The organism is [Flexibacter] sp. ATCC 35208 (assembly GCF_001975825.1).
Lineage (GTDB): Bacteria > Bacteroidota > Bacteroidia > Chitinophagales > Chitinophagaceae > Chitinophaga.
Map to the genome: position 1 here is coordinate 1 of NZ_MTKN01000043.1, position 57,671 is coordinate 57,671.

Sequence of the window (57,671 nt, forward strand, 5' to 3'; positions counted from 1 at the left end):
CAACTTCTTCAGTGCCCTCCCAGCAGGCAGCCCCTTTTTTTAGTTGGTTTTTGATTCCGGATAACATGAATCCCGATGTGTTCCCCCTATATAATGATACAATAAGTTAATTCACATGACAATCTTAACCCCTAACCCCCAAGTCCTGCTACCCTGCGCATGGTAGCAGGAACATGGAAGTAAAGGACAACGTGCTTTTGCTTTTATCGACACAAACATACCGCTTAAAAACATTGAACCTGGTTAATCCGAAGTTAAGTGCTTAGTTAATTCCGTGTTAAGCGGTTTGATTTGATTCTGTACGGTTTAATATGATCATTTCAGGTAGTCTGCTTCCAGCAAATAGCGGTACGGATCGTAGGCATGATGTACAAAAATGTTCTTGCCATCGAAGGGGAATTGCGTGTCGTAATCCGCTGTGGGAGCGAGTATGATCGGTACGCCGGCAGGGGCGTAATTATGGCTGCCTACAAAAGGTGGCATCTTATATTGAGGCAATGTTTTTTTCACCATACCATATAGCCGTTTGCCCAAAACTTTTTGCATGCGCCGGCTAGCCTTTTTACTGCTGTTATCCAGTCTGCCATACATATAACTCAGCACAATTCTTACAGGCAGCGATTGTTTTCGCAGCGACTTTTTTACATACTGGAAAGGATTCGGGCTATTGAAATCGCGGGTGGTCTGTAGCGAAAATGGGGCTTCCGGCACCCAGTCACGGGCATTGATAATTCTGAATCCCCAGCCATTACGTGTCACGAAGTCATAGTCGTACGCGTAGTATAAATTCCCTGGTTTTGGAGCAGCACTGCTATAGGTTTTGATGGTAATATCTTTTGGGAAAGCCGGATCGTCTATGTATTCAAGATAGGAACGGAGCAGGAAGGTGATCGCACCACCCTGGCTATGTCCTGTGAGGATGAAATCATGTATTCCTTGCCGGTAGCAGTCTTTGATCTTTGCCACGATATCGTCTGCCATTGAGGCCAGGGCCAGTGTCCAACCCGCATGTACATATGCATTACTGTCTTTGGCAAAGCGGTATTTGAAGTGAGTGCTATCGTTCAGCTGAAAGGAACCAATGGCGGGGATCATGCCGGCATGGAAGTTTTCCATCCAGGATTCTTTGTTGCCCACCGTGCCCCGGATGCTGATCACGGCCACATTGCCATGGTAGGTCCAGAGGTCCCAGCGATTGTGTAAACCTGTTTCTTTGGAGCGGTAAATGAGTTTGGAGTCCTCCGGGGGTGGTATCTTTTTGGTCCACGGGGTATCTGCGTTAAGGAAGCAGATAGCGAGCATGTCTGCATATTCTTTGGGGGCAAATCCCGCTTTGAGGTGCTGTCCATAGCTTGTATTCCAATAGAGGCCCAGGATGGGCAGTAACAATAATAGTCCCTTTCTGATCATCAGATAATAATTAGCTGTTTATGTGATATCCTGTTACAGGAATGATGCCGGTCAGAGTAATTTCGCGGCCGCGTCTTCCCAGTTTAATATACGGTTATACCCTTCGATATGGATATTATGAGGTCCTGTAAAGAGCAGGGGGGTGCCTTTGAAGAACTGGAAGTTCCTGATCAGGTCATCGATCATGTAATCCGTTTGTACCAGGCTTTTGTCGCCACACAGGCAGTACTGCCGCCAGGTGAGGAAGGGGAAGTGGTCCTGCAGCCAGCTGATCTTGTCCATCAGGGAATTCGGAAATTCCATGGCGGCAGAGACGATGTATACTTTGTATTTTTTGTTCAGTTCTTCGATCACCCTTTGAGCATCCGGGTATACGGGGAGATCGCGGAAGAAACCAGGGGTATTGAGATATTGGTGGATGATGCCTTTGTGTTCAGGTGGTACGGCTTCAGAGATAGATTTACCCCTGAGCTGGTCTTCTGTAAAGATGGTGCCGTAGTCCCGGTAATACCAGGAGCGGGCTTTTGTAATGGGATCCGCGATGGTTTCGTCCATATCTATGGCGATAGATGGCATGTGTTGCATTCCGGGAAGATTGTATTTACGAAACGATACGCAATAAATATAACAAAATTCCCTGCAGGCAGCTACAAAAAAGGAGTTGTATCCTGGTTAAAACCTCTTGGAATCAACCAAATAGAAACGCGGACCCATTAGGTATCTGAATAAAAACCTTCATGAAAGAGAGAAAAGTGCTTAGGTATAGTTCAGTCATCAAATTATAATTTGTTTTTAGTCTTCCTTATCTGGATGAGAGGTGATTTTCCAGTGAATTCCAAATCTATCGGTAAGTACCCCATAACAAGGACTCCAGAAGGTTTGGGCGATAGGCACTTTTATTTCTCCACCGACTGATAGCTCATTGAATATCCGAATAGCCTCTTCGGAATTATCTGTATTGAGGTAAAGATAGAAATCTCTTGAAAACGAAGCCGCCGATTGCTCAGATATATCTGCACTATCATTCCCCATCAGAACTGTCCTTTCACCGATTTGCAGTGTGGCATGCATAACATTTTCATCATGTGCGTTTGGGAAAAATTTCCTGGCCTCCTCCGGCACATCCTTGTAACGGCCTATGTAGAGGCTTTCACTACCAAACACTGTTTTGTAGAAACTGAACGCTTCTTCACAATTCCCTCTATAAACTAAATATGGATTGACTGAAATCATGGCCTTTTATCTTAGTAGATCAAATTACATGAAATATTTGTACGCACAACCACAATAAATATTGCAAGTTAGCGAAAAGAAATTCAGCGATGAGGAAGCCCCACGATATGCATAACAGAATAATACGCAAAGTAAGAGCGTCTAAACTCTCTTAATCAGCCAAATTTTCCTATAATTTACTTCACATATTATTATGGCTTTTAGTTTTGTCTGGGCAATATTGCCCAGACAAAACTAAAAGCCATAATAATGCCGTATACTATTTATTAATACAATTGTTCCACACGACCCAGTGTTCCATCTTCAGCCATACCTTCTACCACAACTCTGAACCTTCTTGTAAAGTCATTATTGTAGAAAGAAATACGTGCTGTATGTGTCAGGGTATCTGCTACCAGGTTTGGATTCCAGTACAGTGTCAGTCGCTTATCCTGCAAAATATGGATCTCTTTACGTACAGTATAATCAGGTGCATAGAATTCTTTTACGATATCATAACCTGCCTTGCGGTATTTTTCAAATCCATGTGTATCCACATCAGACTTGCTATCACCACCACGTCTCAGGTACACCGCAATCGCACCACTGCTACCACCAAAACCACCTACGAAAGTCGGACGCAATACCTTGATGAACGCCACATCCTGGATGTTGATGTTATTCAGCATGGCCACATTGGTCGGCATTTCATTCAGGAACAGTACCGGTGCACCACCACGCCATTGCATAGCCGGGGTAGTAGGATCTGTTGTATTGATCGTCAGACCTGGTACTTTGGACTGCAGGTACTGGAAGATGTTGATGGAACCGTTTTCAGACTTGGTCAGGTCAAATGAATAACCATCACCCGCGTTAAACATACCGGTAGCATAACGTTGTTCTACTACATCGGTTCTGCTCAGACGTTTATCCTTTACGTTATACTCCTGCAGGAAGATTGGTTTCTGCTGTATAGAACGTGTTACTGCATTGTTTTCATTTACTGTATTCAGGAAGCTGTTCAGCACAGTATTTTCAATAGGCTGTGGCTCTCTGAAAGGATAAGGCATGTTAGCAGAAGACTGCGTCTCGAAGAAATGATTCTCAAACTTCACGTTCACGTCTTTCCAGGCTTTATTCGGATCGTTTGCACGATAGAATACGTTGATGGTATCTACGAACTGCAGACGGTCTATGGCAAATTCACCTTTATCATTCGTAGTAACAGAAGAGAATGCGGTAGAAGTATCAACAGGCTGTTTCAGGATGAAATCCACTTTACCATTTGACAGCGGAGCAGTACCCTTGTTGATGGTTGCGATACCTTTCAGCAGCAGCCCCTGTTCATAAGGATACTTGATTTCTGGCAGGTAGTTGTGCAGAATTTTTTCCCATGTAAACCTTCTCCATCCATTCGTCATCATCACCAGGTCCAGGCCCTGCATGGTAGCTGGATCCATATCCCTGAAGTACTGAGCCGGATTAGCGATATACCCTTTCAGGTCAGAAGTCATCAGCAGGTTAGAGAGGATGTTGTTCTGATCATCGCTGATCACCACATTGTCAGCATCAGTGATAGATACAGACAGGCTGGTCAGCATGGTATCAGGCACTTTTACTTCCAGTACATTCTTCTGTCTTGGCTGATTGTTGATCTTTAAATTCTGTAAAGTCAGTTGCAGCTGATCAGGTTTACGTACAAATGCCAGTCGCTCTGCGATTGGCATACCATCCGCAGTGAAGATGGTGAACTGTACGATACCTGAAGGCAGGTTGGCAGTAGGAATGAAACCGCTCAACTGTCCCTCAGCTGCATTCAGCTTGGCTTTATATATCACGTGTTGTTGCATCTGTGCTACAACCAACATATTGTTATATATAGGATTATCTTTCGTAGCCGGCAAAGTCTGATAGAAGATACGTGTACCTTTATTGAATATTTTAAGTCCCACACCCGCTGTCTTTAATTGTGGCAGCAGTACCGTTTTTTGTTGTCCTTTGCTGGTTTGAACGATTGCCTTGTAAGTTTCACCGGCTGCAGGGGTCAGGTCAAACATGCCCATACCGTCGCGCGTTGTTTTCAGTAATGTAACTGTTTCCCCTTTCAGGTTCTGCACGATACCATTTACTTCGATAGGGTAACCCTGATCATTAATCGCCTTGAATGCAATACGACCGCCCACACCTACGATCGCATTACCGCCTTCAGGGAAAAATTGAACAGAAAAGTCATTGCCAACTGGTTTAGCCGGCAATTGGCCAGGGTGAGCCGGATCAAAGATTTCGATGTCCTTGTAAAACAAGAACTCCGCATCAAAGTTCAGCATCCAGGCAGTATAAGCACGGATCTGGTATTGACCCGGCGGCATTGTTTCCGGAACTACAAACGCACCTGAACCAGTAGCCCCCCCCACAGAAATAAGTTTCTTTTGAACAATCTTCCCACTCTTATCGATTAATTCTACGTACAGGTTCGTTGCAGAGAGAGAAGGTTGGCCTTGTAGCAGTACATATGCCTTAAACCAGATGGTTTCACCCGCACCGTAGTAATCTTTGTCTACCTGCAGATAAACTTTTTCCTGGGGAAAGCGTTTGCTGTACTGTTCAAGGGCTTGCGTAATTTTATCCTGCCATTCATCGGCGGGATAAAATGCAAGGGCTGCTGTAATACCCATCAGACATAATGGGAGCAACCACTTTAAGCGATTAGTTTTAGATTTCACAGATTGCATGTGGAAACTTATTTGCGACAATATAGTATACAAAAATATAATATGCAAAATAATATGAAAAAATAACATATACAAAAAATACGGCTAGTGTTTTATAAACTAAATTGTTATAAACTTTCTTAGGATATTGCAGGCCGAAAATGGTTAAGAAAATATCAGTTTAACGATCAGGTATAAATAAATGAAAGACAATAGATTAGTAGTTATTGGGGGTGGGGCAGCTGGTTTCTTCTGTGCGGTAAATGCCGCCAGAATGGCAAAATCACTGGAAGTCATCCTGTTAGAGAAGACTGGCAAGCTGCTTTCCAAAGTAAAAGTATCCGGCGGCGGCAGGTGCAATGTCACGCATAATGCCCCTGATATATTATATATGTCAAAGCGTTATCCAAGGGGACAGCATTTTGTGAAGAAGTCTTTTGGGCATTTTTTCGTGCCTGACACCATCCAGTGGTTCCAGGAAAGAGGGGTTTCGCTCAAGGCTGAACCCGATGGACGTATGTTTCCGGTTACGGATAGTTCCCAGACCATCATCGATTGTCTCCTGAAGGAAGCAGATAAACACAGGGTGCAGATCAGAACCAACACGGCCGTAAGCGGGCTGGAACAAACCTCCGATGGCTGGAAAGTGTTGTTGCAGGACGAAGCGCCTATCGAAACTAAGTTTGTATTTGTAGCGGCCGGAGGGTATCCGCAGGCTGATAAGTTCGGATGGTTGCAGAACACCGGTCATGAAATCGTACCTCCTTTGCCGTCGCTCTTTACTTTCAATATGCCGGGCAATCCCATTATCTCTCTCATGGGTGTCAGCGCTATCGCCGCTGTGAAGATTGCAGGCACCAAGCTACAGGAACAGGGCCCGGTGCTCATCACCCACTGGGGGTTGAGTGGCCCCGCTATTTTGCGGACCTCTGCCTGGGGGGCAAGAGAACTGGCAGATCTGAACTACCAGTTTACCGCTGTTATCAACTGGCTGCCGGATCACAATGAAAACAGCCTGCGGGAAGATCTCCAAAGCCTGCGATTCGAACTGGGTGGACAAAAGATCTACAACAAAAATCCTTTTGGCCTGCCACAGCGCTTATGGCTATTTATGCTGGAACAGTCAGGCATTGCCGAAGACGCCCGCTGGGCCGATGTGCCTTCAAAGGAACAGAATAAACTCATCAAACAACTGGTGGCTATGGAATGCCCCGTGAAAGGGAAGACCACCTTCAAAGAAGAATTTGTCACCTGTGGGGGCATCAAATTATCAGAGATCGATCCGAATACGATGGAAAGTAAATTATTGCCGCAATTGTTCTTTGGCGGTGAAGTCATGGATGTAGATGGTATCACAGGTGGGTTCAACTTCCAGCATGCATGGAGTAGTGGCTATATTGCTGCAAAGACTATTGCACAAAAAATGGGCTGACTAGACAGTCAGCCCGTAGTAAACAAAACTAAATTAATCATCAAATTAGCGTAAATATAACCGCCTTAGATATATAGAGCAAAGCAATATTATTTATTACGTAATAGAGAAGCTCTATATCTTTGGTTGCGGAGTAATTGATTATTATTATGGAGTAATTAATTCTATATCTATTTTTTCAGGACCGCTGCAAACGATCCTGAAAAAATCCCCCCCCAAATAAAAACGCTTTTGCCGTAGGCAAAAGCGTTTTTATTTGGCTTATAGCAACTTCTTTTAAAAGTAATTTATTCCCGGCGGATAATCTTGCTCCAATGCTTTTAACAATCTCTCAAACTCTTCAGGATTCCTGAGAAAATCAACCTTTGTCGTATCCACCATCAATGTCTTCACCGGGTGCTGCTTGATATACTGCATATACACATCCTGCAAATTCCCCAGATAACTATCAGGTATCGATTGCTCATAAGACCTGTTCCTGTTCTTTATATTCTGCTGCAACTTTGTAATCGGTGCATTCAGAAATATCAGCAAATCCGGTTGTAACAACTGCGGATTAATAATATCAAACAGCTTCTGGTACAGGTTATATTCCTCATCTTTCAATGTCACCTTTGCAAACAGCAAACTCTTTATAAACAGGTAATCCGATATAAAAAAGTTGTTAAACATATCCTGCGTCTGCAACATATCTTTCAGCTGCTTATACCGTTCAGCCATGAAAAACAGCTCCAACGGAAAAGCATACTGCTGTGGCTTCTCGTAAAACTTAGGCAAAAATGGATTATCCGCAAACTCTTCCAATATCAGTTGCGCACCAAAGTGCTTCGCCAGTCTTGTAGCCAGCGTCGTTTTACCAGCCCCTATATTTCCTTCAATTGTAATGTATTTATAATTCATCTGGCTTGCTCCTGTAACTGAAATTTTTGGGCAGGTAATGTATCCGTACACTCCGCCAGCAGAGCGCTGACATCTTTATGTAGTACCGGATGTATCCAATCGGGACGAATCTCCGCCAGCGGCACCAGTACAAACTGTCTGTTCGCCATCTGCGGATGTGGCACTTTCAGCGCCGGCAAATCGATCACCGCATCATTATAAAAGATGATATCTATATCTATGACCCGTGCCCCCCATTTTTGTTGGCGTACCCTTCCCAACTGCCGTTCTATATCCAGTACGGTATCCAACAGCTCTTCAGCACCCAGGGTCGTATCTATCTGCAAAGCCTGATTCAGGTAGTCTGGCTGCTGCACATGGCCCCACGCAGCGGTTTCGTACAATCCCGACTTTTTTTCAACGGTTCCCGCCCGCTTATCTATTTGCATCACAGCCTGTTGCAGGTTCTCTGTACGGTTGCCCAGATTACCACCTATAAGTAATATTGCTTTATTCATGTATCTTCAACGGCCCAAAAGTAGACATAATCTTTATTTTTGGGAAAAGCAGTTTTCCTTAATCTCAAAATATGCGTAGTTTCTTTAAAATCTTTTTTGCCACCCTACTAGCACTCATTGTCGTAGGTGTTTTGGGAATCGTTATCCTCCTGGGATTGATCGGAAGTGCTTTATCGCCCGATAAAGTTGTCATTTCCCCTAATGGCGTACTGGTACTGGAAACAAACCAGGAACTCAGTGAACAGAAAGTCGCCAACCCACTTAGCATGCTCACTAAAAAAGGAGATGGTGGCACTCCTGGATTGTTCGACGTCATCAGGCTGGTTGACAATGCCACCGGCGATGATAATATCAAAGGTATTTACCTGAAAGTAGAAGGCAATGCCAACGGCTTTGCCACCAATCAGGAACTCAGAAACGCACTTGAGCGCTTCAAAGCCAGTGGCAAGTGGATCTATGCCTATGGCGAGAATATGAGCCAGCAGAGCTACTTTGTCGCCTCTGTGGCCAACAAGGTATACCTCCATCCAAAAGGCGGTCTTGACTTCAATGGCTTCTATTCACAGGTCACCTTCCTGAAAGGGCTGCTGGAAAAGTTGGAGATCCAGCCGCAGATCTTCTACGATGGCCGTTTCAAAAGCGCCACCGAACCACTGCGCGAAACGGAAATGACCCCTGCAAACCGCATACAGACCAATGCTTACCTGGGTGAACTGTATAGCAATTTCTTATATAATATAGGCCAGAGCCGTAAAATCGATACGGCTACCCTGCACAAATACGCCAATGACGGCGCTATCCAGCATGCAGAAGATGCCGCCCGCCTGAAACTGGTGGATGGCCTGCGCTACGACGATCAGGTGATGGACGAAATCAAATCCCGCCTGAGCCTGAGCGGAACTGACAAAGTGAACTTCGTGACCCTGAGCAACTACGAAAATGCCAACGAGCACCGTTTCAGGGACAACGATGCCAAGATCGCCCTCATCTATGCACAGGGTAGCATTGTAGGTGGCGATAGCGAAAAAGAAACTGTCATCAGCAGTGACCGCTATATCAAACTGATCAGGGAAGCCCGTCAGGACAAGGATATCAAAGCTATCGTATTCAGGGTGAACTCCCCGGGAGGTAGCGCACTTGCTTCAGAAAGCATCTGGCGCGAACTGACCCTGGCTAAGAAAGATAAACCAGTGATCGTATCTATGGGTGATTATGCCGCTTCCGGTGGTTATTACATCTCCTGTATGGCCGATTCTATCTTTGCAGAACCCAATACCCTCACTGGTTCTATTGGTGTATTTGCCGTGATCCCGAACCTGGGTAATTTCTTTAAGAATAAACTGGGTGTCACTTTCGACGGGGTGAAAACCGCACAGTATGCTGATCTTGGTACTGCCAGCCGTGCTATGACAGACGATGAAAAACGTTTCATCCAGAATGGCGTTGATACGACTTACATGGTATTCAAAACCCGGGTAGTCAATGGCCGTAAACTGAGTGGTGCAGTGGTAGACAGCATTGCACAGGGACGTGTATGGAGTGGTGTACAGGCAAAAGAATTAGGTCTGGTAGACCGTATCGGTGGTATTCAGGACGCGATTGCATGTGCAGCGAAGATGGTGCATGCCGGTTCTTTCAATGTAAAAGAATATCCTGAACCACAGGGTGGCCTTGAAAAGGTAGTGAGAAGTCTGGGTGGCGATATGCAATCCCGGATGGTGAAGAAAGAACTGGGTGAAAACTACAACCTGTACGAGCAGGTGAAGAGGATCAAAGAAATGAGTGGTCAGGTACAGGCCAGAATTCCCTTTGATATTGAGATCAAATAGCATCGTCACTTAAAATTTACTTAAAACCTGCCCACAGTGGCAGGTTTTTTTATACAACTTAGGTAAAACAATAGTAGTTTTACGCGATTTTCTAGCAACTAAATAGGCGTATGGCGGTGAAATACAGTCAAGGGACAGCTCTGCTGGCCATGGCAAAAGCAAGTTTGAAAGCAATATTGAGAAGCCCTTCGGCTGTAGTATTCAGTTTAGGTTTTCCCTTGGTGATCTTACTTTGTTTTGGCTTTATCGGGGATAGCACTGTATCTGTAAAAGTAGGTGTGGACAGTGCGACGGATACCCATAGTTACCTGTACCAGCAGTTATTGAAGGAGAAGAGCCTGAAACTGGTGACAGACAAAACGAATGCAGAATTGCAGGCAGAGCTGAAAAAAGGGCATATCACCGCTATTCTGAAAGTAAAGGAACTCCCTGCTGTAGACAATGCTCCTTCCAACTCCATCCAGGTCTATACCTCTACCGCTGCTGTTGAAAAGATCGGCGTATTCAATGCCATCCTGAATGGTGTGATCCGGAATGCAGATGCCAAATATTACAGCCATGCTTCAGTGGCCAGGATCGAACCCATGATCACGCTGCCTGGCCGCCGGTATACTACCATCGATTTTATATTGCCTGGTTTGCTGAGCTTTTCCCTGCTCAGTGCAGCCGTATTCAGCACTGCTTTCCTGTTTTTTGGTTTAAGACAGACGCTGGTATTAAAACGTTTCTTCGCTACGCCAATCCGGCGCTTACATATCGTATTGGGTGAATCCCTGGCCCGCCTGGTATTCCAGATCTCCGGCGCGATCCTGATCATTGCGATCGGTTATTTCTTCTTTGGTTTCACGCTGGTAAACGGGTGGAGTACCTTTTTTGAAATGCTGATACTGACTGCGCTGGGTGTTGTGGTGTTCATGGGCTTTGGCTTTGTAGTGAGCGGTCTCGCCAATAGCGAGAGCACGATCCCGCTATTTGCCAATATCATTACACTGCCTCAATTTCTCCTGGCAGGTACCTTTGTTTCTGTCGATGTATTTCCTACCTGGTTGCAGGTCATCTGCCGCATTATGCCACTAACTTACCTGAACGATGCTTTCCGGAAGGTAGCCTTTGAAGGACAGCACCTCTGGAACCTGGGCCTCGAGCTGGGTGTGATTACACTATGGGGTGTGGTCATTTACGCTGTGGCGGTGAGAGTTTTCCGGTGGGAATAGTCATTTTTTTTTGGTAACTTTTAGGGATGCAAACCTTTTTTATTCTCCTGGGCGCTCTGGCTGTGATCATCCCTGGGTGTTTCATAGTTAGCCTGTTTTTACCGGCTACTGTGAAGGTTGTGCGTGTCAGGGTCATTTCCGCCACTCCTGCTGCTGTATTTCAACAGATCAATACTGTTCGTAACTGGGAAAACTGGTCTCCCTGGCACCAGGCAGATCCTCATATGAAACTCCTGTACACCGATACTGAAAGTGGGATAGGGGCTGCCTACAGCTGGGAAAGCCAAAACCGGCAGATCGGCAAAGGGGCCATGATGATCACCAGTTCCCGGTTGGATGAGTTCATTGCCACAGATATGCACTTTATGGAGCAGGGACTGGCCAAAGCAACCTTTAAACTGGAACCGGTACCCGGTGGCACCAGTGTGACCTGGACCATGACAGCAGAACTGGGGCGTAACCCTTTCAAAAAGTTCATGGGCCTCCTGATGGACAAATGGGTAGGAAAGGATTTTGAAAAAGGACTGGCCAAACTCGAATCGGTATTAAGATAATTCTCCTCCTTTTGCCAAAATAGACCGAGATTTGCAACCTTAACAGTCTGGAATTGTTCATATGCGATTAATTAAACTAGCCGTGATTAGCGCAGTTTGCTTCGGCGTACTGCTTTTCCTTCTATCCTTATTATTACCTTCTAAAGCGATTGTAGAACGTTCTGGTGTCATAGATGCACCAATGTCTACTGTATATGGGCAATTGAATGACCTGAGTAAATGGTCGGCCTGGAATCCATGGGCTGCCGATGAAATTGCACAGGATAAGCAATATTCAAACCCTCCTGCAGGAAAGGGGGCCTACTTTACTTTTAGTGGTATGCAACATGAAGATCGTATAACCGGAAAGGTAAGTATTGAAGAAAGTCGTCCTGACAGTGGTATCAAATACCTGATGACATTCAATGCCATGCGCCCGGTAAATGCATATTTCGAAATCAAGCCTGCAGCTGATGGAAAAGCGACTGCTATCATGTGGCGCTTAGAAACACACCTGGGTTACTGGCCATGGTGGAAACTGCGTGGTTTCCTGGCGGACAGGCTCACCGGGCCACAGCTGGAATCGGGGTTGACACAGTTGAAAACAATTTGCGAAAGCGGTAAATAATACACAGACGGTAACAACCGCTCCCGCATTATACATTAATTTTCCATAAATTTTTTACTATTTATGAAACAATTCCTCTTATTCTTTGCATTGCTGGCCGGTACTGGCAGCCTTGTATCTGCACAGGAAAAAAAGGCAGTTGCAAGCCCTCGGGTAACTGCAGAAGGGAAAAATGTAAAAGTTGCTTATGGCCAGCCTTCTAAAAAAGGTAGAGTGATCTTTGGAGACCTGGTTCCTTATGATAAAGTATGGCGCCTGGGTGCTAACGAAGCAACTGAAATCACTTTTGCTAAAGATGGTAGCTTCGGTGGCAAAGCTGTAAAAGCAGGTACTTACACCCTGTTCGCTATCCCAACTCAATCAGAGTGGACATTTGTACTGAACAGCGAACTGAAACAATGGGGTGCTTACAAGTATGATTCTATCAAAGTACACAACGTACTGGAAGCGAAAGCTAAGGTGACTAAAACAGCTGCACCGGTTGAAAAACTGACTATCACTTTGCCTGCTGGTAAGATGATCGTAGAGTGGGATGAAACCCATGTGGAAGTACCAGTAAAGTAATGAGCAATGTATTTTATTGTAAAAGGCCGTTTCACCAGTGAGACGGCCTTTTATTTTTTACAGGTTCCATTTAACAGATACATTTATTTGCCGGCCATCTACAGGTCCCCACAGCGGTACAAAAGTAGGATCATTGACTGTTCCGGTATATAATGGCGAATGTTTACCCTGTCTTACATCAAAGAGGTTTTCTCCGTTCAACACCATTGTGACATGATCACCTATTTGTCTTGATACCATGGCTGCCCAGAACCAGTAATTAGGCGCCTTCTCATTGTTGTATAAATACTGATGCCCGTTCCAGCTATTCTCTATCCCCACGCGCCATTTATCTTCGATCTCATAAGCGAGTGTAGCCGCAAATTTATCCTGTGGTGCAAATGGCACGTATGTCGTGTTTATTTTTGAAATAGTATGATTATACCCCAGGTACAATTCCACATGATCCATTTCCAATCTCACATAAGTATCTGTGCCTGCACTATGTAGCGGGTCGTTTTGGGTTTGCAGTTCATATAAATTATCACTTCTGAATACAGGTAGTATTGGATGTTTCACATGAGAATAATAAAAGGCCTGGTTCAATGTCAGGTCCAGTTCACCGAGGGTGGTATGATAGTTTGCATCGAAGTTCAGTCCTTTGCTTCTCTCTGCTTTCAACCCATCCGGCATAGCGGCGAGCGTCTTATACCCCAGCAATTGTGTTTGTGTTGTAAAGATGGCTGCGGTCTTATACCCTGTACCTGCACTCAGGCGAACAGAGAGATCGTGAATGGGTTTGTACACCATGGCGAGTCTGGGCAACAGGAACCAGCCATATATATTGTGATGATCTGCGCGTAGCCCACCTTCTATCATCAGCTGCTTTGTGAGTTGAATGCCATCCTGTGCAAAGAAGCCGACAGTATTGTAGGTATAACTACCAATACGGCTGCTGTCGTGGTGATCCCTGGTATATGCTTCGCTGGTATTGTTCATGCCAAGCACGACACCATGCCATTTATAACTGGCTTCTGTATAGGTGTTCAGTTGTTTGCCCAGCAGGAGGAAATTCCCTTCTGTATGCAGCAGATGATAGAGACTGGCGTTACTTTTAATGGTGAACGCCTTGTGGGTCAGTTGTAGGTCTAAGCTATTGCGATTACTATTATTCTTTTCTGTGTAATAGGTACCACCACCGGTACGTTGTTCAAATGTTCCCTGGTACCCGGCAGTAAATGTCGTATTTGGATGGATATACCAGAAGAATTTCGGATGCACCAGGTACTGTCTTAACTGCGGCACATCGCTGAATCCATCCTTGTTCACATCTGTTGCATTCTGGTGGGTAACACCGCCAAAAAATGTCAAACCGGTTTTACGCCATTTCTGTGAATAATATAAATTGGCATTGTTCTCTTTGAGCGTACTGCGATTCAATAAAATATCCAATGATGGTTTGTCGCCCGGTGTTTTGGAAATAAAATTGATCATCCCCGCAATCGCGCCACCACCATACAGCGTAGACACAGATCCTTTAATAATCTCAATCTGTTTCAGATCCAGCGGGGGGATGGCCAGTACGCCAAAATTGCCGCTTAACCCTTCGTACAGGGGAAGGCCATCCCGCAAAAGCTGGGTATATTTTCCATCCATCCCCTGCATACGGATGGCATTATTTCCACTGATAGCTGATGTGTTTTGTATATGGATCACTGATAGATCGCCCAGCAAACTGGCTACGTTTGCCGGCTTAATACCGCCTTCTTCCTGCATATCCTCAGGTCCTAATACTTCCACTTTCATAGGCAGGTCCTCAATACGGCTATTGGTACGGGTAGAGTGCACGACTATCTCGTGAATCTGTACAACTTTAGTCGTGTCCTGTGCGAATAGCGGACCCGTGGCCAGTAATAAAATGAACCCTGTAAACTTCATGAAACAAAGAAAAGGAGCGATCCTGTGGAAAATCTGGATTAATGATGATGCCTGTCCCGGCGCAGAATGAAATGGTGTTCCTGCTCTTTATGCTTGTAATATATCTTCAGGTTATTGGTATCCGCGATCTTTTTCACAATAGCCAATCCCAATCCGTTACTGTTTTCCAGGTTGGATGCATTCTTCTTAAATCGTTGAAATAATTGAGAGGCGGGAATAGGTGGGTATTCACTGGTATTGCAGATGCTGAACAGTTGTTCATTCAGCTGTATGGTGATCTGGCCTTTGGGGTAATTATATTTAATGGCATTGCCCAGTAAATTACTGATGAGGGTATCTGCCAGTATAGGATGTAGGGATAGTAAAAGATCGCTTGAAATATCTGTACTCACCAGCAATTTTTTATCCCGTATCAGTTCGTCAAATAAGCGCAGGTGTTTCTCCAACACTGTTCTGATGCTGATCTCGCCGGAGGCCACAAATTGTTGGTTCCCGATCTTGGCCATGAATAACATGCCATGATTCAGGTGCGACAACCGTTGCAAAGCCTCATGCGTTTGTGCGATAGATTTTAGCTGTGCTGGTTGTAAGTCTTCATCCTGTAATAGCAGTTCCAGCTTATTTTGCGCAATTGCCAGTGGTGTCTGCATTTCATGCGCAGCATCTTCCGTCAGTTCTTTCATGATCACAAAATCATGGTAGATGCGGGAGGTGGCATTTTGCAACACTTCATTTAACCTGTTGAATTCAGTCACAGAAGTATCCGGAAAAGAAAGGTGATGCATCTGTTCCAATTGCAGCTTTTCCATCTTATCCAATGACAGGTAAAATGGCCGCCAGATGCTGCGGCTGATCAACCTGTTCACCAATATGGTAAACAGTAGTAATCCAATAAAAGCCAGTGCCATCACCAGCGCGATATTTTTTATCAGGTCGTCTTTTTCAATCAGTGATTTTCTGATCGTGAGCAGGTAAAATTTATCCCGTATACTGATCACCTGTTCCAACTGGCGGTACGGTACCTCTTTATGCTCGATCTCCTGGTACTGCATAATCGATTGGAGTACCGGTTGTGCATTTGCAGGGCCATTTGCAGGATGAATACTGAACTCCGGTGTTGTGATACCAAACACAGGACTGTTATCAGGAATCGACTCAAAATAGACTTCCCATTGAATCTTATCATTTACCAGTTCTTCATCCATCTCTTTCTCCAGTTCCTTATCAAACTGATGATAGAGATAAATGCCGCCAGCCGCCAGCAGGGGCAGCATGATCAGTAAAAACCAGATGGTATTTTTGGTAAGTAATTTCATATTATTCGAACCGGTATCCTGTGCCATACACCGTCTTGATATAATCCGGTGCACCGGCATCCATCAGTTTGCGGCGCAGGTTTTTGATATGTGAATATATGAAATCATAAGAACCTGCCATGTCATATTCATCGCCCCACAGGTGAGCTGCCAGGGCCGACTTGGTAATGACGCGTTTTTGGTTGGCAATAAAGTATACGAGTAGCTGGTATTCCTTTGCAGTCATGTCCACCGGTTTCTGGTGCACCAGCACCGTTTTGGAAGCAGGAATTACCTGTATATCATGGAAGATAATACTGGTATTGCCGCCAAAATGTTTGCGGCGCAGCAGGGCATTGACCCGTGCACTCAGTTCTGATAAATGAAAAGGTTTGGTGAGATAGTCGTCGGCGCCAAGGCCCAGACCATTGAGTTTATCTTCAAGTGAATCTTTGGCGGAGATAATGATGATACCCGCATCGGAGCGGATCTGTTTTAGTTCCTTTACGATATCTAATCCACTGCCATAGGGAAGACCGATATCGGCAATAATACATTCGTATTCGGCATCGTTGACCTTTTGAATGCCCTCTCTGAAGTTTGTAGCTACTTCACAGATGTAGCCCTGTTTGCCTAAGTATTGTGTGATTGATTCTTGTAGCGCCTGCTCGTCTTCGATGATAAGAATGTTCATAATTAAAAGGTACGAAAAAAAATGGGGCCCTGCTTATAGCGCAGGAAGCCCCGTTTTAATATTCGCTTTGAGATCGCTTAGAATAGAATACAAGCCGAAGTAGGTTCTGTTCACATACAGGCTATGCCTTGACCCTCGCGCAACTTTCGACTCTTTCACCTCTTTTAAATTAGCTACATAATCCATGTAAGCATATATCTCCCCGAAATAACGTTCATCGCCAAAATCAAATTCAGGTAAGGTAAATGGCAGTGTGAGCATGTCGATCATCTTCTGGAACAGGGTGGAGAAAAATGTAATCTCCTTTTCCGAATCCGAAGGATGAATCATTTCAAGGCTGGTATATATCTGGTTACGTCGCTCATCATCTTTCAACACTTCTTTATCTGTCAATAAGAAGTAGTTGACATAAAAATCTTCCGGTATTTCCTTGATACAACCAAAGTCGAAGATGCCGATCGTACCGTCTTCCCTCATGAGGAAATTGCCCGGATGTGGATCAGCATGCACCTTTTTCAGCTTATGTACCTGGAATTGGTAGAAGTCCCACAGTGCCTGACCGATGCTATTTCTGACTTCCTGAGATGGGTTCTTTAACAGGAACTCTTTCAGGTGGTAGCCGCCTAGCCAGTCCATAGTAATGATCTTATCGCTGGAGAGTTCCGGGTAATACTTCGGGAATACCAGGTTCGGAATATGCGCGCACAAGGTAGATACTTCTACAGAGCGGTGCAGTTCCAGTTTATAATCCGTTTCTTCCAGCAATTTTGTCTCGATCTCTTCAAAGTACTTGTCCATATCCACCTCGTTCATGCCTACGATGCGCATGGCAAAAGGCTTTACGATGCGGAGGTCAGACTTCACACTATTCGCTACCCCGGGGTACTGAATTTTGATGGCCAGTTCCCTGCCCCATTTGGTGGCTTTATGTACCTGCCCGATACTGGCGGCATTAGCTGCCTTGATATCGAAGGTATCGTACAACTGTGCAGGTGTTTTACCTAAGGTCTTGACGAAGGTATTAATCACCAGCGGACCAGAAAGGGGAGGAGCGCTGTACTGCGACATGGCGAACTTCTCGGTATAGGCTTTGGGCAGCATGCCCTTGTCCATACTTAACATCTGCGCTACTTTCAGTGCACTGCCTTTCAGGTTGCTGAGGGTATCGTAAATGTCTTCTGCATTGTCTGCATGCAGTTCTTCCCTGCTGATATTGGGATCAATGAGTTTTTTTGTATAGTGCTTCAGGTAATTGGTTCCAACTTTCAATCCTGTGGTCACAAAACGACTCGCTCTTTCCACTTTTCCCGTAGGAATATTAGTTTGCTCTTTCATTACCTATTATCTCCTCTACTTCCTGGTGAACATAAATTTGCCGAAATCCAGCAGGCTATCAATTGTGCCTGAGCTGATAATCTGGAAGCTGAGATTTACGGCTTTTTCAATCGCAGCATCTGTGAGCTCAAACTTTTCTGAATCATCCTTGATCCAGTAGTTGAGCACGAAGAGTGCCTGCACCCAGAAACCATGTACGTATTGACTGGAAATGAATTTTCTTTCTTTTACTTCGCCTGACTGATAGCCATCTTTGATCAGGTCTGTCGCGTATTCATAAAACGCGTCTTTGAACTTTTCCAGCCTGTTTTCATGATAGCCAGGGATATGGAATTGTTCTTTCTGCTGCAAAATGTAGCTTCTGTCTTCTTTCAGCTTCTGTACCCAGAGGAAGTAGAAGGTGAGCAGTTTTTCGCTGGCAGAATAACCGAGATAGGTATCGTCTGCTTTCAGTTTTTCGAGTGTATCTGTAAAGAAGGATAACCAGATATCTTTTTCAACGGCATCGAAGGATGCATAGCTGTCGTAAAAAATGCTTTCGGAAAGACCTAATTGCTGGCAGAACAGGTATACAGATACCGGTTTTTTCCCGTTTTCCAGCCAGTAGTTTTTATAGGCTTCGCGAATGAGTTTATTTTCCATGTTTCAGGGTTTAAATTGTCCAAAAATGCCTCCAAAGCAGGTATTTCAAATTTACGATAGAAAGCTAATATGAATTGTTAATATCTTATAGTTTGTTTACGTCCATGACACTCAGCACCTTATTTTTCCCCAACAGGATAAATTCACCTCTTACACTGCCCTCAATTACAGATTCCGGTTCTTCTTCCAGCGTTACTTCGTGCTCCAGTGTCAACAGGGCGTCCTCCACTTTGAACACACTCGCCAGCAGATCACCTACTGCCACCAGGTGTCCTCCCGGGATAAACGCCATCGCCACCACCCTGTGAGATACGGGCACCGGTGCACCTGCGATGGACATTTGCTGTTTATTGATCTGGATGGTCACAATCCCCATTTTAGTCAGTCCGAACAGTATTGTCGATACCATCGGCACCGCAGCCAGCAGGTTTACGGGTGGTGCTGAGTGTAGCCTGGTACAGTTACCAAGGTCATCCGAGCAGTACAATACCCCCTCCAGCAGGAAATAATAGAGATCATTCCGCTTATACACCGGGGTAGGGTAAGGTCTGTCATCGCACAGGATGGTTGCATCATCCAAGGTACAGGTATACTGCCTGTCCAGTTCCCCGTCTCCCGAAAAATGCCAGATGCTCAAGACCCGTTCATTCAGGCCAAACTGCGTCACCGCCCCTCCCATTTTGGCCACAAACCCCACTACATGTTGCTGCAGGAAGTTCGGGAAGCTCACACTCATACCATATTTGAAATGCAGGTTCGCTGGTAGTATTTTCGGCTGATCTTCGAAGTCATTTTCTGTGCTCAGGTAGATCATCAGGCGGTTTGTTTCCGGAAATCCACTCACGATATAATCAAACATGGGGAGCATCTGCATGGTGGCCCATGAATATTGCTCTATTTCAAAGTCAGGACTGATCCTGAGCAGGTAAAACGAATGTGCATTGATGCCGACGATGAACAGTTGCAGGTTATGCCGTATCATCCCTGCCCAGGTCATCCCTGTGGGCAGGTTGATCCGTCTGCTGTTCACCTTTTTCTTTGGGTGTGCAGCCACCGTACTCTTGTATCGGAACAGGTCCGCAGGTAGCTGCTTATCCTCCGGTAAGAATTGTTTCAGCAAAAAAAGGTGCCGGGTATTACCTTGTTTCACCTGGTCACTGATGATGTGCATGCTCAGGTCGGTGGCAGTTTGTTTTACAGCAGGGTTGGTGTGTTTGTTATTTACAATGAGCATCACCTGCAGGAACAAGGTCAGTTGCTCCGGGTTACTCTTCTGATACACTTTTCTGATGTGCAAAGGCAATTGCTCCGGCGTATGCCTGCTCACCAGCTCAAAGTATTGCTCCAGGTGGTCACCAGCACGGTTAAAGCCATTCCAGCCCCTGTACAATAAACGCAAGGCCTCATCAGGCGCATTCAGTTTATCTTCCAGTATCACAGCCGCTTTCAGCAATTCATTTTGTTGCTGGGCCACCTGTACACTCTTCCTGTAATAGGTCCTGGCCAGGTCCATTTGTTCGAGTTTTATATACAGATCTCCCACCATTTCAAACATCTCCAGTTCTTTGTAAATTTCGATAGCTTCCAGCAGCAATCCTCCCTGTACCAGGCATTCTGCTGCGGGCAAATGTCTGTTCAGGTAGTCTCTGAACAAGGCGGCGGCTTCTCTGAAAAATCCGCCCTGTACCAATGCCTTTGCAGCCAGATTGTAATCCTGCAGGAGGTGTGCATAGATGTAAGCTGCCTGTTTGTAGTCTTTATTTTCTAATGCCTGCAGTGCTGCCCGCATGTATTTTTTATGCAGCTGTTCATAGTACCTGTTTACATTCCATGCATCTACCGGTCCACCGCCACCAGCCAGGTTGCCCAGGCTGAAATGCGTATTCCTTTTAGAAAGGGAGGCCGATGGTGGCGCTACACCTCTGCTGGCATGTTGTGAGCCTAATGGTATTGCGTATTGCAACGCTTCGCCCAGGTTCTCGTCGAACATATTGAGCAGGCGTTCCACTTCTTTGTCTCTCTTTTCCTGCAGGTGTTCCAGCTGGTTTTGCATCCACTGGTACATGCTGTTTTGCTTCTTATTACCCCGCTTACCTAACAGCGACATGAACGCTTTGAGCAGGAATGCTTTTATTTTTTTGAAACCTTTCAGCGGTGGTTCCGCCATGGGTATTTCATTCAGGGGCTTGCTATCTACACTGCTTTTCAGCATATCTATCAGGGGGGTATCATCTTCTTTTCTCCTTACATGGATCATGCGCAGAGACGCCATGGCAGGCATACCCGGATGTGCCATGTCCCATGAATGGTCAATGACAGCCGGCATTTGCAGCAGATCGCTGAGTGATACGAGGTCTGCCGTCGTAAAGCCATAGAAACCAAGATTCGGGTGCATCACCTGCCATTCCCACACCAGTAGATCTGCCATCTCACTAAGGCTGAGGGCGGGCAATAACTTAGCATGAACAGGTATCAGCAGTTTCTTTCCGATAATCGTATAAGGATGTGCGATTTGACTAAGATGCGGAATATGTTTGGGATGAAATACGACCATCATACCCGCAGGTTCCATGCTGGATTTGGTTTCCGGCAGTAGCATGCAGGTCAGTGAGCCGGGGGGTACATCCCATCGCTGAATTTCCCCAAACCACTCCGCAGGGGTATTCCCCCTGATGTAAGCTCCGAGTACAGGAAGACAAACGGATGGATCATATGTTAGCTGCAAAATCATTTCAGATGATCTATGTAAGGTTGTATGTATGATTCGTAAAAGGTATGTGCGGGCACCTGCCGGTCGTGGTTGTCACCAATAAAATACCGGTATCCGCAATAAGCGCCATCAGCCGCCCAGCAGGCGGTCGGTTTATTTTGTATGACTACCAGCGTGATCTCACGCACATTTGGATCCTGACTACGGAGGTGTAATAATCCCCTTGAATCCATCCATGCTTCTATACCCGTATTTAACACATACCTGGTAATGCGGATCTGCGTGCCGGGAATGGTACTCTCCTGACCGTTGAGGTTGGGAATAACATTGTTCACCGTCGTCCAGCTTTCCAGCGACAGTTTATTTGCATTGTGACGCAGCTCCATGTGGTTGATGGCTAGTCTGCCCGAAGGACTTACTTTGATACTCTTCACCTGTCTGTACATATTGTACCCGCAGTTGATGATCTTCTTCAAAGCACGTAAATGGTCTGCCCTGGCAGAGAGCACCATGTTGCCATCCCAACTGCCTATGGTTTTAATAGACAGCGTATCTACAGAGAGTGCATGCGTGTCATTTGCATCTGTGATGTAGAAGGTTTTATCTTTATAAGCGATCACGATAGTACCAGTGAGTCGCTGACTGATAATATGATGTGAGCCGGCCTGGATGTTTGTATTCAGGTAGTATAAATACAGCGCTTCGTTGTGATAGAGCAATACATAAATAGTACCCTGCTCACTATGCCCGAAAGCATAAGTGCTGGCTTTCGGAAGATCCCTGTATATTTCATTCGCCCCGAATGCAATAGATTTCCAGTAGAGTAACCGCTGGTCTTCTGTAACTACAACACCGCCAAACTGCATAGCATTGTAGTAATAATAATGCAGCTGCATGGTGCTGAATGGAAAATACAAAGGCGCTTCGTGCTGATGTAAAAATGCCGGCAGACTATGGCTGGCAGGCAACATATCTGTCGCCGTGAAGATCGATTCCAGGTCGTACACAGCATGATTCAGCAAATGCCGGTGCCCTTTATTGTAATGAAAGAGTTGTACCCTGCCTTCACGGTTTACCAGTATCAGGTAACCATTGAATTTACGGATCGCAGCAAAGGCTTCCTGGAAAGGCGCTGCGTGAAACAGCGTTTCATCAGTAATCAGGAAAAACTCCTGTTGTTGTTTTTGCAATACATTTTTTGCAAAAGCCGTTAACCCTGTAGCACTGTGCAGTTCAGGCGATAACAATTCCAGTGCACTGGCTACACCTGCTTTGGTACCCAGTTGTAAAGGGGTATAGTCATATCCTGTCAATGCATAAGCGGGCAGTTCTCCTTTTTTATTTTGAAACGAACACGCCAATGCTGCAGCCATGGCCAGCAGGCGGGGCGTACCCCACATGCGGATACAGGTATCTACCAGTAAGAAACGTTCCGGCTGATAGTCGGCAGGTAGTTGTTCCCTGCGTAAATACAAGGCTTCATTATTCGCGAGTCGCACCATCAGCGACAACTCATCATGGGCTAGTTCGCTGATCAATAACCTGTCAAAATTCCCTCTGTTACTGATGTCAGACACACCACCAAACAACTGGTCACTGCTACCCTGTACATGCATGGGAATATGCAGTGCGGCAATCATTTGCCTGGTGAGTTTTGTAAAACCTGCAGTAGCCGGATCATTGGCTAATTCAGACAGGAGGTCTGTCTGCGGTGGCTCAGGAATCACTACCGGCAATGGTTTGGGCAGTTCACTCACACTTGTCTGCAACTTCAGGAGCAATTCTTCCCTGTTGCCGATTGCTTTGTAGATAGCTGCCAGGTATTGCAGGTCTACTTCAACAATAAACTTGCTGAGTGGCACAGGGATCAGGATATTTTTATCCAGGTTGCCACTGTTGAAATTATCCAGGATATTCCCTGCTACGTCATTGCTTACAGTAGGTGGAACAGCAGCACATAATGTTTGTAATAAGTGGATTTTTTTGTTTCCAAGCCAGTTACGGTCGGGTAGGCTGCCCAGTATATCCAGCAGATTATAAGCATCATTTATCCAGGCATATTCATCCTTGACGTTGAGGTGTATTTTTTGATAAATGTTATGTAATGTTTGCCATAGACGGGCTTTATCTTCTTTGCCTGCATTCAGCAAGAGCAACAAAGCCCCTAGTGGAGGGAAACAATCTTTCAACTCCGCCAGTATTTCTGTCAGCGATGATCTGTAAATCAGTGTACGTCCATCCTGCCATTCAATCACTTCCCCCTCATCTGCCCAATGCCAGAAGTAATCGTCGGCCGATTTGAAGTAGGCGGTGGTTTCAAGGGTTTGTTTATAATACATGGGTCAGGGTTTCGGCAGTGAGCCTTACGGCGCTGCGGGTGACGTGAACAAAGGATGTATCCGGGATCATTTCATACTGTCCGTTCACATGAAAGAGCAAAAAGTGCGTCCTTGATCCTTCCAGTTTCTCAGCCACCAATGATCGGATAACAGGTGGATTGAAATCGTAACCTGCCGGCATCAGTATCCTGTCTTTCAGTGTATATGAAGTACCGGGAACAGAAGGCAACGGCACACCGGCTACCAGCACCTGTCCGCGTGCAGAAGCTGCAAAGCGCAGGTGTCGTAGTCTGATCTGGGGTGCTGTGGCTACATATGTTTCCAGGGTACGCATCTCTGTCAGTATAGCGAAGCTTTCATCTGTAGTGGTACAGGGAGCTAAATTTACAAGCTGTTTGGTAGTCGCAAAAGCCGGCAACCCGGAAGCCGGCAGACTCACGGGAATAAAATCGGTCAGGGGGTGCCATTCCAATACAGGCAAAGTCTCATCCGGCGTCAATGCCCCGGGGGCAAAGAGGCGGTTGACAGCATCCAGTTTCCAGGTGCGTAATGCGGGCAGCTGGCGAAAAGCATTGTCAGCCACGCCTTTTACCCAAATCTGGTCCTTGTGCCATGCTGCGACCAGATCAACTCTGGTGCGCAGTTGGGCCAATACCTTCACGTCTGCTGGTGCTAATGTAATTACACTTTCAGTCATCAGTTAGTCTGCATGATCTTTTCCCACAAATGATCTATCGGTGCTAAAACAAAGTTTTTCTGCGTATCGTTGTTGATCCATTCACAGCGGTCATTCAGATAGCGGAGTCTGTCTTTGATCAGTGCTCTTTCGGCAGGAGATGTGTCGGCAGCTTCCCATTGCATGGTCATTTGCTGCACTTCCCTGTAAATGGCATCTGCATCGGGAGTACTGTTGATAGTGGCTCTTGGGTGAGCGGAGGTTTGTTGTTCATCCGCAACTACCAGAGCTGCATTGACGATGGCAGAAATGATTTCCTGTTGTTCTTCCGTATCCCAGATATAGCGCAGCACCCACATATCCGAAAGGATAGCGGTGTCTCTTTTGCAGAGCACAGCGCTGGCAGCAATGAGGCGTTGTAGTTTCACCGCTCTTCTGTCAGAGATCTGGATGCCTGCATTGCGCAATTGTTGTATCAATGTAATATAGTACCCTCTGATGGCAGACAGGTCTATTGCAATCGTCATATTTTGCAGTTCCCTTACTTCCTCCGCACTGATTTTTGCCGGGGTTGTAAAGTCTGCCTGTTCCAGCTGCCAGCCGGCCTGCAATACTTTTTCCAGGTCAGCAGGATCTACGTTGTCACAATGTACCCGCAGCAGGAAGCGGTCAAACAGGGCCTGTAGTGCTTCGTCTTCGGGCAGGTGGTTGCTGGCGCCGATAAAGAGCAGGGCAGGGAGGGCTCTGGTTTCCTTGCCTCTTCTAAAGATCTTTTCGTTGAGCGCCATGAGCAGGCTGTTGAGAATAGCGCTGTTGGCGTTCAGGAGTTCGTCCAGGAATATGAGGTTCGCTTCGGGGAGCATACCTTCAGTGTTAGTCACGAGATCCCCTTCTCTCAGTTTGCGGATGTCAAAAGGACCAAAGAGCTCATTGGGTTCGGTGAAACGGGTGAGCAGGTATTCAAAAGTTTTACCTTCCAGTAAGTTGGCGAGGGCGCGCACCATGGCACTTTTGGCAGTACCCGGAGGGCCTAATAAAAATAAATTCTCCCTGCCGGTGAGACAGATGCCCATCAGATCGATGATGTCGTCTTTTCCAACAAAAGTCTTCTTCAGGTGCTGTAGGACATCGTTGAGCTTATCTACCAGCGGGGTTGTGGGTAAGGTCATAATATAATTTCGTTAATAACTGTATCGAACTGAGGCCAGAGTAGGGCAGCATGTGATCCCAGGGCTGCTTGTACAAATGGCAGGTTTTCAGGAAGGCGGCATTGTGACAGGTTTCTTGCCTGGATGATCCTGTCAGTATATGCCTGCCTTAAGGATGGATGGTCATTAATGGCAGACAGGTCTACCTGTTCATTTAATGGAATGGCGGCTGCTGAAAATGGCCATTGATGAGCGGTTTGGTAAAACCGGGTGATCAATGGGTCAGTAGGCGAAAGACCTTTAGCCAGCAGAAACAGATCTGGCAGATAGCGAAGGGTCAGGTCTGCCGAATAAATAGCTGCGGGTGTTCTTTCACCCGTATATGCAGGTAAATGGGTTTCCAGGAGAGCGGCATCGAGGTTGCGCAATAGAATGAACTGTACGATTGTGTACAAGTAGCCTGCCGCCCAGAGTGCTGCATCCATATCCAGGTCGGGTGCGGTATGAGGCATCTCGCGGCAGTCGTCTTCATAATATTGTTGCAGGTGAATAGCAGCTGTGCGCAGGTCGGCTTCCTCGAAAGTCAGCAGATCAGCGGACACAGTTACATTACCTTCGTTGATTAGGCCCGATATGAATTCAGTTAATTCCATGTCGACATTGTACCCTATTCATATAATATTTAATGAAGATACTAAGGAGATAGCTACTTTACAAGAAATATGATAGCCGGATTGTAATTTGTCGATAGCTTTTTTAATTTAGAGAATTAAATTTTAGTGATCATGTATAAGAAAACGCTTGCAACAGTAGCGGCTGTTGCGCTTTCAGCCACGTTATTTGCGCAGACCAAACCCGAAGACACAGAAGTGTGGGAACCAGTCCCTGCTGTAGTAACCCCCGGTAAGATTAACACAGACGCACCTTCCGATGCAATTATTTTGTTTGATGGCAAAACCCTGGACCAGTGGGTTTCTGTCAAAGATCCTTCCCAGCCTGCAGCCTGGAAGGTATCCGGAGGTATCCTGACTGTGGAAAAGAATACTGGAAATATACAAACGAAAAGGTCTTTTACGAATTACCAACTGCATATTGAATGGCGGGTACCAAAGAATATAACCGGTACCGGACAGGGTAGGGGAAACAGCGGGTTGTTTTTAGCCTCCACCGGCCCTGGTGATGATGGATATGAGTTGCAGATCCTGGATAACTACAACAATAAGACCTATGTAAATGGTCAGGCAGGTAGTATCTACAAGCAAACACCTCCACTGGCAAATGCGAACAAAAAGCCCGGTGAATGGCAGACCTACGATGTGATCTGGACAGCGCCTAAGTTCAATGCTGACGGCTCTGTTCAAAGTCCTGCCCGTGTGACCGTGTTCTTCAACGGTATACTGGTACAAAATAATACAGTGTTGCAGGGCCCTACCAAATACATTGGCAAGGCTTCTTATGAAAAACCACATGGTGCTTGTCCGATCAAATTACAGGCACATGGGGATAAGAGCGAGCCTTTGAGCTTTAGAAACATCTGGATCAGAGAATTGTAATTTTATAAGCGCCTTTGCCTGATGGCAAAGGCGCTTTTTTTAGTCCACCCCTCAATTTTGCAGCTTCACCTTTATTTCTATAATTTTAGCAGGGCGATACTGCAATTTTGCCATCAATGAGAAGACAACTCTACATATATAGCTCGCTATTCATCACACTGGCACTCAACATACCTAAACTCTTCACACTAAGAGAAAACACACCTATATCCCGCTTTGTTCCATTCAACTTATCTGAAGTTATATTCCAAACTGGTTTTAACCTTATCTTTTGTCTCGTTATTTTTTACATCAGTGATACTTTTAAGATCAACAAAGTCATCACACACTTATTAAATCTATTAGCATTACTCTTCTTTTTTACCATCGGTCTCACCATTCAAAAGCACCTTTACGGCGCCGGTTTTTTCCTGCCCGGTCGTGGCTTAGGCATTAAATTGACACTTACACTTATTTTAGTGTTGATAGAGGTCCGTGTAGTCAACATCCTTCGTCAATCCCGTTTCAAAGAACTTGAAAACGACCGGCTCCGCAACGCTTACCTCAAAGCAGAACTGAGTTTACTCAAGGGGCAACTCCAACCGCATTTCTTTTTCAATGCCCTTAGCAGTCTTTCCGGAGTCGTTCGTGAAGACCCTGTCAAGGCACAATATTACATCAACCAGCTATCCCGTTTTTTTCGCTATTCATTGCAAAAAGAAGATACTGGTTTAGTGCCTTTAAAAGAAGAGATCAGCGCCGTCAACTCGTACGCTGCATTGCTGAAAATGCGTCATGAAGAAGGGTTTCAACTCAATATAAATATACCGGAAGAACAGCTGCACCGCCTACTTCCTCACATGTCACTCCAGCCATTGGTAGAAAATGCCCTCAAGCATAATAAGATACCGTTACTGCTGGAAATTACATTGAAAGAAAACGAACTGATAGTAAAAAATAACCTGCAGCCGGTTCATTTTCCAGAACCCGGTACAGGCATAGGTTTATCGAATTTAAACGAACGATATAAGATCCTTCTTCAGCAGGAAATCAATATCGAAAAAACAGCCACGGCATTCATCGTAACACTTCCTTTGCAATAAAAATATGGCATTACGCGTAGCGATCATAGAAGACGAACCAGCCACTGCCCGCAATCTGCGGCACATGCTTCAGGACATTGCACCGGAAATAGAAGTATTGACTATACTGCCGGGTGTAGCTGAATCCGTGGCCTGGTTGAATGACAACATGCAGCAATGCGAACTCCTGTTTATGGACGTTCGTCTCAGCGATGGCCTGTCCTTCGACATCTTTAGCCAGGTGAACGTAACGCTCCCAGTGATCTTTGTGACCGCTTACGATGACTATGCCTTACAGGCCTTTAAAGCAAATGGGATTGATTACATTCTCAAACCATTTGATGAAAGTGAGTTAAAGCAAAGCTTACAGAAATATAATCGCCTGCGTGATAATAGTAAGATGCAGCAACTGGTGGCGCAATTCAAATCCTATAAACAATCCTTTTTGGTACACAACAGGGATAAGCTCATTCCCCTGTCTGCGGGTAACATTGCCTGGTTTTACACGGCAAATGAACTGGTGTATGCCGGTACCGTCGATAATAAACAATACATCATCGACTTTACAATGGAACAGTTGCAACAACAGTTGGATCCTGCGGTATTTTTCCGGGCCAACAGGCAGTTCATTGTACAACGTGGTGCTATTCAGGAAGTTGATTTTTATTTCAATGGCAGATTGGCCCTAAAGGTCCATCCAGCGCCCAAAGAACAGATCTTAATCAGCAAGGCGCGGGTGCCTGAATTTAAAAATTGGATGAACGTGTGATTCTCAATCATTTGCAAAATAGAAGCTAACATATAATAAAATAAGCCCAATTTAAATTGCGGGAATGCTTTTATATTAAGAAAATAATGACTATCTAGCAGTACCTATTTATTATTCCCTATAAAATGTGATTCTATGAAAACACGACGCGTGCGTAAAACGGTCCTTTCCCTTTTAATGCTCTCGGGTTTGGCCATGATGGTTTTTTCCTGTAAGAAGGATGAAGATGATGGCGTCATCACTTCCGATGAAATGGCAGAAGCGATCAGCCAGTCTTTCAGCAGTTCAGGTGGCGGTCTGGTTGTGCAGACGAATGCAGCCATGAGTGTTGTATCCGCAGCAAACGGTGAGCGCAAGGCCGGCAAACTGTCAGACCAGTGTGGTATTCCGATTTCAAAAACGCTGACCAGCGCTAACTCAGATACGGCTACCTATTATACATGGAGTTATGGAATTACCTGGAACTGGGAATTGGCCTGTACCGAAAATGTACCTACACAATATGAATTCAACGCTTCTGGTAGAGCACTGTATGATTTCCCACGCATGTCTTCTGATGATAGTGTGACCAACAAAATTGTAGTAACCGGTCTGTCAGACGACAGTACCTTCTACAAGGCGAGTCAGACATATATCCGTACAGGTACACAGCAATCCAAAATTGGGAAGATGCACAAGTTCACCAGCACAGTGACAGTTACATCTACCAATATGTATATCAATAAATCAACACTGAGAATCGTATCTGGTACGGCTACCGTAAATATCAAAGGTGAAAGCTCTAGTGGTAAATCATTCGCCTTGTCAGGAACACTGACATTCTCAGGCAATGATGCGGCATCACTGGTACTGAACGATACAAAGTACACCGTGTCCTGGATCAAAGAATAAACATTTGTGACAAAAGTATACAATCAGCCTCCGCCTTCTGGTGGAGGCTTTTTTATGCTTACTACCTGGTAAGCAGTTCTTTATTTCTTCATATACACAATAAAGGATCAATACCAGTCGTTTATATTATTATTTTACTATATATTAGCATGCGAAAAGGGGGACATAAAAAATAGCCTACTCCTTTTTACTATATTCTAAACTAAACAAAATTCATCTATGAAAAGAATGAGCAACCCCTTGTTGCGCAGTAAAGCTGCCCTGTTATTCATGTGTGTAGCAGCCGGCATGTCTGTAGTAATGCCATCTTGTAAAAAGGACGACAAAGAAAGCAGTCAGCCAGCGGTAAGCCAGGCAGAAGTAGCAACTGTAGTAAATTCCGCAGTAACCAATGGTGGTGTAGCCGCTCAGACTTCAGCAGCAGCTACAACAGCATCTCTCTACCTGGGTGCACGTAAAAGTGCAAAGACAACTGGTGATGATTGCGGTTATACCGACGAAGATTCTTTCCAATTCTCTTCTGATGCAAATGCGTCTACCACTTTCAGCATTGATTACACTTACAAATTTGTGATCACCTGTGCTGCTGATCAGTACCAGTCATTCAACTTTACATTTGCAGCAAAGACATCACTGGGTACTTCCAAGATCTCTGTGGCTGATACTTCAGCTGCTACTTTTGCTATCACCGGTCTGGATGATGCAAGTAAAAACCTGGTATTCAATCAGGCGTTTGACAACAAGGCTTCCCTGATCTCAAAAGATGGTAGCGGTAACTCTTTCTATAGTACACTGAAATATACTGCTACTGATGTAACAGTTAGCAAAACCACCCTGCAGATCATTTCTGGTACTGCTGCGGTTAAGATCACTGGTACAACTACTACCGGTAAATCTTTCAGCTATGAAGGTACAATTGTGTACAAGGGTAGCAATAAAGCTGTATTTACTATCACAGGTGGTAGCAGCTTTGACCTGACATGGTAATACACATGATTGAATAAAAAAAGCTCACACCATCGGTGTGAGCTTTTTTGTTTTTGGACGCTCTTTTAATTCCTTATTTTAGCTTACCGGATGCAACCCCCGTTATTATATATGCACACAGTAAAGGCGAAGAATAACGTACATGTTAGTGGTAAAGCAGATGCCGCACAAACTATCATCTTTGGTCATGGTTTTGGTTCTGACCAGACCGCATTTGCGCCACTGGTCAAGGCATTTGAAGCTGATTATAAGATCGTGCTCTTCGACAATGTAGGTGGTGGTCAGGCAGATATCAATGCCTTCAGCCCTTCCCGCTACAGTTCTATTCAGGGGTATGTAACTGATATGGGAGACCTGCTCCGGGAGTTAAAACTGGAAAACGTGATCTATGTAGGCCACTCTGTCAACGGTATGATAGGCCTGCTCTCCGCTATAAAATATCCATCTTACTTTAATAAACTGGTGCTGCTGGGTAGCAGCTCCCGTTACCTGAATGAGCCTGAAACCGGCTATGTAGGCGGGTTCAACATGGAAGCACTGGAACAATTGTACCACGCTATGAGTACCAATTACTACGCCTGGGCCAGCGGTTTTGCTCAACTCGTGTTGCAAAACCATGACAGACCAGAGCTGGCGGCTAATTTTGCCAAAACTTTATCCTCCATTCGTGCAGATATTGCATTGTCTGTAGCAAAAGTTATCTTTGAGATGGATCACAGGAGTGACCTGGGTAAATCCAGCATACCTGCCCTGATCGTACAGACCTCAGACGATCCGGCTGTACCCAGTGAAGTAGGAGACTATATGTTAAAGCATATCCCTAACAGCCAGCTGGCTATTGTGCATACCAAAGGGCATTTTCCCCATGTGAGTGCACCGGAAGAGGTGATCAGTATTATTAAGTCCTTTATATAAACAGCTTTTTATAGTGACACGCTGGGAAAGAACTACGCTTACGTTTATTAGTCAGACGAGTGATTGGGACAGGAACCGGGATGCGACTTCATTCCTTCCTTTCAGCATATCATTGCTGCGGGAGTTGTTTGGCGCCTATATCTCCCTGCAACTTGATTTCGAGGATACCTATACAGCCAAAGTAAAGGCAGCGAGCCCGTCTTATCTGAATGATCTGATATTGAACCCAGGTCCGCTCACAGCATTGCTGGAACAACATCATTATAAGACAATATACTGGTCACAGATCCCTGAAAAAAATGCCTTTGATGATTTATTACAGGCGCTCTCTTCTGCCGTTATATTGCCTGTAACAGAGCCGGGTGTGAATGCGATTATCCTCTTTGGGTGGAGTGAGCCGCAAACATTTGATGCCAGTGCACGGGAATGCCTGGAAATTATTCGGTGCCGGTTTAAGGAAATTCTTCAGCAATCGCATAACCAGCACATAGTTAATATAACGGTGTCCCGCTTCACTGCTATTATGCATACCATCCCACAAGCCCTGGTATTTATTAGTAACGATGGGCATTCCGGTTGGGTGAATACAGCAGCTGCAAGTCTGCTCGATCTGGATCGTTCCGGTGAACAACCACCCCATGTATTATCGTTAGTGATGGGCAAGTTGATAAATAGTGCGGAGAATAAGGAGGTGATCAATAAAGAAGCTTTACTGCTATTTACATCTCCGGATAGTAAAATGAAGGATATGAGGTGGGAGATACCGGGAAATACATTGTCAGTATCCTGTATGCCGGTAGATGGGATAGGAAAATTATGGGAATTTAAGAGAATTATATAGCCGGCCGCAGGCCCTTGCGGTAAAAAAAGGATGAATCAAAAATAAATGAACCTCCTTAGAACTGCATAAATGGAAACCTGGATCCATCAGGTATCCGAATGAAAAGAGCGTGTATCTTACTTTTGATACACGCTCTTTTTTACTGAAAATAGTTTTCATTCCCCGTTGGAGAATTCCCTCTATCATGAATGTTTTATTTAGTTTATAATCTCATCTTTCACACTCAACTTCCACTCATTATCATAGAACCCAGCCGTCTTCACTTCTGTCTCTTTTCCCTTCAACAACTCCACAGAGAAGATCATATAATCCGGAAACCCACTTCCTCCCGCAAAATACTGATTCGCTTCCGCCGCTCTCATGCCCTTCAGTCCAGTACCGCCAATCACCGCCACAGCAGCCACCTTACTATCCATTCTGGGATACATAAAATACCCTGCCAATGCATCGCCTGTATAACTCTTCTCACCCACAGTCACTTTACCTCTGCTCATCTGCACCGGAGAATTTTTCAACAGCAATCCATATGCTTTATTCGTAGTCGCATTCCCATATATGATAACCCCTCTATCAGCATAATCCGCAGCCTTGAAATCCTTATCCGCCACAATATCTATCGCACCATTTCCCCTGTAATACCACGTCTCTGCATCATACCTTGCTTTATTTAAAGACCATGCATTTTCCTCAGGCGTACCTGCCGTGCCATACACAAATACCATCCTGTGATTAAATGCTTCTTTCAGTGTACCATTTCTTACAATACCTTTATCTGTTTCTGCTGGTGCCTTTCCGATGGTCCACTGAGGTCCATGCTGCAAATACAATATCTCTCCATGAGCAGCATATTTTATTGTCTGTCCATCCAATACAATTTCACCATCAAATCCTTTCAGATCCAATGCCAGCACTTCCACATTACTTGTGGTTCCACTGATATTGTTTCCTGCACGACGCAATTGTACCCTGCTATACTCCAACGCATGTTGCTGCTGTAATACCTGCACCCAATGATACTTAGAAGAGATCGCGGTACTTGCCGTAGTAAAATCTACCACCTTCACACTGCTATCTGCCGGAATCGTATGCCATTTAAAATAAGAAAACAACGGCCCCCAGTCTACACAAGTATCCCCATACCAATGCTCACCACCCGGATATTCATAATAACTAAAATCAGGATGAAAATCTGCCAGTATCTTCTTCATTTGTCTGGCATAATCTACAGACACTACACGATCACTATCCCCATGCAAAATATACACACCACCTGCCTTATAGTTATTCGCTAACTTAAAAGTATTACTTGGATTGCTCGCTCTCAGCAAGATCTGCTCGGTGTTATTCTTAGGTGAATCAGGAATCAATCCATCTGCAGAACCGTATCCCATCAAAGTCGGATACCCTGAACAGGGTGCAATTGCCGCCCACTTTCCAGGGAAAGTAGCCCCTAAAATCCATGTACCATGACCACCCATAGAGTGCCCTGTCAGATAGATCCTTTCAGGATCCGGCTTGAACGTTGCGGTTGCAATATTCAACACTTCCAGTGCATCCAGTCTGCCCCAGTCTTCCCAGTTAAAACCACGTGGACGTCTGTTTGTAGGCGCAGCCAACACACCCCAGTCTTTATATTTATATGCACTCGCCTGGTTGATCGCCTGCACTTCTGCACCATGTACAGAAAGGAACAAAGCCGGTGCTTTCCCCGTTGGATTCAGTTGAGGAGATACTGCATAATATTGTACGCTACCATCAATTCCACTTACGAATGTGCTGCTATAATGCTCGCTTGCACTCACCGTCTTCAATGCCATACTTTTACTGTCAATCACTTTATTCTGATGGCTCAGCGTCAGTGCCACACTGTTATTATCGTTACCCGCAGCAGAAGCATCCATCATAAATCCTACTTTACGTGTGGCCAGTGGTGCGATTTCAGGCAGGGTAGTAGTCAGGGTCTTGCCCTGTACCGTCGCCTTTATCTGTAGGCCTTTCAGTGGTTTGTCCGAAGTGTTGATCACAACAACAGCACCCCATAAACCACTGTTATCTTTACCCTTCACAACAAACGGCATCGTAGAATCGGCCACACTGATATACACAGGTTGTTTTGGGAACGTGAGCTGCGCACGCATTCCCTGACGCCCCCAGCCACGGCTGGTACGGATGTAAAACTCATTCACACCCTGCTTTAACTGCACGGGTGTAAACATCCATCCATAGCGGTACATATCACCAGCATGTGGCACACCATTCACATATACCATCTGGTGACCGGTGATGTTTAAAATCGCTGTCTGTGCTTTCGGAGAATTGTACGTTACATAGATATATCCATTCGTCAAAGCCTTTCCAGAAAAGGTGCCATCCTCACCAGCAGTTACTGTCTGCCATTTCTCTCCATCAAATGACTCACTGCCATTCGCCGGTGCCTGCAGGGGGCCATTGCTCATGGCGTATGCCAGTTGATCCGTAAACAAAGCCGTTCTGCCATACTGATGACAGGCGCCACTCCTTAATCCCTCCTTAAATACATAACCATCCTGTGCAAAGAGAGAGTTCCCCGCCAATATTGCCAGGGCAAATAATAATCGCCGCATAAAATTGATTTATGTGAACAAAATAGAAAGTGGAGGGAAGAAATGCACGTAGTATTTTGCCCGATATGGGTGTAATTTGAAGAGCGGTAATAATGGGGAGTTATGTGGGGGCTACAGAGGGTATAATGCGGCGTCATAAAGGTATTATGCAGGTGCTACAAAGGTATTCTGCGGTCCTGCAATGGTTTTATCCTGGCGCCACAAAGTATTATGCTGGTGTTACAAAGGTATTCTGTGGCACTACAATGGTATTATGCGGCACTATAAATGGTATTATTTTGGCACCACAAGGGTATTATGCTGGCACACAAAGTATTATGCAGGTGCAACAAAGGGTATGCTGCGGCACTGCAAATGTATTATGCCGGTACCAACACCTGCAATGCTTTCGCCATTATCTCCGCTTTCACTGAACTGATCTTCCCTAAATATTCCCCATCCACCTGGAAATGCGCTTTTCTACGCGTCATAATTGTCACCTGGTCTGCCTGTATCACCTCCGTCTTTCTCGGATCAAAAGGCTTAAATCTCCTGATCATCTTTAATAACTCCCACAAAGAAAGTCTCCTGATGATCACCACCTCAAACAACCCATCGCTGAGATTGCCATCCGGGTTAATATTCACCCCTGTACCATACCTTCGCGCATTCGCCAGCACAATCATAAATGCCACTCTCGACAGGTGTACCTCTGCATTCCTGATTTGTACCTGCAAAGACTGCTTTTGCCACAAGGTCTTGATCGAAGACAGCGCATAGCCCAGTTTGCCCCGAATACCTCTCTGTTCAAAGTTTTTTACCAGGAGTGCATTGAGTCCTAAATCTCCCAGGTGTATACAGATCTCCTGTTGATTGATACGGATCGCATCAATGACCTGTACCTTTCCTTCCAATATGATCCCCATCGCCTTTTCGAACTCCGTGGGTATAGACAGTTCTGCAGCCATGCCATTGGCAGAGCCGGCAGGGATGATACCCATAGGGATCTGAGTATGTAATAAATGCGACGCTACTGCTTTCACTGTACCATCTCCACCCACAGCCACCACACGATCCGGGTGCCAGTGTTGGATTGTTTTTTTCAGCTCCTGCGCTGATGCAGGGCCGTCAAATATGCATATTTCAATCTTTTCTGCCCGTTCTTTAAAAAAATTCCTTATCAATGTAGCATGATCGGCCTTCTTTTTGCCGCCCGAAACAGGATTGATCACAAAGAGTAGCCGCATAGGTTGCCATTTTTATGCTCTTATTACAAAATCAGCGCCTGAATGACAGCATGGAATAAAATTCTACAATGGCTCGGTATGGAGACACGTCCTCATATCAGGGTATACAATGGCTTTGGAGGGGCAGAATACCTCGAAATATTCGGTCATGTACTTGCCCTTGGCCCGAGGCCTGTTACCCGCTACAGCCGGTTCTTTCTCGTCAATATGTTCGCATTGTTGCGCCTCTTCTGGGTAAGACCGATGGCAGGCATCAAAGTGATGCTGGAATGGGACGGGATAGCAGTCACGGCCATAACGGAAAAAGACGGGTTCTTCCATTTACAATGGCAGCCCGCCCGCATGGTGGAAGCAGGCATATACAATGTACAGGTAAGGATGGTTGGTGTGGTGGATTCCCCTGTTTCGGAGACCACCGGTGTAGTTATTATTCCACATCACACACAGTTTGGCTGCATCTCAGATATCGACGATACCTTCCTCGTTTCCCACTCTGCAAAGATTGTGAAGCGCCTGCAGGTATTGTTTACCCGCAATGCCCGTACCCGCAAACCTTTTGAAGGAGTGGTGCGGCATTATCAGTTACTCAGTCATTCCAACAATCCTTTCTTTTATGTATCCAGTAGTGAATGGAACCTGTATGCATATATAAAAGAATTTATCCGCTTTAATGGTTTACCGGATGGTGTGTTTTTATTAAATCAGTTAAAACCACTCCGGCAATTATTAAAGAGCGGACAAAACAAACACAAAACAAAGTTCACCCGCATCACCCGTATCCTCAAGCATTACCCTGATATGCGCTTCATTTTACTCGGCGACGATACGCAGGAAGATCCAAATATTTACAAAGCACTGGTAGATCACTTTGGTACACAGATCATCGCTGTATACCTGCGCAAGGTGCGAAACAGCAAAGCCATTGCTACCCGCGAAGTCGTGCAGGCCATGCAGGACAAGGGGATCGCTTTATGTTATTTCGAACACAGTGAAGAAGGTATAGACCATTCCAGGCGCATTGGATTAATATAAGGTATTGATTTTAGGCATATTAATTGTGCGTAAGGCATCGTTTTATGAAAAGGATAATCATCACAATATTCACCATATTTTTATGCGGAACTGCTTTTGCACAGTTCAGCGATTCGGTACACTACTACGGGAAGTTCGCATCCACAGGCTCTATCAACAAGACCAACGAAGGTAATTCTTACCTGTTGAGCAACATGTTCAAGGTAGGGGTGAGCAGGAAAAAGATAGTAATGAACGGTTTTGGCAGCTGGGTGTATGGAGAGTCGAACGGTGAACTCACGAACAATGATTTTTCTACATCGCTTGACGTCAGTCTGTTTCGTGCGGTGAAACAAATTTATTACTGGGGACTAGCGAACTATGATAAAAGTTTCTCGTTGAAAATAAACGATCGTTTCCAGTCAGGTGCGGGAATAGCCTATAATTTCCTTGACAGGAAAACTGCTTATCTCTCATTAAGTGATGGATTCATATGGGAAAAGGGGGATCTCTTTATAGACGATACATTGCATGATGTGTACGATGCCGTACGCAATTCAGTTCGTATATCTTACAAATTTGTTTTTGCGAATATAGTCACGATAGATGGGACACAGTTTTTCCAGCCAGATATTACTGATATCAGTGATTATAACCTGAAATCAGTGAATAATATAGCCTTTGCCTTGCGAAAGTGGATAGCGATCACAGCGTCTATGACATATAATAAGGTAACGCGAACGGGGAGGGAGAACTTAATATTTACATATGGGTTAACGCTGGAAAAATATTTCTGAGGTATCAGCTGGTAGAAAGATATTTCAGAGGTTCGCCATGGCGAACCTCTGAAAATAGTATTATCTCGCAGCCTGAGGCTTTGGTCTATGTTTCTTTGGAGCATTTACACTACCCTGTCTGTTTCTGTGGAAACCGCCGCCACCACCTTGTGGCATTTTCCTGGGTCTGTTTTGCTGCATGGGTGCTTTTACCGCCTGCATACCTACTAACGGATCATGGAAAGGTTGATCCGTTACTAACGGGATCTCTCTGTTGATCAGTTTCAGGATATCTTTCAGGAATGGTTTTTCTTCTTCTTCACAGAATGAAATCGCGATACCGTTGGCACCTGCACGACCGGTACGGCCAATGCGGTGTACATAGGTTTCAGGTACATTCGGTAATTCAAAGTTTACCACATGCGTGAGGTCGTCGATATCGATCCCTCTTGCAGCGATGTCGGTAGCAACCAGTACACGGGTCTGACGGTTCTTGAAATTACTCAAGGCACGTTGTCTCGCATTCTGTGATTTATTACCATGGATTGCTTCGGCAGTCACACCTAATCTAACGAGGTCTTTCACCACTCTGTCCGCGCCGTGTTTGGTACGGGCAAATACGAGTAATGTTTTGATCGCATCATCTTTCAGGATGTGTTGGAGCAGGTGGCGTTTATCCTGTTTCTTTACATAATATAAAGATTGTGTAATAGTTTCAGCAGTAGAGGATACGGGTGTAACTTCTACTTTCGCAGGATTTTTCAGGATCATGGCAGCCAGTTTCTGAATTTCCGGCGGCATGGTTGCAGAGAAGAACAAAGTCTGTCTGTTCTCAGGCAATTTGATGATCACGCGTTGTACATCATGTACAAATCCCATATCGAGCATACGGTCAGCTTCATCCAGCACGAAGAACTTAACATCTCTGAGTGTGACAATATTCTGACTAATCAGGTCAAGCAGACGACCTGGGGTCGCTACTAAAATATCTATGCCTCTGCGTAGTGCTTCTACCTGTGGTACCTGTGATACGCCACCAAAGATCACCTGATGTTTCAGGGGAAGGTATTTACCATAAGCCTGCAGGCTTTCCTGGATCTGAATCGCGAGTTCGCGGGTAGGAGTGAGGATTAAAGCGCGGATGGGTCTTGGGCCTTTTTGTACAGCGGGTGTTGTTTCTGACAGCAGCTGTAACAATGGAATGGCAAAAGCGGCAGTTTTACCGGTACCGGTCTGGGCACAACCCAACAGGTCTCTTTTGTCCAATACATATGGAATGGATTGTTGCTGTATAGGAGTTGGCTCAGAGTATCCTTCTTCTTTCAACGCCTTCAGCACTGGCTCTATGAGCCTTAATTGTTCGAATGACAAAATCTTATATTTTTAATGATAAATGTTTTGGTAAGGCTATCAATGCAGTTGATACGTTACCCGCCTTACTCGCAAACCTATAGAGGAAGAGAATAAAAGTAACGCAAAGGTACGGTAAATAATTTAAATGCTTGTCAGGTCTTAATTAAATGTTCCTTAGCGCAGCTATTTTATGATTTCATTTGGTTTTCCAGGGCAGCATTTCTATTGAAACATGCGCTTCTTAGATGAGTTTTTACATGATTTTGCTACTGATTCTTTCTTTTCTTATCCTGGTTTTTCCATGGTTTTTCTACTGATTCTTTCTTTTCTTATCCTGGTTTTTCCATCATTCTTCTACTGTTTATTTCTCTTATTATTCCAGTTTTTCCATTATTCTTCTACTGTTTCTTCTTCTTATCCCAGTTTTTCCATCATTCTCTCCGGGTTTTCTACCACTACAAATCCTGCCTTTTCATACAAGCTGTGTGCATCTTTCGTCACCAATCCCCATCGTTTTAGTGTCTGCAATTCAGGGTGAGACATAACAGCTTGCAGCAACATTTTGCCGAGACCGTGTCCTCTGTGTGTTTCTGTGATAAACACATCCATCAGCCAGCCGAAAATAGTAAAATCAGTTACGACCCTGGCAAAACCCACTTGTTTGCCGGAACCGGTGTATACACCAAAGCAAAGAGAATTGTCAATAGATCGTTGTACGGCATCAATGGTACGATCTTTGGCCCAATAGGAACGTTTACTTAAAAATTCATGGATCATAGGGAGATCCAGTTGCGATTTGTCAGTAGATACAAAGAAAGGGTTATCCATACGACAAATGTAACATGTTTGGAGATAAGTATATATCTTGCAATTATGAATAAGGAACCTCAGGTATTGATAGAACAACCGAATGGAAGGCATACCATGTATGCATCGGTAGAGCAGGATGATCGTACAGCTTATTTGTACCTGTTCCCTGCGGAATTACAGAGTAAAAAGTATAAGATGCGTGCCTGCTGGCTACGCAATTTATTGCCTGCGCCGGAAGTAAAGGACGTGGCAGCGATGCATAATGGTACAGCGCCGATGTTACAGAGCAAGTTCTGTAACCACCCGGATGGTAAGGAGCCGTTGAAAGCAGAATTGTTAGAGATTGTATGGCTGCCTGAAGATGACGGTGCGGCGGTATTATATGATGGTGAAATACTCGGCGTGATTCCCGGATGGAGCCTGTATGTAGATGAAGCGGTATCTTATGCTGCGGATTGTATAGGTGTGGAAGGTGATGATTTCCTGGTATTGCCGTTGGGTGATCCGGGTACGAATCAGCAGTTTGCCCGAGTAGGTGAGGCGGTGGCGTTCCGTAATCAGTGGAGTAGTGTGGAGGCACCTGCATGGCCGGTAATACAGGAGAATTTTATCAATAGCTATGAGCAGCGGTTTGGAAAGATGCTGCAATACTTTGCGATAGATAACAATGAATGGCCGCCAATGGCGATGGGAAAATTTGAAAAAGATAATATTGTATACTTTTTAACCATGGGTGCGAGTATTCGTCCTATGCCATGGGTGTCTTATCTGTACAATGATACTTCAGAAGCTTACCGCAGAATGGAGTTGGCCCTGGCAGTAGACAAGAATGAATTCTCTGAAGACGAGATCATGAAGATGGCGGAGAGTATTGCTACCATGGCCGATATTCCATGGAGGCATATCAGCTGGCTGGGAGAGGGACATACGATTGGTTCTTCCAAATTGCCGGAGCCTTACGAGAGTATGGTGTTGTCATCAGCATTGTATAATGGCGAAGCAATAGAACTGCCGGAGATGTATGGAGATAAGGTGAATCTGTTCTGGGCGAGTCCGGTAACGCAGAAGGAGCGGGAGTTTGCGCATAGGAAGGCGAATGGCGGGTATGAGTTGTTGGAGTTGATGATACAGAAGGATGCGACGCATGTGGTGAAGAAAAGGAAAGCGGTATTGTAAAATTATAAAAAGCCGGCTCTCTCAAAAGAGCCGGCTTTTTATTTATGGATAGCGTGTTACTGCTGGAAGTAGCGTGTTATTGCTGGAAGAATCAAAAAAATGCACTCATCTTTTATTGAGCTGACACGGTAATCATCACCCCAAAATCTCCTCCCACATCTTCCTTTCTATTCCCCTTTAAATACATCTTAGAAATCGCCCCATCTAAATACAACGCATTCTTACACCCAAACTTCTCTTTAAAGATGCTGGCAAACTCATAAAAATTCGTCTGGTTACTTTTCGAAATAATAAACACCACCTTTCCATCTGGCATAATCCCCACACCACTTCTCAGGTTTACATTCTCAGAACCTTGCTTGAACATAGGATGAATATTTCCATCAATCACCAGCATCGGTCCTGACTGTGTAGCATAGCTGATATCCTTGTTTTTAAAGGAAGAAGTAGTCGATACATGCGCACCTTCTTTATCCGTATAAAACACCCCATTGGGTAGCAGGTAAAAATTACCCGGTTTGTTCTGTGACGTATCCAATGGCCGGATCGTCTTCCCATTTTCTATATACAAACCTACGGGTACATTCCCGGGTTGGAACATCCCTCCGTTGGTGATCATTAAAATGTCTTTTCCTGATGCCTGCTTCACGGCGGCAATATTTTTATAAGGGATCCCCTTATCATCCAGCCAATGCATGCGAATCACCTCCTTTGTAGGATCCACAATAATCGCATCATATTCCTGCTGGTGCCAGGTAAAACTCAACTCCTGGGAGAATAAAAGGAAAAAAGCGGTTAACAATATTTTCATAGATATAAAGTTATAATTTTAAACAAAGCAAAACAGACTTCAAAGAGGACTATAAAAAAATTATGAAATGGTTTTTATCCAGTATAAATTGGTTGACCTGAAGATGAAAATTAGATGTCTGCTTGGATAAGTTTTATGCCATAAATCCCGTAAATTCAAAGTGGTTCTTCAACCTGAAAAAATATGTCTGAACAACCCTCCATATTTGACGACTCTTTCGAAACGGGTTTAAAACAACGCCGCCGTGCGCTGATGCCACTGTTCCTCAAGATCTATCTTGTCATTTTCGCACTATTCTGTGTTTATCAGGTTGTCGCCAGGTGCTACTTTATTTATAAGTATTCCTATTTCTACACTCAAACCGGGCTGCTGGGGCTCAGTGGAATAAGTTTTTACCTGATGATCCTGCGAAGCGTGCTGGGTGTTGTCGTCATGATAGCCACCATCCTGTCCTTATGGATGGAGTGGAAATGGGCGATCCGGTTCAACTGGGCGGTATTGGTCTACTGGACCCTCATGGGAGTCGTTGATTATGTAACCGGCAATGGATATGGAATATACCTGGGTGTCATGGCATTGGTGCTGGCGCCATATTTTTCCATGCTATATCATATCCAGCAAAGATGGGAGGATGAAGCTGTCTCCGGGCGTGAATTAAAACAAACAAAATGAAAATAGGTGGTACTATTAACTTTAAAAAGGAATCCCTGAATATTCCCGGTTACCTTGAATTTTTTCACACATTCGTTCCTTTCTCCCCCGAAAGATTATCAACCGATGAAGGAGGAGAGCGCACTCTTACAGGCGAAGCCATCGAAAGCCTGATCCCGGATGTATGGAATCAATACTTTATCCTCTCCGGTAAAGATCACTCTATTCCCATGAATTTCACATATTTTGATACCCCGAATCATTATATTGCATCTTATCCCTATAAGATCAGCAGAACATAATGAAACAACTCTTTATCCTTTGTCTATATTTTCTCAGTGTTTTTAATGTATGTGCTCAGCAAAAGAAAATTAACCTTTGTGCATCAACCAGGTTCTATGTTGTAGCGAAAGAATTTCGAATTCCCAATGCGGTGTGTACTGTAAATAATAAAAATTTAAATGCGCTGAAAGAGCAGATCCGAAAGAAATTTGAAATCAACGGGACATTTGTCAGCATGAATTCATTTTTGATAGAAGGGAATACGTATGCAGAAGCGCTTTATAAAAGTAAGAAATGTGATACGCTGGCAATATTGTATCTTTTTGACAAGAAGAAAAGAGTCTTTTACTCAGATCCTTACAGGTTACAAGATGGTGTGTTCGATTTCCGATGGGAAAAATCCCAGGGTAATATTTCCCTGTATCGAAGAATAAAAAAGGACAATAAGGTTCGTGTTACAGCAAAGTTCCAGTATGATGAGCATCAGAAAATGATTCATCGGTCTGTAGAAGATGGTCATAGCAAATGGGGAAGTCTTGTACATTCCGGCCGGATAAAGAAAACCATCGCTCTTTGTGATATAATGGGGCTGTCAGGAACAACAAAACGTGTTGATATTCCCAAAACAAAGTCCACCATTCAGAATAAAAATGTAAGTACGATAAAAGCAGATATTACGGCTGGATTTAGCATTGATGGTACGATGATCAGGATAAATGCCTTTTCAGCATACGATCATACTTTTGCGGAAGTCTCGTATAAAACTAAAAAATGTGATGCAGTCGCGTTATTATTTCACTGGGGAAAAGGAGAGGGGGGCATAGCATCTAAGCCGTACAAGATAATGGAAGGGGTGGCTGATTTTAGAATGAGTAAGAGTAATGGGCGAATTAATTTATATAGAAAGGTGGGAGTAAAGGGGAAAAATTATACAGCAAGCTTTGTTTATGATATGAAAAAGGATAAAATTGATAGCTATTTATATAATGGGGTCAGTAAATGGTAAAACTCAATGCCGTATTTAATAAATGGAAAGTCAATTACCTGAATAGCTAATGGACAGTACATTAATGCTGATTGTTGGCTTTTTATGCGCAAGCGAACTTTCTTTGATCCATTCCCTAAGAAATGAAATATAGTAGCCTCCACCATCCTAAAAGAGATTCGGCTTCAATAATCATAGACCCGGCGATAGCAAACAAAATCTAAACCCAGACCTTTGCCTTATCAAAATCGCCCATCATGAAAAATGTATTGATCACCGGCGCCAACAAAGGCATCGGCTATGAAGTAGCAAAAAAAATGGCTCAACTCGGCTATCACGTCTACCTCGGCTGCCGTGACGAGCAGAACGGTACTACCGCCATCAATCAATTAAAAGCCGAAGGCTTAACAAATATCGAATTCCTTAAAATCGATGTCTCCGACCTGCACGCTGTCAAACAGGCGGCTGCCAGCATCGCCTCTCTGGATATATTAATCAACAACGCCGGTATCCCAGGCGCACAACCACAAAATATCTCCGCCTGCGATATCGAAGAAATAAAAAGGATCTTCAACACTAACTATTTCGGCGTAATCCAAACTACCCAGGCATTCCTGCCCTTACTTAAAAAGGCCCCCCTGCCTGTCATCGTCAACGTATCCAGTGAACTCGGTTCCCTGGCCATGCAAACAGCCAAAGACCGCTTCGCCAACTGGGACAACTACCATGCCTATGGTGCCACCAAAACGGCCCTGAACACATTCACCATCAACCTTTCCCAGGAATTACGTAATTTCAAAATTAATAGCGTAACACCTGGCTACACCGCCACCGATCTCAATAACTTCGCTGGCTTCAAAACCGCCGCCCAGGGTGCCGAACCAATTGTTCGCCTGGCCACTATAGGAGAAGATGGTCCAACCGGTCAATTCTTCCGTCAGGAAGGCGAGTTACCCTGGTAAATTAACACAGACATGAGAGAACTACGTAGATTAACATCCATCCAGGAATTTCACCGTTTAAGAGGCTTACAGCCTCCTGCGCATCCGTTAATCAGCGTAGTCAATTATGCGGAGGTAGTACTTTCTTCCGAAAGTAATCATATCAACTGGGTACTTGATTTCTATTCCATCTCCTTAAAAAGAGACGTCGTTGTTAAATTCAGGTATGGTCAGCAACAATATGACTTTGACGAAGGCATCATGTATTTCATCGCTCCCGGTCAGGTCTTCAATGTCGAAGTCCCAACCGAAGCGCAACCTAATAAATCCGGATGGATGCTACTCATTCACCCGGATTTCTTTTGGAACACTGCTCTGGCAAAGAATATCAAACAATACGAATATTTCGGTTATGCTGCGCACGAAGCGCTCTTCTTATCTGATAAAGAAGAAACGACCATCGTAAATATCATTCATAATATCCGGCAGGAATATCATTCCAACATTGATAAATTCACCCAGCAAATCATTGTCTCTCACATTGAGACACTCCTGAATTATGCGGATAGGTTCTACAATCGCCAGTTCATCACGAGAAAAATCACCAGCCACCAGATCCTCGATAAATTGGAGCAATTGCTCAATACCTGTTTCCAAAGCGATAGCCTCTTAGCCAATGGTATCCCCACTGTGCAATTGATTTCCGAAAATCTGAATATCTCTCCTAACTACCTGAGTAGCCTGCTTAAAAATCTAACTGGCCAAAGCACCCAGCAGCATATACAAAACAAACTGATAGAAGTAGCCAAACAAAAGCTCTCTACCACCAGTTTATCAGTAAATGAAGTCGCTTATGAATTAGGATTTGAACATCCTCAATCCTTCAGAAAGTTTTTTAAATCCAAGACGAATATGTCTCCATTGGAATTTAGGGAGTCGTTTAATTAGTAACCTGAAATCCCGGTAAAAAATTTTGTAATCTGGTTTTATTATCTAATTTTGCCTTCAGCATTCTGTTTAACCTATCTGTCAGCGAACAACCCATAGCATTTTTTTAATTCAAACAATTACCTATGTCATGATGTTGCCATCGAGAAAGCATTAACACCCGTTTATATTTAAATATCCCCAAATATTCGCATTCACAATCCAATGCGCTGCTTTGGTATGCTTATCAACGTTTATGTTAGGAACTCCACCTATTGCCCAACCATAAGCAATATGGCCCACCTGAAAAATAAATATGTTGGCCTGGACTACCAGATATTCCGATAACCAGCAGGCTCCCTGTTGTTTTTTAAGCATTATCGACTGAATCGTGAATTTGAAAATACAGCAAGTTTGAGCTGTAGAAAAGCTTTGGGACTATAGGCTTAATTGATGTTCTCCTCTATTGTAATAAACAAATCTAAAGGCTCATTTAACCTGGGACAATAATATCTTCATTTTTAATCCAAATTACATGCGATCACTATTATTAATTTTATCCCTTTGTCTTGTTAATGTATTTGCGAAAGCGCAAATGTATGACTGTTTGAATTATTCGGCAGTTGCAATTCCCAGAAATGGAGTAAAAATAATGACTAATCTACCGAGTGCTGGTGCCAATATGATGCCTACTTTATTCATTCAGGGATTTGGGTTCGGCAATGCAGCTACTATTAATATTCAGCTGACCTTTTATTTCAACAGCAACACTTTTACAAACCCTAAAGCTTCTAACAGTGGTACCTATAGCCCGCCTATCACATTGGCACAGGAGAATGGTAAGGTGGTTATTTTTATTGATTCAAAAATTAACTACCAACGTTTCCATGTCAGTGCCTGGGGGTCTGGACTAGCATCTGAAACTGCTGCTAACTTCGCTGGCTGGACATGGGCAGATACAACATTATTTAGTGAGGCAACCAGTATTAAAACCGTTCCTTATATTAATAAATTCGATGGAACAGTCTATCTCCCGGACAGTGTAACAGTTCTTCCTGAAGGAAGATTTGGGATCAGTACATTAACTCCCCGGGCCCCATTGGATGTCAGCACCACAATAGCTGATACTATTACAGCGGTTCTTTCCAGGTTACCTGAAGGACATTACTACGGCCGGGGGACAATGTTAGGTGTGCATGCTGTAAACTCTACGCCTCATTATAGTCCATCTTTTGCGATTGAACATTATTTTTATGGGTATAAAAACAGCGCTATTAACTTTTGCAGAGGAAATTCCGTACAGGGTGGTTTTATGACATTCAGTACGAACGACGGAACAGAAAAAATGCGGTTGGATGCAAGTGGTAATCTGGGAATTGGTACAGGCACTACTACTTTAGGTAAATACAAATTGACAGTAGAAGGTGCGATTGGCGCCAGAAAATTACAAGTTACACAAGGAGCATGGGCTGACTTCGTATTTGCGCCTAATTATCAGTTACCCAATTTGTATGAAGTAGACAGGTACATAAAAGAGAATTGCCATTTACCGGAGATCCCTACTGAAAAAGAGGTAAAGGAAAATGGAGTTGATGTGGGTGAAATGAACATGCGGCTATTACAGAAGGTGGAAGAGCTGACCTTGTATCTGATAGAACAGCAAAAGACAATAGATGAGTTGAAAAAAATAATTCAAAGGTAATGGTGTTATTACAATAGAATTTTATAATAGTGTGTATGCTTTGTACGCAAAGCATACACACTATTATAATTATAGGAAGGAAATAACTCTCCACCTCCGCACCCCCTCCATCAATCATTAATAAAATTCCTCCCAATAAATTTTGTATTCTCCATTTATTCTCTAATTTTGTCCCACAGCATTCCATTTTAACCTTTATCTGTCAGTGAATTACTTAACCCGTTTTTTTTAATCCAAAAATGTACCTATGTCATAATTTTTACTCATCGAGAAAGCATTCATACCCATTCTGATTTAAGAATACCTATATGTTCGTATTCCCAATCACAACTGTTTAAACAACAAGTTGAAATCACTATACATTATATTATTCTTCCTCACGGCAGGGAGCCTGGTAACCTATGCTCAATTACAACGTAGTACCAGTCTGCCCGGAGCCCCAGGTAAAGGACCCATAGTTGCTTTTCCCCGTGGTATTAAACAATCTTCCGGCGAAGTGTCTTATATAATGGCAACTGACACCGGCGGTTATGTTAACCTGGTACCCCTATACGGTAATCAACACTATGACACCACCACCCGGCCGCTACCACCCCGCAAGCCTTTCCTGAAGGTGCATGGGAATGTTATGTATGACTATTACTACCAATCCGGCGTTGATACCCCATATCAGCAAAAAGATATTTACCAGCATACAGTACAGACCTATCTCGACATCACAGTAAGGGATCAATACCCTGTGCGTGTTGCATTCACCACTGCCAGAGGCAATTCAACCCTGTTCCGCAATATCACAGGCGTGAATATGCAGTACACGAATCGGGACTTCAAAAACCTGTTGTATGATAAACTGCAAAAATGGGATGCTTCTCAAATAGGCCAGTTGCAACAATTACAATTAGAAAAGCAGCAGTTGAATGCAAAATCTTTAGAATTATACCAGTTAAAGGACTGGCTATCTTCTCCTGCCCAGTTACAACGATTAGTAGAAGCACGCGAGCGGAAGTTATACGGAAGAAGAGATACCCTGCCCACACCTGGGTTGGATTCTCTTCCCAAAGTGCCGTCAATGCCGGAAGTGCCTTCCTGGGATGTGATGCTTCGTTATAAAGGCCGCCTGAATACGAAAGACAGCGCCACAAACCGTCTGCCTTCGGATTCAAGCTTTGAAAACTACTACGCTGCCCGTCAGCATCAGCTGGACTCTTTGCAGGATCGCCTGCGCATTATGGACAGCACCTATCACGCTCACGAAGCACAGGTAGGTAACCTGAAAGGAGATGTCATTGAAAAGCTGATGAGCAGTAAAAACAATGCGGAGCTTTCTCAGCGTCTGAAAGAAATGAACCTGCCAGACACAGTACTGCCTAAAGGCTACAAGACTTTATTGGCGATTCGCTCAATAGGTCTCGGCCGTACCATGGCTGACTACTCTGAACTAACAGCCAAAGGCATCAGTATCACCGGTGTACAGGCAGAGTTCAACCCGTCTTATTACGTGGCAGTTGCTGCTGGTACGATCGATTATCGTTTCAGAAATTACGTTGTAAATAGCGGTGCCCCCCGTCAATACCTGGCTTTGATAAGAGCCGGATATGGCATGAAAGAAGGCAATCACCTGTTCTTTACCTATTACATGGGTAAAAAGCAACTCTACAACCTGAATACCAGTGCAGATAGTACGAGTACTCCAAACTATCATATCATGGGTGTTGCTGTAGAAGGCCGCTGGCAGATCACGAAGCACACCTATATGACCGGAGAAGTGGCGAAGTCTTCTTTACCCTACTATCAGAAATCCGAACATAGTATGTTCAGTGATCATACCAATGAAGCTTATTCCCTGAGTGCGAATTCACTGATAGCAAAAACAGGTACTAAACTCACCGGTGTATACAAGATAATGGGAGCGGGCTTTCAGTCCTTCAGCCTTTATACGACAGGTTCCAAACAGATTGCATGGACCGTGCGTGTAGATCAGCCTTTCTTTAAACAGCAATTGTTAGTCACCGCCTCTGTACGCAGAAATGATTATACGAGTCAGTACCAGCAGGCCGATTATAAAAGCAATACCATTTTCAAAAGCATACAGGCAACATTAAGGATCAAACACTACCCTGTAGTGAGTGTGGGATATTATCCCACCTCTCAGCTGACAAAACTCAGTGACGGTACTTATATAGAAAGTACTTTCTACACGATGGTAGGAACAGTGAGCCATTTCTACAAGGTACATAGTGTCATGATGAATACAATGCTCTCCTACACCCGCTTCTACAACAAGCAGGATGATAGCAGCTTTGTATACTACAACACAAAGAACCTGTTGCTGAATCATACTATGTTCATGGGCAAATTTACTGTACAGGGCACTGGTTCAGCGGCTATGAATGGCGACTATGACCTGTATGGTGCGGATGGTACAGTGTTGTATAAAGTCAAAAGCTGGCTGGACATTGGCGCAGGCTTGAAATATAGTTATCAAACAACCTATGAAATCAGGAATGTGGGCTATACCGGTACGGCTCGTGTGGCTATCCCATATTTCGGACAGATAGAGGTCATGGCAGATAAAGGATTTATCCCAGGAGCTGAAAAGCGATTGGTTTCAAATAATACAGGTCGAATCACCTATACTAAAACATTTTAAATGAGACATTTTATCCTGATAGCCCTGGTGTTGCTATCTCTTCAGGCAACCGCCCAGGTAAACATGACAGTGCAGTTACCCCCCACCGGTGTGATGCAAAAAGCACAGTTATGGAATATCTTACTGGTATCTGCTTCTACTTCATCCATTTGGGTGCGTGTTGAATTACGTGTCACAGACGCCCAGTCCAATCAACCGGTATTGACAGGTGTAAGCCGTAATATAATGTTAAACAAAGGTGCCAAACAATTACAGGTAGCGGATGTAACGCCTGTTACCTACGAATACCTGTCACCTACTGCTGACAGAAATGCGAATGGTCTGCTTATGGCAGGCACTTACACCGCATGTTACAGTGTATTCCTTGTATCAGGTGATGCATATTCCCTGATTGCAGAAGATTGTCTGCCATTCGCAGTAGAACCGGTAAGTCCGCCGCTGTTAAATAATCCGGCAGACCAAAGTGTAGTTGAAGGAAATTTACCTCAGTTCACCTGGATACCTCCTGCTCCAATCACGATCTTCAGTGATCTGAACTACGATTTCACGATCGTAGAATTAAGGAATGGTCAATCTCCTGCCGAGGCGATCCAATCAAATATTCCGGTGTACCACACCACTCATTTGAAAGATCAGTTCTTAAACTACCCTGCTTCCGCAGTAGCACTGGATACAGCGAAGAACTATGCCTGGACAGTGGTTGCAAAGAACAACACGCAGTTCGCCGCACAAACGGACATCTGGACATTTAAGATCAAGGGTGTACCCTCTGAAAAAATAGTAGTGACGCAGGATGCCTATGTACAACTGAAAAAAGAACTGGATGGTTCATCTGTGGCGTGCTCCGGCGCATTACAGTTCGGCTATAGCAACGATGCCGGCGATACTACCGTGACATATGAAATCATTTCCTTAGATGCAGGTCAAAGTGTTGTGAAGACCGCCACTCTCTCATTGGAGCGTGGTATGAACAACTTAAAAGTAGACCTGAAAAAAGTAAGTCTCACCACTGGTCAGTCCTACCTGTTCCGTTTAAAGAACGGCAGACGTGAATACTGGCAGATAAAATTTGTTTACAAATGAGGTACTTCCTTACACTAATTATTAGTATAGCTGCTGCTTTGTCTGTACAGGCACAGGATACTGTAGCTATTGCAAAAGCGATCAATATCTTCCGTCGGGTGCAGGCGAAAAGCCAGCAACAACCGGTAAGTTTTGAAGTGAATTATACTTATTCCAATGAGTCTACACCCGGAACATTGCTGGATAGTCTGAAGGGAAAGATAGAAATAAGCGGAGAGAACTATCGTAGTACGCTGGATAATACTGAGACGATTCGGAATGCTAAATATAGCATTGTACTATTTAAAGAGGATAAGCTCATGTACCTGGCAGCGAACAGTAAATCAGCTTCTCCTGCTGATCCGCTGGAGACATTGAATACATTACTGAAAGGTGCGACTAATAGTACATTCAGAACCGAAAAACGAAACACTATTATCAATGTTTCGTTCCCTGCCGGAGGCAATTGCAAACAGTTATCTATAACAATAGATACCGTCTCACAAAGATTGTTATCCATGCAGTATATCCTGAAAACAACCTTGTTGATGGGGGAAGAGATGAAGAATGAAGTGCCGGAAGGATATGAGGAATATGCACAGGTGAAAGCGAGCTTCTATAATTACAAAGACATACCAGTGAATAGCAGCCGTTTTGATGAGAAGGCATTCTTTTATAAAGATGGGGATGCATTTAAAGTGACGCCTGAATATGAAGACTATAACATTTTCGTCGGCACACCTGGACTGTAAATTTTAAAATATTATACCTAAGAAATAATTATCAATCATGATTCTGGAAGTAGCTGCAAGGGGGAAAAAGACATTTGCTGCAGTCATGCTGGCCCTGCTGTACATTGAGACAGTACTGCCAATGAACGCACTGGCGGCGGTGAGAAGCGGGTTCCCTGTCAGAGCCATTGTCCCTGTTCCCGACAAGGCAAATAAGAAGTTAATGCCGGTGGTCGTAAATAATGGCCCACACCACCCGGCGATCATTCAGACAAATTCAAAAGTCCTTCAACCGCAGGCAGAAGGTATGCAACCATGTTCAGCAGGGTTGCATCCTAAACCCGAAGATATCGGCGGTCCCGGACAACCTGAAACCCAGGCATTCACCTCTGTGAATGGAGACAATTTAGTAGATCTCTTTTCCGGCGATTTCTCCTACAAGGTTCCTTTGATGGATGTAGGCGGTTACCCGATAGCACTGGGATATAACAGTGGCATCTCCATGGACCAGGAACCCAGCTGGGTAGGATTGGGCTGGAACGTCAATCCAGGTACTATCACACGTAACATGCGTGGATTACCGGATGAATTTAACGGTGCCGATAGTGTCCGCAAAGTACAATATATGAAGGAAACAGAATCCTGGGGTGTAAACCTGGGTGCAGGGTATGAATTATTTGGAACACCTAGTGATCAAGCCAGGCCAGCCAGTGACGCTTCATCTATTGGAACTTTGGATTTCGGCATAGCCTTTACTTATAACAACTATAGAGGATATGGAATAGAATCTTCTATCTCCCCCGGATTGAACGCTGGTTCAAAGACATTCCCCGGACTGTCAGGTGGATTATCCCTGACGAATAGCTCTACAGATGGTCTTACATCAGGGGTATCCCTGTTCTATCAGCAAGGTGTAAAAGAGGCAAGCCAAACGAATACCGGTGCTGCTGCGACTGCCTCCGTATCTGGTTCTTATAATACCCGTGCAGGGTTAAAAGACCTGCAATTTTCCGTAGGAGACAGATTATACCGCACAACCGGTAAAAACAATCCTACTAAAGGTACCAGTGGCGCTTTTCAGTCAAGTATATCTTTTGCCCGTCAGGCATATACCCCACAAATTACTTTCCCTTATACAAGTACTGCCTTTAGTTTTACCGCAAAGGTGGGTTCTGTAGCAATATCATATCACCCATATATCCGTGCAGCCTATAACCATGCAAAGCAGGAAATTGCAGGTGCAGATACTGCACTCATATTGCCTGCATTCGGTTACCTGAACTATCAGAATGCTAATGGTAAACCCAGTTCACTCCTGGATTATAACATCGAAAAGGAAATGCCTTATCGTGAAAAGCCTGCAATTCCGACCATTGGTATTCCAGCTTACACATATGATGTATTTGCTATTTCCGGGGAGGGCACGGGTGGAATGTTCCGCGCATATAGAGGTGATATCGGTTATGTGTATGATCACCAGATGAAAACAAAGGATGGGTCTATCAGTGGGAGCATCGATCTTGGTTTTGGACAGACATTCCACTGGGGAGCCGATTTTAACCTTACACGTGCCACCTCTGAAAATGGTCCATGGACGGCGTTGAATGCCATGGCAGCCGTTGCCCCATTTAAAAATTCAAACGGATTATACGAAGCTTCTTATTTCAGAAACCCTGGTGAAACTACAGTAAACGATAAGAGCTGGCAGAATGCATTGGGTGGAGATGATGTAGTAGTGACCAGATTATACCAATCCAGCAAAAGTGATCCTGATATCTACGCAAAAAATTTGCTGGATAAATACAGGAACGATTCTCTGAAAGAAACAGTTACTGTAACCAGCCGTACTTCCAGTAGAGCAGTACGTGATAAACGTACACAGGTTATTTCTTACCTGACAGCCGAAGAAGCCAGTACAGCAGGATTATCTAAATATATTGATAACTACGGTGAAAACAAGTTCCCGCTACAGAGTTGCGATATGACCTATCCTTCTGATCTTGATTCACAGGGATTGAGAGGAGACTACTACAGCGGACAAGGTTTTGAAAGGTTTTTATTCTCTAAAACTGATAAGATTGTCAACTATGGTTCAACCATCGAGTTTCAGGCGTCAGAACCTACAGGAGCACCTAAAGTAAATACAAATTTCTCTGTTCGTTGGACCGGCAGATTGAAAACAGATGTCACAGGTAGATATGTATTTTCCACCAGAACTGATGATGGAATTCGCTTATACCTCAATGACTCTCTTATAATTAAGAACTGGACAGGTAAACCTGCTGACAATGAAGATACTGCTGTCGTAAACCTGGTAGCAGGGGAAAACTACAAGTTAGTAATGGAATATTTCCAGAAGAAGGAGAAAGCAATCGCCAAATTGCAATGGAGATTTGCTGGCCAGGCTACACAGGCTATTCCAACGCCGAATTTATATCTGGAATCGACGAAGACTGCTTTCCCTACCAGTGATGGTGCCATAGTAAGAGAAAAACGTGTAAATACTTTCCGCAAGAAAAATCATATCTCCGAAATAGATGTGTTAAATGCAGATGGCCGCCGTTATATATATGGTGTACCTGTATACAATTTCCTGCAAAAGGACGTCACTTTCTCTGTAGATGCGAACAAAGGTGATAAGGCATCTGGTTTGGTAGGTTATGTACCTGATGTAGATAATGCAGTCGGCAATCAGAATGGTAATGATAATTACTTCAGTAAGGAAGAAATGCCTGCTTATCCGCATAGCTTCCTGTTGTCAGCGATCCTGTCTGCCGATTATGTAGACCTTACAGGTGATGGCATTACGCCTGATGACCCGGGAGATGCCATTCGCTTTAACTATACAAAAATAGCCGATAAGAATAAACCTGAAAAATGGCGTATACCTTATAATAATAAAGCAAATTATAACCAGGGTTTACAAACAGATAACAGGGATGACAAGGGTAGCTATTTATATGGTGAGAAAGAATTGTGGTATCTCAACTCAATTGAGTCCAAGAATATGATGGCTATTTTTTGGGTGTCTAATCGCGAAGACCTGCCGGGTATGGATGAGAATGGAAATGCGCAGGCTGTTGGTCAGCATAAGAGATTAGATTCTATCAAGTTGTACTCTAAATCAGATTACCTGAGCTATGGCAACAATGCTTTAGCTATCAAAACGGTACACTTCAGGTATAGTTATTCCCTTTGTAAAGGCGTGAACCCCAATAATGCCGATGGGAAACTAACACTTGATAGTTTATGGTTTACCTACAATGGTAATCAACGAAAGGATAAAAATGCTTATGTATTTAAGTATAATTCCAATAATCCGGCTTATCAGACTAACTATTACGATCGCTGGGGGAACTATAAAAACCCTTCCCAGAATCCCGGGGCACTCAATAATGCAGAATATCCGTATGCACTGCAGGACAGTACGCAGGCTGCTACAAATGCTGCTGCGTGGACACTGGATCAGATCAGGCTTCCTTCTGGTGCAACAATGAAAGTTGATTACGAAAGTGACGATTATGCATTTGTTCAGAACAGGCGTGCCTCCCAGTTATTCCGAATTGCAGGTTTCAGTGCTGGTATACCAGGCTCCCAGAGCAGTCTGAAAAATGAATTGTATAGTCTTACCAATGAACCTACATATGTAGGTATCAACGTTCCCAAACCAGTGAGCAGTAATCAGGAACTATATAGCCGATACCTGGAAGGAATGGATACATTGTTCTTTAAGGTATTCGTAAAAATGCCTACCGATAAATTTGGTAATGGAAGTGAATACGTAAACTGTTATGCCACGATAGAGCCAGGTAATTATGGCTATTATAATAATGGGTTCTCTATCTGGTTGAAGCTACAAACAGTCAACAAAGCAGGGGAAGTAGTATCTGGTGGTTATAATCCGGTAGCAAAAGCCGCTATGCAGTTCCTTCGTCTGAACCTCCCATCCAAAGCATATCCTGGCTCTCAGACAGGTGATAACCTGACACCATTGGATGGTGCTAAAATGTTACTATCACAGGTGACTAATCTCACAGAGATGCTCACCGGTTTTGATACAGATGCAAGAATAAAAGGTTGGGCGAAATCTTTTGATACTTCCAGATCCTTTATTCGCCTGGCTAACCCGTATCTGAAGAAATATGGTGGTGGCCTGCGTGTAAAGCGAGTCTCCATCTTTGACAACTGGAATGCGATGACCAAACAAAAAGAGGCGGTGTATGGACAGGAATATATCTATACAACTACCCGGTCTGTCAGGGGAGTTGGCGATTCAGTGACTATAAGTAGTGGTGTAGCTTCCTGGGAGCCTACAATTGGAAGTGAGGAAAACCCATGGCGCTTACCTATTCAATACAAGGAACAGGCGGCAGTATTAGCACCTGTGAGCAGTGGATATGTAGAAAGACCACTGGGCGAATCTTTTTTCCCTGCGCCTTCTATAGGTTATAGTAAAGTAAGAGTACGGTCTATCAATACGAAGAATAAGCGTTCAGCTAATGGATATGCGGAAACCCGTTTCTATACCAGTTACGATTTTCCTACCCTCACAGATAAAACGCCAATAGGAGATAATAAGAAGAGGTTTAAACCGGCATTGGCCAACTTATTGAAAATTGATGCCAAGCACTATATGGGTGTCAGTCAGGGTTTCAAAGTTGAGTTGAATGACATGAATGGTAAGATAAAGTCTCAGGCAGTGTATGGTGAAGCAGACCCTGATCACGAAATTTCCTACACTGAGAATTATTATCATGTAGATGATCAGTCTGCAACTTTCAAGCATTTAAATAATACCGTGAAAGTCATCAATGATACGGGTTTTATTGATGCTTCTGCATCTGTAGGTAAAGATGTGGAGCTGATGATGAGTATGCGTCAGCAACGTTCAGTTACCAATGCATACAATTTGAATATTAACTCCGACGGCTGGTTGGTAGGATCTTTCTTTGCTATAATACCGAGCTTACTCAATATCGCTCAGCGGGAAGAAACCATCTTCCGTGTACTCGGTACCACAAAAATTGTGAACCGGCATGGTCTGCTGGATAGTGTGGTTGTAAAAGACAAGGGAAGCCGGGTCGTAAGCCGCAATCTTGTTTATGATGGAGAAACGGGTGATGTGGTATTGACAAGTTCACAAAATGAATTTAACGATCCGATATATCATTTTTCAGTTCCTGCGGGTTGGGCGTATGATGGTATGAGTGGCGCCTATAAGAACATTGGAGCTACCGCCGATAACGTAACTATCCGGGAGGGCAAAATCGT

The 57,671-nt window shown here is 44.3% G+C and carries 47 protein-coding genes (1 of these 47 running past the window's edge); 26 read left to right on the forward strand and 21 right to left on the reverse strand.

Going from position 1 to position 57,671, the window contains the following annotated elements; genetic code table 11:
• Positions 1 to 315 precede the first annotated feature (315 nt).
• From BW716_RS23500 to BW716_RS23515, 4 genes are all read right to left on the reverse strand, one after another.
• On the reverse strand, positions 316 to 1,410 hold the full coding sequence (locus BW716_RS23500; protein WP_083726613.1) for a lipase family protein: 1,095 nt from the start codon (positions 1,408 to 1,410) through the stop codon (positions 316 to 318).
• Positions 1,411 to 1,461: 51 nt separating this feature from the next.
• Entirely contained in the window at positions 1,462 to 1,995 is a 534-nt protein-coding gene (locus BW716_RS23505; protein ID WP_220388819.1) for a 5'(3')-deoxyribonucleotidase, read from the reverse strand.
• Between the two features lie 207 nt (positions 1,996 to 2,202).
• Positions 2,203 to 2,643: a VOC family protein gene (locus BW716_RS23510; RefSeq protein WP_083726615.1), complete on the reverse strand. Its 441-nt coding sequence runs from the start codon at positions 2,641 to 2,643 to the stop codon at positions 2,203 to 2,205.
• Between the two features lie 266 nt (positions 2,644 to 2,909).
• Entirely contained in the window at positions 2,910 to 5,354 is a 2,445-nt protein-coding gene (locus BW716_RS23515; RefSeq protein ID WP_083726617.1) for an MG2 domain-containing protein, read from the reverse strand.
• A gap of 181 nt (positions 5,355 to 5,535) precedes the next feature.
• Here BW716_RS23515 and BW716_RS23520 point away from each other — a divergent pair, with 181 nt between their 5' ends.
• Positions 5,536 to 6,765, forward strand: coding sequence for an NAD(P)/FAD-dependent oxidoreductase (locus BW716_RS23520; protein WP_083726619.1), 1,230 nt, complete (start codon positions 5,536 to 5,538; stop codon positions 6,763 to 6,765).
• 276 nt (positions 6,766 to 7,041) lie between these two features.
• Here the strand turns inward: BW716_RS23520 and BW716_RS23525 are convergent, their stop codons facing one another.
• Together BW716_RS23525 and folK are read right to left on the reverse strand one after the other, a co-directional pair.
• Positions 7,042 to 7,665 (reverse strand): deoxynucleoside kinase, encoded by a 624-nt coding sequence (locus BW716_RS23525; protein ID WP_083726621.1) that lies wholly within the window; start codon positions 7,663 to 7,665, stop codon positions 7,042 to 7,044.
• Positions 7,662 to 8,162, reverse strand: coding sequence for a 2-amino-4-hydroxy-6-hydroxymethyldihydropteridine diphosphokinase (folK, locus tag BW716_RS23530; RefSeq protein ID WP_083726623.1), 501 nt, complete (start codon positions 8,160 to 8,162; stop codon positions 7,662 to 7,664). Before folK ends, BW716_RS23525 begins: the two co-directional genes overlap by 4 nt.
• A 71-nt stretch (positions 8,163 to 8,233) precedes the next feature.
• Between folK and sppA the strand changes: the two genes are divergently transcribed.
• From sppA to BW716_RS23555, 5 genes are all read left to right on the forward strand, one after another.
• The gene (gene sppA, locus BW716_RS23535) at positions 8,234 to 9,991 is read left to right on the forward strand and encodes a signal peptide peptidase SppA (RefSeq protein WP_083726625.1); all 1,758 of its coding nucleotides are present in this window, start codon (positions 8,234 to 8,236) and stop codon (positions 9,989 to 9,991) included.
• Positions 9,992 to 10,101: 110 nt separating this feature from the next.
• Complete coding sequence (locus tag BW716_RS23540; protein ID WP_083726627.1) at positions 10,102 to 11,205, forward strand: ABC transporter permease; 1,104 nt, start codon at positions 10,102 to 10,104, stop codon at positions 11,203 to 11,205.
• A gap of 26 nt (positions 11,206 to 11,231) precedes the next feature.
• Complete coding sequence (locus BW716_RS23545; RefSeq protein WP_083726629.1) at positions 11,232 to 11,759, forward strand: SRPBCC family protein; 528 nt, start codon at positions 11,232 to 11,234, stop codon at positions 11,757 to 11,759.
• Positions 11,760 to 11,820: 61 nt separating this feature from the next.
• Entirely contained in the window at positions 11,821 to 12,366 is a 546-nt protein-coding gene (locus BW716_RS23550) for an SRPBCC family protein (RefSeq protein ID WP_083726631.1), read from the forward strand.
• A 63-nt stretch (positions 12,367 to 12,429) separates the two neighbouring features.
• Positions 12,430 to 12,930: a DUF2911 domain-containing protein gene (locus BW716_RS23555; RefSeq protein WP_083726633.1), complete on the forward strand. Its 501-nt coding sequence runs from the start codon at positions 12,430 to 12,432 to the stop codon at positions 12,928 to 12,930.
• A 57-nt stretch (positions 12,931 to 12,987) separates the two neighbouring features.
• Here the strand turns inward: BW716_RS23555 and BW716_RS23560 are convergent, their stop codons facing one another.
• The 10 genes from BW716_RS23560 to BW716_RS23605 all read right to left on the reverse strand — a co-directional run bounded on the left by BW716_RS23560 (position 12,988) and on the right by BW716_RS23605 (position 26,339).
• A complete protein-coding gene (locus BW716_RS23560; protein WP_083726635.1) occupies positions 12,988 to 14,847 on the reverse strand; it encodes a TonB-dependent siderophore receptor in 1,860 nt (619 codons plus the stop codon).
• Positions 14,848 to 14,885: 38 nt separating this feature from the next.
• Entirely contained in the window at positions 14,886 to 16,190 is a 1,305-nt protein-coding gene (locus tag BW716_RS23565; RefSeq protein ID WP_220388820.1) for a HAMP domain-containing sensor histidine kinase, read from the reverse strand.
• Complete coding sequence (locus BW716_RS23570) at positions 16,165 to 16,836, reverse strand: response regulator transcription factor (protein WP_083726639.1); 672 nt, start codon at positions 16,834 to 16,836, stop codon at positions 16,165 to 16,167. The genes BW716_RS23565 and BW716_RS23570 overlap by 26 nt, the downstream gene beginning before the upstream one ends.
• Positions 16,837 to 16,869: 33 nt before the next feature.
• Positions 16,870 to 18,171: an AarF/ABC1/UbiB kinase family protein gene (locus BW716_RS23575; protein WP_083726641.1), complete on the reverse strand. Its 1,302-nt coding sequence runs from the start codon at positions 18,169 to 18,171 to the stop codon at positions 16,870 to 16,872.
• 15 nt (positions 18,172 to 18,186) lie between these two features.
• Positions 18,187 to 18,813: a TetR family transcriptional regulator C-terminal domain-containing protein gene (locus tag BW716_RS23580; RefSeq protein ID WP_083726643.1), complete on the reverse strand. Its 627-nt coding sequence runs from the start codon at positions 18,811 to 18,813 to the stop codon at positions 18,187 to 18,189.
• 85 nt (positions 18,814 to 18,898) lie between these two features.
• Entirely contained in the window at positions 18,899 to 21,544 is a 2,646-nt protein-coding gene (locus BW716_RS23585) for a hypothetical protein (RefSeq protein WP_083726645.1), read from the reverse strand.
• Positions 21,541 to 23,862, reverse strand: coding sequence for a hypothetical protein (locus tag BW716_RS23590; RefSeq protein WP_083726647.1), 2,322 nt, complete (start codon positions 23,860 to 23,862; stop codon positions 21,541 to 21,543). The genes BW716_RS23585 and BW716_RS23590 overlap by 4 nt, the downstream gene beginning before the upstream one ends.
• A complete protein-coding gene (locus BW716_RS23595) occupies positions 23,852 to 24,559 on the reverse strand; it encodes a hypothetical protein (protein ID WP_083726649.1) in 708 nt (235 codons plus the stop codon). Before BW716_RS23595 ends, BW716_RS23590 begins: the two co-directional genes overlap by 11 nt.
• Positions 24,559 to 25,707: an AAA family ATPase gene (locus BW716_RS23600; RefSeq protein WP_083726651.1), complete on the reverse strand. Its 1,149-nt coding sequence runs from the start codon at positions 25,705 to 25,707 to the stop codon at positions 24,559 to 24,561. The genes BW716_RS23595 and BW716_RS23600 overlap by 1 nt, the downstream gene beginning before the upstream one ends.
• Positions 25,704 to 26,339, reverse strand: coding sequence for a hypothetical protein (locus tag BW716_RS23605; RefSeq protein ID WP_083726653.1), 636 nt, complete (start codon positions 26,337 to 26,339; stop codon positions 25,704 to 25,706). The genes BW716_RS23600 and BW716_RS23605 overlap by 4 nt, the downstream gene beginning before the upstream one ends.
• A gap of 132 nt (positions 26,340 to 26,471) precedes the next feature.
• Between BW716_RS23605 and BW716_RS23610 the strand changes: the two genes are divergently transcribed.
• The 7 genes from BW716_RS23610 to BW716_RS23640 all read left to right on the forward strand — a co-directional run bounded on the left by BW716_RS23610 (position 26,472) and on the right by BW716_RS23640 (position 32,703).
• Positions 26,472 to 27,239 (forward strand): DUF1080 domain-containing protein, encoded by a 768-nt coding sequence (locus BW716_RS23610; RefSeq protein ID WP_083726655.1) that lies wholly within the window; start codon positions 26,472 to 26,474, stop codon positions 27,237 to 27,239.
• Between the two features lie 116 nt (positions 27,240 to 27,355).
• Positions 27,356 to 28,321, forward strand: coding sequence for a sensor histidine kinase (locus tag BW716_RS23615; protein WP_083726657.1), 966 nt, complete (start codon positions 27,356 to 27,358; stop codon positions 28,319 to 28,321).
• Positions 28,322 to 28,325: 4 nt separating this feature from the next.
• Positions 28,326 to 29,069, forward strand: a complete 744-nt coding sequence (locus BW716_RS23620; RefSeq protein ID WP_083726659.1) for a LytTR family DNA-binding domain-containing protein — start codon at positions 28,326 to 28,328, stop codon at positions 29,067 to 29,069.
• Between the two features lie 135 nt (positions 29,070 to 29,204).
• Complete coding sequence (locus BW716_RS23625) at positions 29,205 to 29,960, forward strand: hypothetical protein (protein WP_143708993.1); 756 nt, start codon at positions 29,205 to 29,207, stop codon at positions 29,958 to 29,960.
• Positions 29,961 to 30,179: 219 nt separating this feature from the next.
• On the forward strand, positions 30,180 to 30,947 hold the full coding sequence (locus BW716_RS23630) for a hypothetical protein (RefSeq protein WP_083726663.1): 768 nt from the start codon (positions 30,180 to 30,182) through the stop codon (positions 30,945 to 30,947).
• A 111-nt stretch (positions 30,948 to 31,058) separates the two neighbouring features.
• Entirely contained in the window at positions 31,059 to 31,862 is an 804-nt protein-coding gene (locus BW716_RS23635; RefSeq protein WP_083726665.1) for an alpha/beta fold hydrolase, read from the forward strand.
• Positions 31,863 to 31,875: 13 nt separating this feature from the next.
• On the forward strand, positions 31,876 to 32,703 hold the full coding sequence (locus tag BW716_RS23640) for a hypothetical protein (protein ID WP_083726667.1): 828 nt from the start codon (positions 31,876 to 31,878) through the stop codon (positions 32,701 to 32,703).
• Between the two features lie 197 nt (positions 32,704 to 32,900).
• Here BW716_RS23640 and BW716_RS23645 read toward each other — a convergent pair whose 3' ends face one another.
• Both BW716_RS23645 and BW716_RS23650 read right to left on the reverse strand, forming a co-directional pair.
• Entirely contained in the window at positions 32,901 to 35,306 is a 2,406-nt protein-coding gene (locus BW716_RS23645) for an alpha/beta hydrolase-fold protein (RefSeq protein ID WP_083726669.1), read from the reverse strand.
• Between the two features lie 359 nt (positions 35,307 to 35,665).
• A complete protein-coding gene (locus tag BW716_RS23650) occupies positions 35,666 to 36,532 on the reverse strand; it encodes a diacylglycerol kinase family protein (RefSeq protein ID WP_083726671.1) in 867 nt (288 codons plus the stop codon).
• Positions 36,533 to 36,574: 42 nt separating this feature from the next.
• On the opposite strand from BW716_RS23650, the gene BW716_RS23655 reads away from it, so the two are divergent.
• Positions 36,575 to 37,564 (forward strand): App1 family protein, encoded by a 990-nt coding sequence (locus BW716_RS23655; RefSeq protein WP_083726673.1) that lies wholly within the window; start codon positions 36,575 to 36,577, stop codon positions 37,562 to 37,564.
• Positions 37,565 to 37,608: 44 nt separating this feature from the next.
• Positions 37,609 to 38,340, forward strand: coding sequence for a DUF481 domain-containing protein (locus BW716_RS23660; RefSeq protein ID WP_083726675.1), 732 nt, complete (start codon positions 37,609 to 37,611; stop codon positions 38,338 to 38,340).
• Between the two features lie 60 nt (positions 38,341 to 38,400).
• On the opposite strand, the gene BW716_RS23665 is transcribed toward BW716_RS23660, so the two are convergent.
• Positions 38,401 to 39,690 (reverse strand): DEAD/DEAH box helicase, encoded by a 1,290-nt coding sequence (locus tag BW716_RS23665; RefSeq protein WP_083726677.1) that lies wholly within the window; start codon positions 39,688 to 39,690, stop codon positions 38,401 to 38,403.
• Between the two features lie 396 nt (positions 39,691 to 40,086).
• The gene (locus BW716_RS23670) at positions 40,087 to 40,500 is read right to left on the reverse strand and encodes a GNAT family N-acetyltransferase (RefSeq protein WP_083726679.1); all 414 of its coding nucleotides are present in this window, start codon (positions 40,498 to 40,500) and stop codon (positions 40,087 to 40,089) included.
• Between the two features lie 45 nt (positions 40,501 to 40,545).
• On the opposite strand from BW716_RS23670, the gene BW716_RS23675 reads away from it, so the two are divergent.
• Positions 40,546 to 41,658 (forward strand): suppressor of fused domain protein, encoded by a 1,113-nt coding sequence (locus BW716_RS23675; RefSeq protein WP_179091241.1) that lies wholly within the window; start codon positions 40,546 to 40,548, stop codon positions 41,656 to 41,658.
• A 112-nt stretch (positions 41,659 to 41,770) separates the two neighbouring features.
• Here the strand turns inward: BW716_RS23675 and BW716_RS23680 are convergent, their stop codons facing one another.
• Positions 41,771 to 42,469 carry a phosphodiester glycosidase family protein gene (locus tag BW716_RS23680; RefSeq protein ID WP_083726683.1) on the reverse strand — a complete coding sequence of 233 codons (699 nt, stop codon included), beginning with the start codon at positions 42,467 to 42,469 and terminating at the stop codon, positions 41,771 to 41,773.
• A 183-nt stretch (positions 42,470 to 42,652) separates the two neighbouring features.
• On the opposite strand from BW716_RS23680, the gene BW716_RS23685 reads away from it, so the two are divergent.
• The 10 genes from BW716_RS23685 to BW716_RS23735 form a co-directional block, all read left to right on the forward strand.
• The gene (locus BW716_RS23685) at positions 42,653 to 43,141 is read left to right on the forward strand and encodes a hypothetical protein (protein WP_083726685.1); all 489 of its coding nucleotides are present in this window, start codon (positions 42,653 to 42,655) and stop codon (positions 43,139 to 43,141) included.
• Positions 43,138 to 43,422 (forward strand): hypothetical protein, encoded by a 285-nt coding sequence (locus BW716_RS23690; RefSeq protein ID WP_083726687.1) that lies wholly within the window; start codon positions 43,138 to 43,140, stop codon positions 43,420 to 43,422. Before BW716_RS23685 ends, BW716_RS23690 begins: the two co-directional genes overlap by 4 nt.
• Positions 43,422 to 44,408, forward strand: a complete 987-nt coding sequence (locus BW716_RS23695; RefSeq protein WP_083726689.1) for a hypothetical protein — start codon at positions 43,422 to 43,424, stop codon at positions 44,406 to 44,408. The genes BW716_RS23690 and BW716_RS23695 overlap by 1 nt, the downstream gene beginning before the upstream one ends.
• Positions 44,409 to 44,644: 236 nt before the next feature.
• Positions 44,645 to 45,349: an SDR family oxidoreductase gene (locus BW716_RS23700; RefSeq protein ID WP_083726691.1), complete on the forward strand. Its 705-nt coding sequence runs from the start codon at positions 44,645 to 44,647 to the stop codon at positions 45,347 to 45,349.
• Positions 45,350 to 45,361: 12 nt separating this feature from the next.
• The gene (locus tag BW716_RS23705; protein WP_083726693.1) at positions 45,362 to 46,276 is read left to right on the forward strand and encodes an AraC family transcriptional regulator; all 915 of its coding nucleotides are present in this window, start codon (positions 45,362 to 45,364) and stop codon (positions 46,274 to 46,276) included.
• A gap of 631 nt (positions 46,277 to 46,907) precedes the next feature.
• Positions 46,908 to 47,957, forward strand: coding sequence for a hypothetical protein (locus BW716_RS23715; RefSeq protein ID WP_143708994.1), 1,050 nt, complete (start codon positions 46,908 to 46,910; stop codon positions 47,955 to 47,957).
• A 346-nt stretch (positions 47,958 to 48,303) separates the two neighbouring features.
• Complete coding sequence (locus tag BW716_RS23720; RefSeq protein WP_083726699.1) at positions 48,304 to 50,607, forward strand: hypothetical protein; 2,304 nt, start codon at positions 48,304 to 48,306, stop codon at positions 50,605 to 50,607.
• The gene (locus BW716_RS23725) at positions 50,608 to 51,690 is read left to right on the forward strand and encodes a hypothetical protein (protein ID WP_083726701.1); all 1,083 of its coding nucleotides are present in this window, start codon (positions 50,608 to 50,610) and stop codon (positions 51,688 to 51,690) included.
• Positions 51,687 to 52,421 carry a hypothetical protein gene (locus BW716_RS23730; RefSeq protein ID WP_083726703.1) on the forward strand — a complete coding sequence of 245 codons (735 nt, stop codon included), beginning with the start codon at positions 51,687 to 51,689 and terminating at the stop codon, positions 52,419 to 52,421. Before BW716_RS23725 ends, BW716_RS23730 begins: the two co-directional genes overlap by 4 nt.
• A 37-nt stretch (positions 52,422 to 52,458) precedes the next feature.
• Positions 52,459 to 57,671, forward strand: partial view of a PA14 domain-containing protein gene (locus tag BW716_RS23735; RefSeq protein WP_083726705.1) — the 5' portion only. Its footprint extends 1,639 nt past the window's final position; only the first 5,213 of its 6,852 coding nucleotides appear in the window; its start codon is at positions 52,459 to 52,461; its stop codon lies beyond the right edge, outside the window.

Excerpts from the sequence above, each read along its gene's own strand:
- BW716_RS23510 (WP_083726615.1), bottom strand. The coding sequence starts at position 2,643 with ATGATTTCAGTCAATCCATATTTAGTTTATAGAGGGAATTGTGAAGAA.
- BW716_RS23715 (WP_143708994.1), top strand. The coding sequence starts at position 46,908 with ATGACTAATCTACCGAGTGCTGGTGCCAATATGATGCCTACTTTATTC.
- BW716_RS23525 (WP_083726621.1), bottom strand. The coding sequence starts at position 7,665 with ATGAATTATAAATACATTACAATTGAAGGAAATATAGGGGCTGGTAAA.
- BW716_RS23555 (WP_083726633.1), top strand. The coding sequence starts at position 12,430 with ATGAAACAATTCCTCTTATTCTTTGCATTGCTGGCCGGTACTGGCAGC.
- BW716_RS23650 (WP_083726671.1), bottom strand. The coding sequence starts at position 36,532 with ATGCGGCTACTCTTTGTGATCAATCCTGTTTCGGGCGGCAAAAAGAAG.
- BW716_RS23590 (WP_083726647.1), bottom strand. The coding sequence starts at position 23,862 with ATGTATTATAAACAAACCCTTGAAACCACCGCCTACTTCAAATCGGCC.
- BW716_RS23695 (WP_083726689.1), top strand. The coding sequence starts at position 43,422 with ATGAAACAACTCTTTATCCTTTGTCTATATTTTCTCAGTGTTTTTAAT.
- BW716_RS23515 (WP_083726617.1), bottom strand. The coding sequence starts at position 5,354 with ATGCAATCTGTGAAATCTAAAACTAATCGCTTAAAGTGGTTGCTCCCA.
- BW716_RS23685 (WP_083726685.1), top strand. The coding sequence starts at position 42,653 with ATGTCTGAACAACCCTCCATATTTGACGACTCTTTCGAAACGGGTTTA.
- BW716_RS23645 (WP_083726669.1), bottom strand. The coding sequence starts at position 35,306 with ATGCGGCGATTATTATTTGCCCTGGCAATATTGGCGGGGAACTCTCTC.
- BW716_RS23580 (WP_083726643.1), bottom strand. The coding sequence starts at position 18,813 with ATGGAAAATAAACTCATTCGCGAAGCCTATAAAAACTACTGGCTGGAA.
- BW716_RS23575 (WP_083726641.1), bottom strand. The coding sequence starts at position 18,171 with ATGAAAGAGCAAACTAATATTCCTACGGGAAAAGTGGAAAGAGCGAGT.
- BW716_RS23570 (WP_083726639.1), bottom strand. The coding sequence starts at position 16,836 with ATGAACATTCTTATCATCGAAGACGAGCAGGCGCTACAAGAATCAATC.
- BW716_RS23520 (WP_083726619.1), top strand. The coding sequence starts at position 5,536 with ATGAAAGACAATAGATTAGTAGTTATTGGGGGTGGGGCAGCTGGTTTC.
- BW716_RS23730 (WP_083726703.1), top strand. The coding sequence starts at position 51,687 with ATGAGGTACTTCCTTACACTAATTATTAGTATAGCTGCTGCTTTGTCT.
- BW716_RS23505 (WP_220388819.1), bottom strand. The coding sequence starts at position 1,995 with ATGCAACACATGCCATCTATCGCCATAGATATGGACGAAACCATCGCG.
- BW716_RS23690 (WP_083726687.1), top strand. The coding sequence starts at position 43,138 with ATGAAAATAGGTGGTACTATTAACTTTAAAAAGGAATCCCTGAATATT.
- BW716_RS23700 (WP_083726691.1), top strand. The coding sequence starts at position 44,645 with ATGAAAAATGTATTGATCACCGGCGCCAACAAAGGCATCGGCTATGAA.
- BW716_RS23540 (WP_083726627.1), top strand. The coding sequence starts at position 10,102 with ATGGCGGTGAAATACAGTCAAGGGACAGCTCTGCTGGCCATGGCAAAA.
- folK (WP_083726623.1), bottom strand. The coding sequence starts at position 8,162 with ATGAATAAAGCAATATTACTTATAGGTGGTAATCTGGGCAACCGTACA.
- BW716_RS23660 (WP_083726675.1), top strand. The coding sequence starts at position 37,609 with ATGAAAAGGATAATCATCACAATATTCACCATATTTTTATGCGGAACT.
- BW716_RS23595 (WP_083726649.1), bottom strand. The coding sequence starts at position 24,559 with ATGACTGAAAGTGTAATTACATTAGCACCAGCAGACGTGAAGGTATTG.
- BW716_RS23655 (WP_083726673.1), top strand. The coding sequence starts at position 36,575 with ATGACAGCATGGAATAAAATTCTACAATGGCTCGGTATGGAGACACGT.
- BW716_RS23605 (WP_083726653.1), bottom strand. The coding sequence starts at position 26,339 with ATGGAATTAACTGAATTCATATCGGGCCTAATCAACGAAGGTAATGTA.
- BW716_RS23600 (WP_083726651.1), bottom strand. The coding sequence starts at position 25,707 with ATGACCTTACCCACAACCCCGCTGGTAGATAAGCTCAACGATGTCCTA.
- BW716_RS23630 (WP_083726663.1), top strand. The coding sequence starts at position 30,180 with ATGAAAAGAATGAGCAACCCCTTGTTGCGCAGTAAAGCTGCCCTGTTA.
- BW716_RS23675 (WP_179091241.1), top strand. The coding sequence starts at position 40,546 with ATGAATAAGGAACCTCAGGTATTGATAGAACAACCGAATGGAAGGCAT.
- BW716_RS23625 (WP_143708993.1), top strand. The coding sequence starts at position 29,205 with ATGAAAACACGACGCGTGCGTAAAACGGTCCTTTCCCTTTTAATGCTC.
- BW716_RS23585 (WP_083726645.1), bottom strand. The coding sequence starts at position 21,544 with ATGATTTTGCAGCTAACATATGATCCATCCGTTTGTCTTCCTGTACTC.
- BW716_RS23560 (WP_083726635.1), bottom strand. The coding sequence starts at position 14,847 with ATGAAGTTTACAGGGTTCATTTTATTACTGGCCACGGGTCCGCTATTC.
- BW716_RS23565 (WP_220388820.1), bottom strand. The coding sequence starts at position 16,190 with ATGGCACAGGATACCGGTTCGAATAATATGAAATTACTTACCAAAAAT.
- BW716_RS23610 (WP_083726655.1), top strand. The coding sequence starts at position 26,472 with ATGTATAAGAAAACGCTTGCAACAGTAGCGGCTGTTGCGCTTTCAGCC.
- BW716_RS23615 (WP_083726657.1), top strand. The coding sequence starts at position 27,356 with ATGAGAAGACAACTCTACATATATAGCTCGCTATTCATCACACTGGCA.
- BW716_RS23545 (WP_083726629.1), top strand. The coding sequence starts at position 11,232 with ATGCAAACCTTTTTTATTCTCCTGGGCGCTCTGGCTGTGATCATCCCT.
- BW716_RS23680 (WP_083726683.1), bottom strand. The coding sequence starts at position 42,469 with ATGAAAATATTGTTAACCGCTTTTTTCCTTTTATTCTCCCAGGAGTTG.
- BW716_RS23725 (WP_083726701.1), top strand. The coding sequence starts at position 50,608 with ATGAGACATTTTATCCTGATAGCCCTGGTGTTGCTATCTCTTCAGGCA.
- BW716_RS23500 (WP_083726613.1), bottom strand. The coding sequence starts at position 1,410 with ATGATCAGAAAGGGACTATTATTGTTACTGCCCATCCTGGGCCTCTAT.
- BW716_RS23635 (WP_083726665.1), top strand. The coding sequence starts at position 31,059 with ATGCACACAGTAAAGGCGAAGAATAACGTACATGTTAGTGGTAAAGCA.
- BW716_RS23670 (WP_083726679.1), bottom strand. The coding sequence starts at position 40,500 with ATGGATAACCCTTTCTTTGTATCTACTGACAAATCGCAACTGGATCTC.
- BW716_RS23620 (WP_083726659.1), top strand. The coding sequence starts at position 28,326 with ATGGCATTACGCGTAGCGATCATAGAAGACGAACCAGCCACTGCCCGC.
- BW716_RS23705 (WP_083726693.1), top strand. The coding sequence starts at position 45,362 with ATGAGAGAACTACGTAGATTAACATCCATCCAGGAATTTCACCGTTTA.
- sppA (WP_083726625.1), top strand. The coding sequence starts at position 8,234 with ATGCGTAGTTTCTTTAAAATCTTTTTTGCCACCCTACTAGCACTCATT.
- BW716_RS23550 (WP_083726631.1), top strand. The coding sequence starts at position 11,821 with ATGCGATTAATTAAACTAGCCGTGATTAGCGCAGTTTGCTTCGGCGTA.